Genomic DNA, 56,835 nt, shown 5'->3' with positions numbered 1-56,835 from the left:
AACCGTCGATCATCGGGAAGGACTTGATCTCGACGACGGTCCAGGAGCCGTCCGGATGGACCACCACCGCGTCCGGTTCGAGGAAGGCGGGCGTCCCCGCGACGTCCAGCGCCAGCATGGGGTGGTCGAGGAGGGTCCAGCCCTCCGTCGACGTCGCCTCGCGCAGCGCGAGCGAGGTGCGGGCCGCGCGGCCTTCGGGTCCCACCGCGGCGAGGTCGGGGACGGACGATTCGCCCGGCACCGGCTCCGGACCGCCCCCGACCCTGCCGTGCACCAGCCGCAGCAGCTCCGCGCCGCCGTCGGCCTTGACCTTCGCCTCGAAGGCATTGCCCCGCATGAACGCGAACTGCGACTGACCGAAGGGTGCGGGGGAGCCGAGCGACTGCGCCAGCGAGGCCTTGTCCACGCCCGCGCCGTCGAGGAGCGCCCGCCGTCGGCAGCCCGGGTTCGCGGCGAGGGCCGCGAGCGCTCGGGCATCGAGCGGCTGAGCGGGGACGTCCGGTCCGCGCAGCTCAGCGAGCCGCTGTCGGAGTGCTGTCCCCCGCTTCGGCGGGTCGGGCACTGGGCTCGGCGCCTGGCTCGGCAGGCCGCTTGCGCGGCCGGGGAATTCGCTCACCCGCCGAAGTCTGGCACCCGCCACTGACAATTGAGGACTCTGGGGCGGACGAGGCGGACATCGAGCCCACCGGGGACCTCTGCCGCGACCCGGCCTGCACCCCCGCCGAAGGCCGCGCGCCGTCGAACGGCAGTCCGACCTTCGCCTTCACACGGTCCGCGAGCCGCTGCACGGGCCGTACGAGGAGCAGGCCGACGCCCATCACCGCGGCACCCGCGACGGCATCGAGGAAGTAGTGGTTCGCGGTGCCCATCACGACGATCGTGGTGATCAGGGGGTAGGCCACCGCCAGCGTCTTGACCAGCGGCGAACGGCCGTGGCGCCACAGCATGACCCCGCACCACAGGGCCCACCCGACATGCAGGCTGGGCATCGCCGCGTACTGGTTGGTCATGCCGCCGAGCCCGCGCGGCGCACTCGCCTCGCCGCCCCACCAGCCGAAGTCGCTGTACTGCGCCATGGTGTCGACGAAGCCGTACCCCTCGCTCAGCAGGCGGGGCGGGCAGGTCGGCAGGAGCGTGAAGCCGATCAGGCCGATCATGGTCGAGGTCATCAGCCACGTGCGTGCCGCGCGGTAGTGGACCGCCCGGCTGCGGAAGAGCCAGACCAGGACCAGGGGCGTCACCAGATAGTGGAGCGACGCGTACCAGAAGTCGGCCGGGACGCCTATCCAGGAATGTTCCGTGAAGAGGCGGTTCAGCGGGTGCTCGGCGTTGAGGCGCAGGAGCTTCTCGACGCGGAGGATCTCCAGCCCGTTGTCGACGGCGCCGGACACGTCACCGCGGGCCAGCAGGCGTCCCGCCGAGTACGCGGCGTACACCAGCACGAGAAGCGGCAACTCCGTCCACCAGCGAAGCCGGAGCGCGCGTATGCCCCCGTTGCCCGGAGCGTCGATCTGCGGCATCCGGTCGGTCCCCCATCTGTCTATGGTCATGCGATGTTCAACGCCGCCTCACCCTACGGCGTACGCGAGAACACGCTGAGGCGGTCCCCGGTCGTCTTAGACGCAGAGATCGGCGGGCGGGTTGCTCCTGACGGGGACCAGTGATCGCGACATGGCGTGTGAGTGATGATGGAGGGTACGGACAGCTGTCTGTCCACAGAATTCGCTCTATGACAGCTGATGGTCATCGGCCGGATGCCGATGGCCGTCGGCCCGGAAAGGCTCGACATGGCACCGCGCATCCTGCTGGCCCGCCACGGACAGACGGAGTGGTCCCTGTCCGGGAAGCACACCGGCAGGACGGACGTCCCCCTCCTGGAAGAGGGCCGCAACGGCGCGAAGCTCCTGGGCGAGCGCTTGCGCCGCGCCCCCTTCGACGGACTCCCGGACGTCGAGGTGCGCACCAGCCCCCTCTCCCGCGCACGGGAGACCTGCGAGATCGCCGGCTTCGGAGACCGTGCCACCACCTGGGACACGCTCATGGAGTGGGACTACGGCTCCTACGAGGGGATGACCCCGGCCGAGATCCAGGACGTACACCCCGGCTGGTTCATCTGGCGCGACGGCGTCCCCCGGGGCGAGACGCTGGAGCAGGTCACCGCCCGCGCGGACGAGGTGGTGGCCTGGGCACGCGGCGCGGACCGCGACGTCCTGGTCTTCGCGCACGGGCACATCCTGCGCTCCATCGGCGCACGCTGGCTCGGCCTCGGCATCGATTTCGCCGCCCGCATCCGTCTCAACCCGACCTCGATCTCCACCCTGGGCTGGGCCTACGGAGAGCCGGCCATCGAGTCGTGGAACGACACCGGGCACCTGGCATAGCGGCAGTACGGCCGGCTACACGGCCCGCGGCAGAGAAGCGTGCCGCTCCAGGAAGCCGCACACCCCCGAGGCCCGCCGGTGCGGAAGCAGCACCCGGGCCGTCGTGGCGAGCATCGACTGGATGCGCGACGACTGCACCTCGTCCAGCAGCCCGAGCACGCGCATGCCCGCCGTCGCCGCCTCGTCCGGACGGCCCGCGCGGGCCAGGTCGTCGGCGAGCTGCGCGGTGTAGAGGGCGATGTTGCGGGTGAACTGCGGGGTCTGCGCCGACGCGATGCCCGCCGCGCGCCGTGCGTGCCGGGCGGCCCGCTCCCAGTCGCCGAGCGCCGACCAGCACTGCGCCTCGAGGACTTCGAGCTCGGCGGGGCCGTAGAAGCTCATCCACTCCGGGTCGGCGTCCGAAGGGCCCCGGTCGAACAAGGCGTGCGCGCGGGTCAGTGACCGTTCGCAGCCCGCCCGGTCGCCGAGCCCCGCCCAGCCCCCGGCCTCGCGCAGCGCGAGGAGCGAGAGCAGCCGCGGCGACGAGAGGTGCTGGGCGGCCCGCGTCGCCGCCTGGGACGCCCGCACCGCCTCCCTGGGCCGCCCCGCGTCGCGTGCCAGGAACGCCGTGTTGCAGAAGGCGTGCGCCTCCAGGGCGGGATCGCCGGCCATGCGGGCCGTCGCGAGCGCCTCGGCGTAGTGCGAGCGCGCGTCGTCGAAGCGGCCCGAGTCGTGCGCCAGCCAGCCCACGGAGATGGAGAGTTCCCCGGCGCTCGTGTACAGCCGGTCCGCCATCGGCTGCCGGGTGGTGCCCGCGTCGAGCAGGGCGTAGGCGGTCCGCAGCGGGGCCGCCGCGCGCCGGTAGAGGCCGTCGGCGCCGTGCCGGTCGTCGAGCAGCCGGATCCTGCGCACGGCTTCCTCGACCGCGGCCGCCTCGGCCCTGCCCACCCGGCCGCCGCGCTGCGCGGTGGCCTCGGCGGCACTCGGTTCCGCGAGCCCGATGGGCCCCAGCGAGGCGGCGGCCACGGTGGCCGTACCGCTCATGAATGCGCGTCGCCGCACGTCGATCTCCTCGTGGCTCTGGATCTCGTACGGGTCGCACTCGTGCGGTTCGGGGCTCGGCGGCCCGGACGGGGGAGACTCATACAGCCGGATCGTGGTGTGTGGTGCGGGCGCCCCGGAGGTGGCGCGCGCCCCCCGTCCGCGCACTGCCGAGCGGGGTGCGAACCCCAGATCCGTCAGTGTCCGGCCGGGGAACAGGTGCAGGAACACCCGCTCGTAGGCGTAGTTGGGGCAGCGGATCTCGCCCGCCTCGACGCGTCCGATGTAACGGGCGTCGCAGCTGACGCGCTCCCCGATCTCGCGAGCGGCCCTGCGGATCAAGGCGGCGAACTCGCCCGGCGAGCGCCGTCCGCGCAGCTGCCGGAAGGGAAGATTCGGTTGTGGGGACGGAGTTGACGATGCCATCGGTGACGACGCCATGGCCTGACCCTCTCGTACGGATCGTGCCGGATTGTGCAGGATTGCGCCGAATCCTGTGGATCCGACGATGCTGCCCCTGTTCCGGCGGAGCACGAACGTACCCGCTGTGATGGGGACGGCACGCGGAGTTTGGCTACAAACCGGATATCTCACCCAAGATCTGCCATGAAGTGCCATCCTTTGCGGCGGCATTGTGCCGTAGCTGTTGACGCCGCCCCGCGTTGAACCATGCGGAGAGGGAGCGACGCGGCTCCCGCCCTTGCGAGGAGGGGTCCCCTTGTTGGAGATCGGCGTGGAGAACGGCGAATCGCGGGCGTCGCTGACCACGGCTCGGCATCTGCCGACCCAGGACCGCAGCGCACCACCACAGCAGGGCATCCGGCCCGCGGAGCCCGCCGGGCCCCCCGGCTTCTGCGACCTCGTCACCGTTCCGGCCCGCCAGGGCCTCGAAGCGGTCGACATCCTGCGCCGCGGGGCGGGCGACGCGGTCGGCCCCGTCCTGCACGACGGGAGCTGCGACACCCTCGGTTTCCTGGTCCCGCCCGGCACCGCCGACGCCTGGGACCTGCCGGGCAGCGCGTGTACACAGACCTTCGGCCGCGGTGCCCGACTGGCCGCCGAGCCGGAGCCGGTCCCCCCGCCGCCCCCGGTCGCGGGCACCGGCTGGCTGCTGCCCCCCGACGAGACCGACCCGGTCACCGACCCCGCCGTGCTGCGCGCTGCGCTCGGCCAGGCGGCCCGCACGATCGAGGCCGCCGACAACTGCCGCTGAGCCCTCGGCGGGGCGGTGCTCCAAGGTCATCGGGCCGCGCGCTCCGCGTACGCCGATAATGGTCCGATGGCAAGGAACAGGCGATCCCGGGAAGAGGCGGAAGCCGTCGTCGAGGAAGTCGACGGGGGACTCGCGGAGCTGATGCCCGACCGGGACAGGCCGCGCGCGTGGACGCTGCTCGTGGACGGCGCCCCGCAGTCCCACGTCGACCTGGACGACCCGGCGTACCTCGACTTCGAGTACCAGCGCAGGATCGGCCACGCCGCCGATCTGGTCGCGCCGCCCGGCAAGCCGATCCAGGCCCTGCACCTCGGCGGCGGCGCCTTCACCCTCGCCCGCTACATAGCCGCGACCCGGCCCCGCTCCACCCAGCAGGTCATCGAGCGCGACACGGCGCTCGTCCAACTCGTCCGCCGCGAGCTGCCGTTGGACCCGCAGGCACGGATACGGGTGCGCGGCACCGACGCCCGCGAAGGGCTCGCGAAGATCGCGGACGGCTGGGCGGACCTCGTCATCGCCGATGTCTTCAGCGGTGCCCGCACCCCCGCCCACCTCACCAGCGCCGAGTTCCTCACCGACGTACGCAGGGTCCTGAAGCCCGGCGGTCTCTACGCGGCCAACCTCGCCGACGGGCCGCCGCTCACGCATCTGCGCGGCCAGCTCGCCACCGCCGCCGAGCTCTTCCCCGAGCTCGCGCTCATCGCCGACCCCGCCGTGCTGCGGGGCAAGCGGTTCGGCAACGCGGTGCTCGTCGGCTCCGACCTGCCGCTGCCGATCGCCGAGCTGACCCGGCGCAGCGCGGGGGACTCGCATCCGGCGCGGGTCGAGCACGGCAGGGCGCTCATCGACTTCAGCGGGGGAGCGGCGGCGGTCACGGACGCGAACGCGGTGGCATCGCCCGCGCCGCCTCCGTCGGTGTTCCGGTGAAGGCGGTCCGCTGAGACGTTCCGCTGAAAGGCGTGCGGGTCAGTATGTGTTGATCTCGACGGCCGGGGCGTGGTCGTGCCATGTGCAGAACACCGAGACCTTGTCGGCGCCCGACGTGAACTCCACCCGGATCCAGGTGTCCTGCTTCCACACCTGCACCGACCAGCCCGCCGCCGGGGTCGCCGACACCAGCGTCGCCGAGTCCTTGCCGAGGTCGAAGACGACCCGGCCGCCGTCGGAGGAGTAGCTCTTCACGTTGCCGGGGGCGGGGGCCGGTGCGGAGGGGGTGCTCGGCTTGCCGGTCCTGGACTTCGACGGCTTGCTCTCGGGGGACTTCGACGGCTTCTGTGTCTTCGAGGGCTTCGATGGCTTTGGTGTCGGCGTGGGGTCCGGGCGGTGCGTGGACGACGAGAGCGGCTCCGCGCGGTCACCGTCGGCGGCCAGCGGAACGGCACGCGGCGGGTCGTAGGCGGTGCCCGCCATGACCGTGTGGACACCCCACCAGGAGAGCGTGACCGCCGCGCCCGTGGCGAGCGACCAAGCCATTGCGTGTATGAGTCCTCTGCGCATCGCGAGCCATACTGCACCACCGGGGCGCCCGCCGTCCCAGGAGGACCGGGGTCACTCATATGGCGTACGGTGCCGCCCATGGCAAGTGTGCTCGTCGTCGAGGATGACCAGTTCGTACGCTCCGCTCTCATCCGGCATCTGACCGAGGCATCGCACACCGTGCGCAGCGTCGGCACTGCCCTGGAGGCGCTGCGCGAAGTGGCCCATTTCCGTTTCGACGTGGTGATCCTGGACCTCGGTCTGCCCGATCTGGACGGTTCCGAGGCGTTGAAGATGCTCCGCGGGATCACCGACGTCCCCGTGATCATCGCCACCGCGCGTGACGACGAGACCGAGATCGTCAGGCTCCTGAACGACGGCGCCGACGACTACCTGACCAAGCCGTTCTCGGTCGAGCACCTGTCGGCCCGGATGGCCGCCGTCCTGCGCCGCTCGCGCGTCACCGCGGGCGAGGCCCCGCCGAGCCGGGAGATACGCGTCGGCGGGCTCGCCATAGACCCGCTGCGCCGCCAGGCGGAGCTGGACGGTGCGCGGCTCGACCTGACCCGGCGCGAGTTCGACCTGCTCGCGTTCCTCGCGGGGCGGCCCGGTGTCGTCGTACCGCGCAAGGAGCTGCTCGCCGAGGTGTGGCAGCAGAGTTACGGGGACGACCAGACCATCGACGTACATCTGTCGTGGCTGCGGAGGAAGTTGGGCGAAACGGCCGCGAGGCCGCGCTATCTGCATACGCTGCGGGGTGTCGGCGTCAAGCTGGAGCCACCGCTGTGAGGTGGGCACTCGTCAAGGTGTGCCTGGCCGTCACGACGATGGTCGTGGTGGCCTTCGCGGTGCCGCTCGGGCTCGTCATCCAGGAGATGGCGCGCGACCGGGCCTTCTCGAACGCGGAGCGGCACGCGGCCGGCATGGGCCCCACGCTCTCCATCACCACCGACCGCGATCAGCTGACGAAGGCCGTCGCCACGTCCGAGGCGGGCGGTGAGGGGCGCATGGCCGTGCACGTGCCGGCCATCGACGACGCACCCGCCCTGGACATCGGCGACGGGCGGGCGGACGCGTCCGCGGTGGAGACGACGCGCAAGGAGGGCAGGGCGCGGACCACGACGGTGGAGGGCGGCTTCGCGCTGCTCCAGCCGACGGCGCTGAGCTCCACCCAGATCGCCGTGGTCGAGATCTTCGTGCCGGAGGGCGCGGTCAGCAACGGCGTGACCACGGCGTGGCTGGTGCTCGCGGGTGTCGGCGTCGCGCTGATCATCGGGTCCGTGGCGGTGGCGGACCGGCTCGGCGTACGCATGGTGCAGCCCGCCAAGCGGCTCGTGGGCGCGGCGCAGTCCCTCGGGGAGGGGAAGCTGGGGGCGCGGGTCCCTGCGGAGGGGCCGACGGAGCTGCGGCTTGCCGCCGTGGCGTTCAACTCGATGGCCGATCAGGTGGTCCAGCTCCTGGCGAACGAGCGGGAACTGGCGGCGGACCTGTCGCACCGCCTGCGTACTCCGCTGACGGTGCTGCGGCTCAACGCGGCCTCGCTGGGGGACGGTCCCGCCGCCGAGCAGACCCGGATCGCGGTGGAGAAGCTGGAGCGCGAGGTCGACACGATCATCCGCACCGCCCGCGACGCCAAGCCGCAGACCGCCGCGGTCGGCCCCGGCGCGGGCTGCGACGCCTCCGAGGTGATCCAGGAGCGCATGGCCTTCTGGTCGGCGCTCGCGGAGGACGAGGGGCGCGAGGTGCGGGTCGCGGGGGTGGAGCGGCCGGTGTGGATACCGGTGGCACGCCCCGAACTCGTCGCCGCCCTGGACGCGCTGCTGGGCAACGTCTTCCGGCACACGCGGGAGGGTTCGGCGTTCGCGGTGGACGTGCACAGTGGCGAGGACGCCGTGATTGTTCTGGTGTCGGACGCGGGGGCCGGGATCGCCGACCCCGAGGCCGCGTTGGCGCGGGGCGCCGGGTCCGGGGCCGATGGCTCGACGGGGCTCGGCCTGGACATCGTGCGGCAGCTCGCGGAGTCCACCGGCGGTGATGTCCGCATCGGGCGGTCCGTGCTCGGCGGTACCGAGGTCCGCATCTGGATCCAGCTGGACGGGCGTCGGCCGGTGGCCGGGGGGCGTGGGCACGGGGGTTCCGTACGCCGCCGCAAGCGCACCACCGGCGCGCGCTAGCCCTGGACCGGCGCTGAGCCCTGCACCGCCGCTTCGCGACGGATTTTTCCCAGCCACCCGCCCACCCACCCGTTCACCCCGCGTCCAGCTGTGAACGAGAGCCCACCATTAACCGCCCCCGATCGCTCCCTTAAGCCCGCCCTAAGATCCAGTGCAGAGCCCCATATGCCCGTAATGCCGCGTCCCCGCGAGGCTAACGTGCTGCACGCATCCCCACAGCACCCCCACCCCCGCACAGCTAAGGCAGGCACGCGATGAGCAGTACGCATCGGCGCACGGTGAGCACTCGGTCCAAGGTCATAGGCGGGCTCGTGGCCGCCGCCCTCACAGGTGGCGGCGCCTTCGCCCTCTCCGGGACGGCCCTTGCGACCAAGGCTCCCGCCGAGGACACCGCGAAGGCCGCGGGCAGTGCCAAGTTCGCCCCGTTCGTGGACACTTCGCTCGCCCCCGCGTACGACCTCGTCGACACCGCCGACAAGACCGGCGTGAAGGAGTTCACCCTCGCCTTCATCACCTCCGGCGGCGGCTGCGAGCCCCTCTGGGGCGGCGCCACCGGCCTCGACGACGACAAGGTCGCCTCGCAGATCGAAGCCCTGCGGGCCAAGGGCGGCGACGTACGCGTGTCCTTCGGCGGCCAGGCGGGCTCCGAGCTGGGCCTCAAGTGCGACAGCGCCGACGAGCTCGCGAAGGCGTACGGCAAGGTCATCGACAAGTACAAGCTGACGAAGGTCGACTTCGACATCGAGGGTGCCGCCCTTCCGGAGACGGCCGCCAACACCCGTCGCGCGCAGGCCATCGCGCAGCTGCAGAAGGAACACGAGGGTCTGGACGTCTCGTTCACGCTGCCCGTCATGCCCGAGGGCCTGACGCAGCCGGGCGTCGACCTCGTCGCCGACGCCAAGAAGAACGGCGTGCAGGTCTCCGCCGTCAACATCATGGCCATGGACTACGGGGCGTCCTACAGCGGTGACATGGGCAAGTACGCCATCGACGCCGCCACCGCCACGCAGAAGCAGATCAAGGGCGCCCTCGACCTGTCCGACGAGGCGGCCTGGAAGGCCGTCGCGGTCACCCCGATGATCGGCGTCAACGACGTCACCACCGAGGTCTTCAAGGTCGACGACGCCACGGAGCTGGTGAAGTTCGCCGAGGAGAAGGGTCTCGGCTGGCTGGCGATGTGGTCCTCGACTCGCGACAAGGCCTGTGAGGGCGGCGCCAACGGCGGTGCCTCGCCGACCTGTTCCTCGATCGAGCAGGAGCCGCTCGCCTTCACCAAGGCCTTCGGGGCCTACAAGTAGCCACCGCCCCCCACGGCGCCTCGACCGGTACCCCCCACCCGGTCGGGGCGCCCACCTCTGTCCCGTACTTCCCGTGCTTCCCGTACTATGCCTTACTTCCGTACTACGCCTTCGACGCCTGCCACTCCGACGCGTAGTCGTTGAAGATCGACCGCAGGTGATGCCCGATCTTCAGGTAGTCGAGGTCGTCGAGGTTCGCGAGTGACACCCGCACCGACCACTCGGGGCCCTCGAAGCCGCCGCCGTTCAGGAGCACCACGTGCGTCTGCTCGGCGAGGCGGAACAGCGGGTCGACCGGCTCGTAGTTCTTCTCCAGGAAGTCGGCGAAGTCCTTGCCGTGGACGCGTTCGGCCTCGGCGAGCAGATCGAGTTCGATGTAGTAGCCGGCCCGGTGCGGGTCGTCCGAGATCTTCATCTCGGCGCCTTCCAGGAGGAGTTCGAGCCGCTGTTGCACGATCGCGCGGATGCGCAGCTTGTACGCCTGCCCTTCCTCCAGCATGTCGAAGAGGGAGAAGAGGACCATCATCATCTGCTGGGGGAGGGACAGCCCCGAGGTGTGGTTCAGCGCCACCTGCCGGGAGTCCGCGACCAGACGGTCGATGAACCTGATCTTCTCCGGCTCCAGCGTCAGCGTCCCGTACCGCTTGGCGAGCCGGTCCTTCTCCCTCTGCGGCAGCGCCGCGATCAGCTCGTCGATGACGTTGTCGTCGTTCAGCCCGATGACGCCGAGCCGCCAGCCGGTGGCGCCGTAGTGCTTGGAGTACGAGTAGACGAGCAGCGTGTTGCGCGGCAGGTCGGCGGCGACGGACCGGAAGCCCTCGACGAACGTCCCGTACACGTCGTCCGTCACGATCAGCAGGTTCGGGTTCGACGTGGCGACGATCTGCTTGATCTGGTCCGCGACCCGCTGACTCAGCGCAAGCGAGGGCGGGTTGGAGGGATTGACCAGGCAGACCATCTTGATGTCCGGGTCGGCGAGCTTGGCGACCTCCTCCTCCGGGTAGCGCCACTCCCGCACGCCCGCCTCGGCGAACATGCTGGCCTCGACGTACGTCACGTCGAACTCGTACGTGTCGAGCTCGGGGATCTCGACGTACGGCGTGAACACCGGCACCATCAGGGCGATCTTGTCGCCCTTGTGCAGGACGCCGTTCTTCATGAGCGAGTCGAAGATGTAGCACATCGCGGCCGTGCCGCCCTCGGTGGCGAACAGGCTGAGGTTGCCCGGCGGGGGCTTGTGGTCGAACATCTCGTCGTCGATGTAGCCGCGCACGATCTGCTCGGCGTGCTTCAGCATCCGGTCGGGCACGGGGTAGTTGTCGCCGACCGAGCTGTCCGTCAGCTCATGGACGAAGTCGTCCCGGTCGAAGCCGAACCGCTCGACGGCGTACTCCACGCACCTCTGGAGCAGCTCGATGCCGGGCAGGTCCGGGTGCTGCCGCACGAAGGTGTCGAAGCGGGCGCCCGATCCCTTCTTCTCCGGCATGCCGCCGAGGTCGTCGGCGGTCCACACCCGCCTCGACTCCGAGAGGGCGAAGTAGCCGAGCGCGTAGAAGGCCTCGCGGGGCCCGGTGGCGATCCAGTTGGGGTTGCCCCGTCCCGCGTTGAGCATCTGGACGCTGGAGGTCTCCTTCTGCCCCGGCTTGTCGGCCTGCACCGCCTGGGCGATCTGGATGAACTTGTCCTTCAGCTCGAAGGGGCTGAGCTGGGCGAAGGACTGGATTTCCTCGCGGGTGAAGGTGGTCTTGGGCACGGCGCTCGTTCCTCACATGCGTACGGAAAGGGGAGAGGCGGAAAGGGGAGAGGCGGAAAGGGGGGAGGCGGAGAAGGGCAATAGGGGAGAGGTTCAGTGGTGGAGCAGGACGATGACGGCTCCCCAGATCGTCAGGAGCACGTTTCCGACGGCGTACGGAATCGTGTAGCCGAGCGTCGGGATCTGGGACCGGGACGACTCGTTGATCGCGCCGATCGCCGCGGTGGTCGTCTGGCCGCCCGCGAGGACGCCCATCAGGATGGGGAAGCGGATCTTCTGCACGTAGTGCCCGAAGAGGAAGCCGACGGTCAGCGGGATCACCGTGGCGACCGCGCCGAACACGAGCAGCCCCCAACCGGCGGTCGAGAGGCCGGAGGTGAAGCTCGGGCCCGCGTTGATGCCGACCACCGCGACGAACAGGCAGAGCCCGAGCGTGTCCATGAACCACTGGGCGCCGGGCGGGACGTTCCCGTACGTCGGGTACTTGCCGCGGATCCACCCGAAGACCAGGCCCATGATCAGCGCGCCGCCGGACGTGGAGAGCGAGATCGGCACGCCGCCCGCGGTCAGCGCCGGGATGCCGATGCAGCCGCCGAGGAAGATGCCGAGCCCCACCCAGATCATGTCGGTGGCGAAGGACGTCGGCACGGGCTTGCCGAGCTCCTTGCCCGCCGGGTCCACCAGGCGTTTGGGGCCGGTGAGGACCAGGGTGTCGCCGCGCTCCAGCTTGGTGGAGAGGCGGTAGGGGAAGTCGGCGCCGGAGCGGTACAGCTTGTCGACGTAGACACCGACCATGAACGGCTCGCGCCGCAGGTCCCCGATGGTCCGGCCCAGCTGGTCCTTCTCGGAGGCCACGACGTGCAGCGACTCGGTCTGGTAGCCGAGGAGTTCGACGTCGTCGGTCTCGGCGCCGATGTGCGTACGGGCGTCGAACTCGACGAGTGAGCCGCGCAGCGCGCTCAGCGCCACCACGTCGCCCTCGCGCAGGGCGAGCTGCTGGTCGTGGTCGAGGATGTTCCCCTCTCTGCGGACGCGGGTGATGTAGACCCGGCGGCCCAGCTCGCGCTGCTGGTTCTCGAAGTCCTCGATGGTGCGGCCCACGAGGTCGGGGCGCTGGATGGTGTAGGCGCGCAGGACGACCTCGTAGTAGCCCTCGGCGAGGTCGGGGTTGTCGCCGGGGGCGTCCAACTCCTTGGCCAGGGCGGCGGATTCGGCTGCGAGGTCCTTGCGGTAGAGCTTGGGCAGGACGTTGGCGAGCAGCATCGCGCAGAGGATCGTGCCCAGGGGGTACGTCACCGCGTACCCGATGGCGACCAGGTTCGACTCGCTCTTGACCTGCGCGGAGCTGAGCCCCGGCAGGTTGGAGATCGCGTCGCCCGCGACGCCGATGACGGCGGACTGGGTGAGCGCGCCGCCGAGCAGCCCCGCCGAGAGACCGGGGCCGTAACCGAGCATCGCGGCGAAGGCCCAGCAGACGAGCAGGCCGGTCACACAGACGACGACCGCGTTGAGGACCTGGGGGAGGCCGTCCTTCTTCAGGCCGCGGAAGAACTGCGGGCCGACCTTGTAGCCGAGCGCGAACAGGAACATCGTGAAGAAGAGGTTCTTCACCGTGCCGTCGATCTCGACCTTGAACTGCGCCCCGAGCAGCAGCCCCGCGATGAGACAGCCGGTGACCGCGCCGAGCCCGATGGCCTTGTAGCGCAGCTTCCCGAAGAGGAAGCCGATCGCCACGGTGATGAAGACGAGCAGCTCGGGATGGGGCTGGAAGATGTTCCGGTTGAGGAAGTCAATCATTTTCTACGCTCCGGACGCGCCACGTCAGGCGCCGAGTACGCCGACGAGGATCGGCCCGGTCAGGGGGAGCAGGAAGTTCGAGAGGGCGTAGGTGATCGTGTAGCCGAGCAGCGGGACCGAGCTCTGGGCCACCTGGGTGACGGAGGTGATCGCCGGGGTCGAGCACTGCTGGCCGGCGATGGCGCCGATCAGGAGCGGTTTCTCGATCTTCAGGAGCTTGCGGCCGACGAGGAGCGAGATCGTCGCGGGCACCAGGACCATCGCGATCCCGGCGAACGGGAGCAGCGCGCCGTACTCCTTGAGCAGCGGCCAGGCCTGCGGCCCCGACACGAGCCCCGTACAGGCGATGAAGATCGCCAGGCCCATGTCCTTGAGGGTGTTCGCGGCCTGCGGCGGGAACGCCCCGAAGGTCTGTCTGCGGGAGCGGAACCAGCCGAAGAGCAGCCCGGAGATCAGACAGCCGCCACCCGTGCCGAGCGACATGGGCACGTCGCCGAAGTGCACGACGGCCTGCCCGAGCAGGGAACCGGCGGCGATGCCCAGACCCAGATAGATGAAGTCGGTGGCGTCGTTCTTGACGACCGCGCCGATCCTCGCGACCAGCTTGTTCAGGCCGGAGCGCGCGCCCACCAGGGTGAGCACGTCACCGCGGCGCACGGTGGTGGAGCCGGCCGCGGGCAGATGCTGGTCGCCGCGCAGTACGTCGGTGACGTACACGCCGTCCTTGATGAACTCAGGATGCGCGCGCTGGAGGTCGTCCACGCTCATGCCGTCCGACGACTTCTCGGTCACGGCGACCTGCGCGGTGGCCAGTGGGGTGTCGACGCCGGGGATGCCGGGGGTCTCGGGGCCGATGAGATGCCCGGACTCGATGACGTTGGCGCGGCGGCCGACCACCAGGACCAGGTCGGAGAGGGTGAGCGCCAGACCGGGCGCGGGCGTCAGGTTCTTGCTGCCCCGCTTGACGGCCTCGACGGTGACCCGGCCGTCGAGGTCCGACTCCAGGTCGCCGACGGTCCGGCCGTCGGCCGTGGTCACCAGATAGGTGCGGCCGACCATGCCCGGCAGCGCCTGCCGCTCGTCGGACTCCAGGCCGCCGCCCGAGCCGCGCATCTTCTCCCACAGCTCGCGCGAGGCGTCCCGCAGGTTGATGCGCAGCATCATCGGCATGATCTGGCTGGTGTAGAGCACGATGGTGATCAGGCCGAAGAGGTAGCAGACCGTGTACGCGGTGGCCACGTGCCCCTGGTACTGGGTGATCTGGTCCGGGGTGAGGCCGTCGAGCTTGCCGATGGCCTCGGTGGCCGTGCCGACGACGGCCGACTCCGTGGCCGCGCCCGCCAGGATGCCCGAGGCCGTGCCGACGTCCAGGTCGAAGGCCTTGGCCAGGCCGAACGCGATGCCCAGGACGCAGACCAGCTCGATGCCGCAGAGCGCGAAGAAGCGCAGGCTCTCGCGGTTGAGGTTGGAGAAGAACTGCGGGCCCGCGAGATAGCCGAGGGAGAAGATGAAGAGCGCGAAGAAGATCGTCTTGACGTCGTCGGAGACGACGACCTTGGCCCAGGCGCCGAGCAGCAGCGAGACGATCAGCGTGCCGCAGATGCCGCCCAGGGTGATGGGGCCGACGCGCACCTTGCCCACGAGGTAGCCCAGGGCGAGGCAGATGAACAGCGCGAACTCGGGGTGATCACGGAGTACGCCCACCGGCGCTCACCGTGCCTGGTCTATTGCGATACGAGGCGTATATGGCATATGGGCAACCTAAGGAGCCGGGTGGAGTGCTGCCACTCGGCTCCCTGGGCTGCCGCTCCCCGCCGGTCAGTCCGCGACGTACTCGCGCGGCAGCTCGCCGGTGGACGCGACGCCCGCGTACCAGTGGGCGCTGGACTTCGGGATGCGGGCCTGCGTCTCGTAGTCGACGTACACCGCGCCGAAGCGCTTGCTGTAGCCGTACGACCATTCGAAGTTGTCCATGAGGGACCAGAGGTAGTAGCCGCGGACGTCGGCGCCGTCCGTGATGGCCCGGCGGACGGCGGCCAAGTGTCCGTGCAGGTAGGCGATGCGCTCCGGGTCGTGGACGCGGCCCTCCGGGTCGGGCTTGTCGTCGTAGGCCGCGCCGTTCTCGGTGACGTACAGCGGAAGGCCCGGCGCCTCCCGGGTGTAGCGCATGATCAGCTCGTGCAGCCCCGTCGGGTCGATGGTCCAGCCCATCTCGGTGCGGTCGCCCGGCGTCTGGTGGAACGCCACGTCGTCGGACGCGGGCCACGGGGAGTGCTCGCTCGCGCCGTGCCCGTCGGCCCGCGGGTTCCCCGGGTCGTCGTGCGCGGCGGAGACCAGCGCGGGCGTGTAGTAGTTCAGGCCGAGCGCGTCCAGCGGCTGGTGGGCGGCGGCCAGGTCGCCGTCGTGCACGAAGGACCAGTCGGTGACCCGGGCCGTGTCGGTGAGCAGGTCCGCGGGGTAGGCGCCGTGCAGCATCGGGCCGTGGAAGACGCCGTTGGCGAGGTTGTCGATGCGGCGGCGGGCATCCTGGTCCGCTGGGCTGTCCGAAACCGCCCTGACCACCGAGGAGTTGAGGCTCACCGCGACCTTGGCGCGGGCCGGCAGGGCGGCGCGCAGCGCCTGGGTGCCCAGGCCGTGCGCGAGGTTGAGGTGGTGCGCGGCCTGGAGTGCCGCCGCCGGGTCGGTGCGGCCGGGGGCGTGCACGCCGGATCCGTATCCCAGGAAGGCGCTGCACCACGGCTCGTTGAGCGTGATCCACGACTCGACGCGGTCGCCGAGCGCCTCGGCGACGAAGCCCGCGTACTCGGCGAACCGGTGGGCGGTCTCGCGCGCGGGCCAGCCGCCCGCGTCCTCCAGCTCCTGCGGCAGGTCCCAGTGGTAGAGGGTCAGGGCGGGCTTGATGCCCTTCTCCAGCAGCTCGTCGACGAGCCGCCGGTAGAAGTCGAGGCCGCGCTGCACGGCCGGACCGCGCCCGGTGGGCTGCACCCGCGACCAGGAGACGGAGAACCGGTAGGCGCCCAGGCCGAGGTCCGCCATGAGCGCGACGTCGTCGCGGTAGCGGTGGTAGTGCTCGACGGCGATGTCACCGGTGTCGCCGTCGGCCGTCCTGCCGGGCGTGTGGCTGAAGGTGTCCCAGATGGAGGGGGTACGGCCGTCTTCACGCACGGCACCCTCGATCTGGTACGCGGACGTCGCGGCACCCCAGAGGAAATCGGCCGGAAAGGCAAGGGATTCAGTCATGGAAGCGCTCCCATGGAAAGGGGGAAGGGGACAAGAAAGAACAGGGGTCGGTCTGGAGGCCAGGGCCGAGGCCGGCGGTGACTCGGCCCTGGCGGGGGAGAGGGGCGGCAGGCTGCACGGGGCCTCAGCCCTTGACGGCGCCCTGCATGATGCCGCTCACGATCTGCTTGCCGAAGAGGAAGAACGCCAGGAGCAGCGGCAGGGTGCCGAGCAGGGCGCCCGCCATGATCACCGCCCGGTCCGGGATGTAACCCGTGCCGAGGGAGTTGAGCGCCACCTGCACGGTGGGGTTCGACTGGTTCAGCGCGATGATCGGCCACAGGAAGTCATTCCAGGCCATGACGAACGTCAGCAGACCGAGCACCGCCATCGCGGGCCGTGCCGCCGGGAACACCACGTGCCAGATGATGCGCACACTGCTCGCGCCGTCCATCCGCGCCGCCTCGATGAGCTCGCTCGGCAGCGCCTGAAGCAGGAACTGCCGCATGAAGAACACCCCGAAGGCGCTCACGAACGTCGGCAGGATCACCGCCTGGAGCTGGTTGGTCCACTGCAGGTCGGCGATCCACAGATACAGCGGTACGACGCTGAGCTGCGGCGGCACCATCATCGTGCCGATGGTCAGCAGGAGCAGCAGGCCGCTGAACTTGAACTTCAGCTTGGCGAAGGCGAATCCGGCGATCGTGGAGAACAGCACGGTGCCGATGGTGATGCTGCCCGCCACGATCGTGGTGTTCAGCATCGCGTCGCCGAGACTGGCCTCGGTCCAGGCCCGCTCCAGGTTCTTGAAGAGGTTCCCGCCGAACCACAGGGGCGGCGGGGTCTGGGCGAGCCGCCCGCTGGTGCGCGAGGCCGCGATCGCCGTCCAGATCAGCGGTGCCAGCGAGACGGCCGTGAACAGCGCAAGGACGACGTAGGTGACGGGCCCCGCGTGCATCGTGCGGCCGGCCTTCGGGCCCAGCGGCCGGGCAGGCCTCAGGCCCGGGGTGCGGGACTTCATTGGGCCTTCCTCAGACGTCGGGCGATCAGCAGATTGACCGCGGCGATGAGCAGCAGGACCACGAGCATCAGCCAGGCGACCGCCGATGCCCGCCCCAGGTGGCCGTTGATCCAGCCCTGGTCGTACAGATAGAGCCCCAGGGTCTGGAACTGGTGGTCGGCGCCGCCCTTGGATCCCGCCGTGCCGCCGAACAGCAGCGGCTCACCGAAGAGCTGGGTCGCGCCGATGGTCGAGACGACCACCGTGAACAGGATCGTCGGACGCAGCATCGGGATGGTCACGTGCCGGAACTGCTGCCAGCGCGAGGCGCCGTCCAGCGAGGCCGACTCGTACAGGTCGTGCGGCACGGCCTGCATCGCCGCCAGATAGATCAGCGCGTTGTAGCCGGTCCACCGCCAGATGACGATCGACGACACCGCGAACTGCGAACCCCACGACGACTCACGCCAGTTGACGGGGTCGATGCCGACGGACCCGATGATCCAGTTGACCATGCCGCCGTCCCACGCGAAGAGCAGCGTGAAGACCAGCGAGGCACTCGCCACCGACGTGGCGTACGGAGCGAGCATCGCCACCCGCCACAGGGTGGAGCCGCGCAGCTTGTAGTTGAGCAGATGCGCGATGCCGAGCGCGACGGCGAGCTGCGGGACGGTGGAGATGATGCCGATGGTGAAGGTGTTGCCGAGGGCGTTCCAGAAGTAATCGCTCTGCAGCAGGTTGGTGTAGTTCTCCAGTCCCAGCCAGGTGCTGTCGTCGAGGTTGGTCAGCTCCAGGCGGTGCAGCGAGGCCCAGCCGGTGTAGAGCAGCGGGAACAGGCCGAAGGCACCGAAGAAGAGGAAGAACGGGGCGACGAAGACGTACGGCGACGCCTTTATGTCCCAGCGGTACAGGCGGCTGCGCCACGAGGACGTGGGGGAGGCCTTGCGCCTCCCGGACGCGGCCGGGGCCGCGTCCCCCTCACCGGGGGACGCGGTCTCGGCGTACTCAGCGGTCTCGGACATGCGCGTCACTGTCCCAGAACATCCTTGATCTCCTTCTGCGCGGCTTCCCAGCCCTCAGCCGGAGACTTGCCCTGTTGCTCCACCTGGAGCACACCGATGTCCGTGATGGACTGGCCGATCTGGGCGTCCTTGAGGCCGTAGATGGCCGACGGGGTGTTCTTCGCGATGTCGGCGTAGATCTCCGTGATGGGCGCGTCGTTGAAGTACGCCTTGGTCGCGGGCGACGGCTTCAGCGTGTCGTACGCCGACGGGGTGGACGGGAAGCTGGCCTGCTTGGCGAAGACCTTCGCGAGCTGCTCGGGCTGCGTCAGCCAGACGGCGAGCTCGGTCGCCTCCTTCTTGTGCTTGCCCGCGCTCGGCACGCCGAGGAACGTTCCGCCCCAGTTGCCGTCGGTCGGCGCCTTGGCCATGTCCCACTGGCCCTTGCCCTCCGGGCCCGTCTTCTCCTGGATGTAGCCGGCCATCCACGCGGGGCAGGCCACGGTGGCGAACTTGGCGTTGGCGAAGCCCTGGTCCCACGTCGGGTCGAACTGCTTGAGCTTGGAGGACATGTCGCCCTGCGCGACCTTCATCGCCGCGTCCCAGGCGTCCTTGCGGCCCTGGCTGTCCTCGTAGATCTCCTTGCCGCCCTTGTCGTAGTACCGCTCCTTCGCACCGGCGAAGACGGCGTTGTAGACACTGGAGGCGGAGTCGACGAACTTGGTGCCGTCGGGCGCCTTCTTCATGTACTTCTTGCCGACGTCGACGTACTTGTCCCAGTCGCCGGCCCACTCCTTGGCGAGCTCCTCGCGGTCGGTGGGCAGACCGGCCTTCTTGAAGAGGTCCTTGCGGTAACAGAGCGCCGTCGGGCCGATGTCGACGCCGAGGCCGACCGTCTTGCCGTCGTCGGTCGTGGCCTGCTTCCACTTCCAGTCGAGATACGTGGACTTGTCCACGCCCTTGGCCTTGCTCAGGTCCTCGAACTTGGCGGCCTGGGTCTGCACGACCTCGGTGATGTTGCTGACCTCTACGGCCGCGACGTCATTGACACCGGCGCCGGACTGGAGCTGGGTGAGCAGCTTCGGGTAATAGGCGTCGTTGCGCTCGATGACGTTCTCTTTGATCTTGATGTTCGGGTGCGACTTCTCGTACTCGGCGTAGAGACCTGCCTGCTTCAGGCCCAGCACGCCGAACGTGCCCACGTTGAGCGTGACCTTGCCGTCGCCGCCCCCCGAACCGCTGTCGTCGTCGCTGGAACAACCGGCCAGCAGGCTCGTGGCCAGCGCGGTCACGGCCGCGAAGGCCACCAGCCGTCCGGACCGGCGGGAACTCGTGCGCATTGCGTCCTCCTGTTGCCTGACGTGCCGACCCCCCGGCCAACTGCACTTCTTGCCCCGTTGCTTGACGCTTCGGCTCGGGCGGGGAACGTGCGGGATGTGTACGTGTCAGGTAGTGTGGGAGCGCTCCCACAAGTGATGAGTTGAAGAGTCGTGGCTGGGAGCGGGGGTGTCAAGGGACCGGACATAGAGATATGTCTTCAGTTATCGGGCTGTTACGAGGACGCTCGCGCGTTCGGCCCATCGGCCCGGCGATGATCAGGCTGTTACATTCCTCTACATTCCTCGCCGGGGGAAGTGCGACGGGAGGCGGACAATGGCAGCTCACGGTGCGCGTGGCCGCGGTGGCGGTCGACCGACCCTGGAGGAGGTCGCCGCGCGGGCGGGAGTGGGCCGCGGGACGGTCTCCCGGGTGATCAACGGCTCACCGCGGGTGAGTGAGACGACCAGGACGGCCGTGGAGGCCGCGGTCGCGGAGCTCGGTTACGTCCCGAACACGGCGGCCCGTGCCCTCGCCGCCAACCGCACCGACGCCATCGCCCTGGTCGTGCCCGAACCCGAGACCCGCTTCTTCGCCGAGCCGTACTTCTCCGATGTCCTGCGCGGGGTCGGGGCGGAGCTCGGCGAGACGGAGATGCAGCTCCTGTTGATCTTCGCCGGGAACGACCGCAGGCGTCAGCGCCTTGCCCAGTACCTCGCCGCCCACCGCGTCGACGGCGTCCTCCTGGTCTCGGTGCACGCCGACGACCCGCTGCCGGACCTGCTCACCCAGCTGGAGATCCCCGCGGTGATCAGCGGCCGCCGCTCGGCCGACGAGGCGCTGCCCTCGGTCGACTCCGACAACTTCGCGGGGGCCCACTCGGCGGTGGAGCACCTCCTGGCACGCGGCCGTACGCGGATAGCCACCATCACCGGCCGCCTGGACGTCTACGGCGCCCAGCGCCGCCTGGACGGCTACCGCGCGGCGCTGTCGGACGCGGGCCACGCGGTGGACGAGGGGCTCATCGTGCCCGGCGACTTCACGGAGGAGGGCGGGCGCCGGGCGATGACGGAGCTGCTCGCGGCCTGCCCCGAGGTGGACGCGGTGTTCGCGGGCTCCGACGTGATGGCCGCGGGTGCCCGCCAGGTCCTGCGCGAGGCCGGCCGCCGGATACCCGACGACGTGGCGCTCGTCGGCTTCGACGACTCGGCGATCGCCCGCCACATGGACCCGCCGCTGACGAGCGTGCGGCAGCCGATCGAGGAGATGGGCCGGGCGATGATCGACCTGCTGCTCGCCGAGATCGCGGACGACCGCCCGGCCTCGGCCCGCCGCCTGGAGCACCGCCAACTGGTTCTGCCCACGGAACTGGTGGAGCGGGCGTCGTCCTGAGGACCCGCCGGAACGAAGGGCGGGCCGCCGACGCGGGAGGCGACCGGCGGGCCCGGGCGCCCCGGCATCCTGTGCCGACACAGACCACACGAAGCGCCACAGGCACCGTGCACCGGACCGGCGCCGATGGGAAGGGTGTGCGCCGCTCTGCCACGAGGAAGCCCTTCGCACCCCGTGTGACCGGGCGCGGACCGGAGCGTCAGCCCCGTGAGCCGATGCGGCCCCGCAGGGCGTGCACGCAGATCATGCTCGCGGCCAGCCAGAAGCATGCGCCGGACACGGCGATACGCGCCGGTGCGCCGAGAGCCAGGCCGAGAACGCAGACGACGGCGCCGACGGCGACACCGGAGGCGATGGACTTCGTGTCACGCCAGGGAGGCGTGACGGGCCGCCCCGCGAAGATCATGACTCCTGCGGACAGGAGCACCATCAGGGCTCCGCTGTAGATGAGCCACGTACTGCTCAAGACCGTTCTCCACTCGTATCAAGGCCGCGAGCACGAAGAAGGCCCGGTCCGCTTGCGCGGACCGGGCCTTCTTCGTTCAGGGTGAGTGACGGGACTTGAACCCGCGGCCACCTGGACCACAACCAGGTGCTCTACCAACTGAGCTACACCCACCATGTCCGGTCGTTTTTCTTTCTTCCGACCGGCCGAGAAAAAGTGTACAGGGTCCGAAGGGGTGCTCGCGCACGCGTTATTCGGACCCCGTACAGAGGCGTTCCGCGGAGGCTATTCCGCGGGGAGCACGTACTTGGCCGCGATCGTTTTCGCGGTGTCCGAGTCCGGGCCGGGCTGCGGCACGAAGACCGCCTCCCGGTAGTAGCGCAGCTCCGCGATGGATTCGCGGATGTCTGCCAGTGCCCGGTGGTTGCCGTTCTTGTCCGGGCTGTTGAAGTACGCCCGGGGGTACCACCGCCGGGCCAGTTCCTTGATCGAGGAGACGTCGACGATGCGGTAGTGGAGGAACTCCTCCAGCGTCCCCATGTCACGGAGCAGGAAGCCGCGGTCGGTGCCGACCGAGTTCCCGCACAGCGGAGCCTTGCGCGGCTCCTTGACGTGCTCACGTACGTACGCCAGGACCTGCGCCTCGGCGTCGGCCAGCGTGGTTCCGCCGGCCAGCTCGTCGAGGAGCCCCGAGGTGGTGTGCATTTTGCGCACCACCTCGGGCATGGTCTCCAGCGCCGCGTCCGGCGGGCGGATCACGATGTCCACACCTTCGCCGAGCACGTTCAGTTCCGAGTCGGTGACCAGTGCGGCCACCTCGATAAGTGCGTCATCCGTCAGCGAGAGCCCGGTCATCTCGCAGTCGATCCACACCATGCGATCGTTCATGCGTCTTACCCTACGGCGCACTCCTCTGGCCGGGCAGAGGAGTGCGCCCTGGCGCGTACAGATCCGAGCTCGGTTTTCCCGGATCCGCGGACAGCGTCGCCGATGGGCCAAGGGCGCTCGCGGCCGCCGTACGCCGCGTCTGCGACGGGACGGGTCCGCCCTCCGCGTTCACCATCGCCGTGGTGGCCACGGACGCCGCGGATTCCAGCAGCGCCCGTTCACCCCCCTGCGGCCTGCGGGCGCGGTAAGCGGCCCGGTAGGCGGCGGGCGACGAGCCCAGCTGGCGCCGGAAGTGGCCGCGCAGGGCCACGGGTGAACGGAAGCCGCAGCGGCCCGCGACCTCGTCGACGGAGTAGTCGGAGGTCTCGAGCAGCCGCTGTGCCTGCAGCACGCGCTGAGTGATCAGCCACTGCAGGGGAGCGCTCCCGGTGAGCGAGCGGAACCTGCGGTCGAAGGTCCGCCTGCTCATGTACGCGCGCGCGGCCAGCGTCTCCACGTCGAACTGCTCGTGGAGATGCTCCAGGGCCCAGGCGACGACCTCGGCGAGCGGGTCGGCGCCGATCTCCTCTGGTAAAGACCTGTCGAGATAGCGCTCCTGGCCGCCGGCCCGGCGCGGAGGCACGACGAGCCTGCGCGCGAGCGCGCCCGCCGCCTCGTTGCCATGATCCGTGCGCACGATGTGCAGGCACAGATCAATTCCGGCCGCGGTCCCCGCGCTGGTGAGCACGTCCCCGTCGTCGACGAAGAGCTCACGCGGGTCCACATGGACGGACGGATACCGCTTGGCCAGCGTCGGTGCGTACATCCAGTGCGTGGTCGCCGGGCGGCCGTCGAGCAGACCGGCCGCGGCGAGCACGAACGCTCCGGTGCACAGCCCCACGATGCGGGCGCCCTCTTCGTGCGCGCGGCGCAGCGCGTCGAGCGCCTCCGGCGGCGGCGGTGAGGTGATCGACCGCCAGGCCGGCACCACGACGGTGCCCGCACGCCCTATCGCCTCCAGGCCATGTGGCGCGGTGAGTTCGAGCCCCCCGGTCGTACGCAGTGGCCCCTCTTCACCGGCGCAGACCAGCAGCCGGTAGCGGGGAACCCCGGCGTCCTGCCGGTCGATCCCGAACACGGAGAGCGGTATGGAACTCTCGAAGATGGGGCCACCGCTGAACAGCAGCACCGCGACAATCTCCCTGCGGCGGCGTCCGGACAGCTTCCGCGACGCGGCTTCTTGCACGGCAGTGGAGTCGTGGCTCATGGTGCTAAGCCCCCCTCGGTCGTCGCGGCTCCCCGTTCTTGGCGTGCTCTGATTTCTCTGCGTGTTCCGCGTTCTCGGCGTTCTCGGCTTCTGTGTTCTCGGCGCTCTTGGCGTTCCTGTCGGACCTGTCGCTCCTGCACGTTTCCCCTCGGTCCTCCACCAGTCCCCCGCCGTAATACAGTCATGATCGAATCTACTGCGTCCCGTGCTGCCGGGGTTACCAGTTAAGGACCCGGCACTATGTCGACATGGCAACTTGGCGTGAAGCAGTCGATCACGAAGCGTTGCACTCACGGGCGTTGCTGGGAAGTGCGCCTCAGCTCCGTGGCCGGTCCCCGTAGGGTTCAGGCGCCTTCCGCATGCCTTTCAGCCCTGGTGGGAGCGGGGTTGGGTACCCCTTCGGCCAAGGAAGGCATGGCCATAGGAAGTTGGCTGAAAAGTTACGGGTGAGTGCGCGCTAATCGGTCAGTCCACCGGCGTAGACCCACCAGCATGCCGACCGCCCCTGTGCGCCCCCGCGGCCGTCCGCCCGTGCCGCCCGCGGGGCTCGTGACTCTGCTCCTCGACCAGCCGCGCGGCGCCCCGCTCGGACTGCCGCAGGAGCAGTCGGCAGACCCCTGTCACGGCCACGAGTCCGAGGGCGGAACCCGCGGCTCCCGCCAGCGAGGTCCCGTACCCCACGAGGACGACGGGAACCAGGACGCAGCTGAACGCGGCCCAGCGGACGACATCACTCGCGGAGTCCTGCGCCGGGGTGGGTGGCGTCTCCTGGGCGCGTGGCACCGGGGCCCCGCCGCGCGGGCGCTCGCGCGCCCCCTCCGGCGGGCGTCGGCGGCTCTGTGCCGTCACGCGTGAGGACGTCGTGACGTGTGAGGACACGGGCGGCGGTCCAGGCACGGCGGGCTCCCTGTGGCAGTGGGGTACCGAAGTTCAACGCGTGGTCGCGCGGCCGGTCACTGGCGCCGGACGGGGGCCACGCGAGTGGGTGCCCAAACCGCCTGTACAGGGCAGCAACCATTGCCATACGGGCGCCGCTCATGCATGCTCCGGTGAACGCCGTGAGGCTCCCGCAGGGCCGTCAGCAGCTCTGGGCAGGAGAGGAGTGTCGCCGTACCCTTGGGGGTATGGGGTTGGGAAGATGATTCCCGGACACAGCTCCGGTGGTCGCTCCTCCTCGTCCCTGCCCGATCTCCCACAGAGGACTCCTTCGCCGAGACACCCATGGCCGGTCACGAATTCTCCGAACCAGCGGACCGCAAGCGGCAGGTCGCCGATCCCACGGCGACCCCCCAGGCGGCGGAACAACCACGTCACTCCTGCGACCCGGCCTTCCGGCACGGGGTCGTCGTCGGTTTCGACGGCTCGACCTCCAGTGAGCGCGCTCTCTCGTACGCGATCGGGATGGCCCATCGCTCCGGCTCCGGCCTGATCATCGTGCACGTCGCCAACCGGCTCCCCACCACGGTGTGGGCGGGCTGTGAGCCGCCGGTCTTCGTCGATGTGCCGGATCACCGCACGGAAGTGCTCGGCCTGGAGCTGGCCTGTGCGGACTACCTGGCCGAAGTGCCGTGGATCCTGGTCGAGCGCGGCGGCGACATCTGCCATGAGCTCGAAGAGGTCGGCCGGGAGTATTCGGCGGACGCGATCGTCGTCGGATCGACGCACGGGATCGTGGGGCGCATCTTCGGCTCGGTCGCGGGCCGGCTCGCGCGCCGTGCGCAACGACCCGTCGTGGTCATTCCGTAACGCCCCTTCCACGCCCCTTGGCCTCGGGTTCCCAGGTGGGACACGGGTGGCGGGGCGTCAACTTCCTTCGCATGTAGATAAATCTACTCGTGCGTAGAGGTGGGTTGTGTCCTTGTGAAGGGTACGTACAGGTGGCACGACCCCCTGCCGACCGGGGAGTGACGGCCACGGGCTGAGGCAGGCGCGGGTCGGGGGAATGGGCGCCCCCGCCCCTTGAAGAACGACCCCTCGCACGCTTGGTGGCACGCGCGAGGGGTCGTTCATTTTCCGGCGGCTTCCGGGACTACTCGACGGTGACGGACTTCGCCAGGTTGCGCGGCTTGTCGATGTCCCGGCCTAGGGCCAACGCCGTGTGGTAGGCGAGGAGTTGGAGCGGGATGCCCATCAGGATCGGGTCCAGCTCGTTCTCGTTCTTCGGGACGAGGATCGTCTGGTCGGCCTTCTCCTGCTCCTGGTGCGCGACCGCGAGGATCTTGCCGCTGCGGGCCTTGATCTCCTCCAGGGCGGCGCGGTTCTTCTCCAGGAGGTCGTCGTCCGGGACGATCGCGACCGTGGGCAGCGCGGGCTCGATGAGGGCGAGCGGGCCGTGCTTGAGCTCGGAGGCGGGGTAGGCCTCGGCGTGGATGTACGAGACCTCCTTGAGCTTGAGCGAGGCCTCGCGGGCCACGGGGTAGCCGCGTACGCGGCCGATGAAGAGCATCGAGCGGGCGTCCGCGTACCCCTTGGCGATCTTCTTGATCTCGTCCTCCTGCTTGAGGATCTCCGAGATCTGGCCGGGCAGCTTGCGCAGGCCCTCGATGATCCGCTTGCCGTCGGAGACCGACAGGTCGCGGATGCGGCCCAGGTGCAGGGCGAGCAGGCCGAAGGCGACCGTGGTGTTCGTGAAGCACTTGGTGGAGACCACGCAGACCTCCGGGCCCGCGTGGACGTACACGCCCGCGTCGGCCTCACGGGCGATCGCGGAACCGACGACGTTCACGACGCCCAGGACGCGGGCGCCCTTGCGCTTCAGCTCCTGGACGGCGGCGAGCACGTCGTACGTCTCGCCGGACTGGGAGACGGCGATGTACAGGGTGTCGGGGTCCACCACCGGGTTGCGGTAGCGGAACTCGCTCGCGGGCTCGGCGTCCGCGGGGATGCGGGCCAGCTCCTCGATCATCTGGGCGCCGATCATGCCAGCGTGGTACGAGGTGCCGCAGCCGAGGATCTTGACGCGGCGCACCTTGCGGGCGTCGTGCGCGTCGAGGTTCAGGCCGCCGAGGTGCACGGTGGAGAAGCGGTCGTCGATGCGGCCGCGCAGGACGCGGTCCACGGCCTCGGGCTGCTCGAAGATCTCCTTGTGCATGTACGTGTCGTGGCCGCCCATGTCGTACGACTCGGCCTCCCACTCCACGGTGGTCGGCGAGGCGGTCGTACGGGAGCCCTCGGTCGTGTACGTGCGGTAGTCGTCGGCCTTGATGGTGGCCATCTCGCCGTCGTCGAGGGTGACGACCTGGCGGGTGTGCGAGACGAGCGCGGCGACGTCCGAGGCGACGAACATCTCCTTCTCGCCGATGCCGAGGACCACGGGCGAGCCGTTGCGGGCGACGACGATGCGGTCGTTGAAGTCGGCGTGCAGGACGGCGATGCCGTACGTGCCCTCGACGTGGCGCAGGGCCTCGCGGACCTTGTCCTCCAGCTTGTCCGCCTGGGCGCGGGCGATGAGGTGGGTGAGGACCTCGGTGTCCGTCTCGGAGAGGAACTCGACGCCGTCGGCGGTCAGCTTGGCGCGCAGCTCGGAGGCGTTGTCGATGATGCCGTTGTGGACGACGGCGACCTTGTCGTCGCCCGACATGTGCGGGTGGGCGTTCTCGTCGGAGGGTGCGCCGTGGGTGGCCCAGCGGGTGTGGGCGATGCCGGTGGTGCCCTTGAAGCGGGCGGGCACCTTGGCCTCCAGGTCGCGGACCCGGCCCTTCGCCTTGACCATCTTCAGGCCGGCGGTCTTGGGGCTGGTGATGACGACGCCCGCGGAGTCGTAGCCGCGGTACTCCAGGCGCTGGAGGCCTTCGAGGAGGAGGGGGGCCACGTCACGCTTGCCGATGTAACCGACGATTCCGCACATAGAAGGAGTCCTAGCCGTAGAGGGTGGTGGTTGCGGTGTTCCTGGCCTGTTCTCAGCCGTAGATCATGCGGCGCAGCTGTCTGAGGGTGAGCTCGGGCGGCGCGACCGCGCGGTACTTGAGGTCCGCCGAGATCTGTTCGAAGATCGCCGCGTTCAGCAGGCCCTGACCCTGCAGCTCGCGGTGGCGGCGACGGACGAACTGCTCGGTCGTCTCGTCGAAGTAGGCGAGCACGTCCTGGATGACCCGCAGGGCTTCGCCCCGCTGGAGCGGGGTGCTGCGGGTCAGGTGGTCCACCAGGTCGTCGTGCATTCGTTGATCCTGGAGGAACAGTCCTCTACGTGCAACAATCCTGCCCGATTCCGGGCAGGATGGCGGTGAAAACCGGCCCCGACGGCCTACATGCGCTTCAGTACCGCCTGCTTGGCGAGGGAGAACTCCTCGTCCGTGAGTATCCCGGCCTGGTGCAGTTCACCCAGCTCGCGCAGGCGCCGCAGGAGCGCGTCGTGATCGTCCTCGGCCGGGGCGGCGGGCGCGGGCACGGAAGCGGACTTCGTCAGGGCGGGCGGCGCCTCCGAGGGCTCCGCCACGGCCGCAGCCGGGTGCGGCAGCCGCACCTGCACGGCAGCCGCCACCAGCGCCATCAGCGGGTCCTTCTTGAAGCCCCACAGCTCGACCGAGTTCGGGTCGTACTTCGGCGGGGCCTTGGTGGGCGCGTGCCGGACGGTGAAGCGGAGGTGGCCGTTCTCCAGGCCCGCCGCAGGCTGCCATTCCACCGCCGCGACCTCGGAGAGGGCCAGCGTGCGCGTACCGGCGGCGGACTTCGCCTCCTCCGTCTTCCAGTTCCACTCCAGCCGGATGTGCTCCCCGTCGAAGCTCGCCGTGCCGTCCCCCGCCGACACCGACAGCGGCACCGGAGGCCCCGGCAGCAGATAGCTGTCGCAGGGCGCGGCAGGCACCTGCTCGATCAGCAGCGCGTTGCGGACCTCGTCGACGACGTACTCCGCGACCCCGTAGCGGTCCGAATCCACCGTCAGCTGATACGGGTCCGCGGCCTCCCCGAGCTTGCCCCCGGCGGCCTGCAGCAACGGATCCGCGCCGTCCCGCAGCCGCAGCCTCAGCCTCCCCGACTTCTTGCCCTGTTCGAAGGCGATGCCCGCCAACGCGCCCAGCGGCACGGCCAGTTCTCCCAGCGACCTGCGCAGCAGGGACACGTTCTTGTCGCGTCCCGGCACAAGGCGCAGCGTCTCTCCGTCGAAGGTCCAGGTCCCGTCACGCTGGATGATTTCCGCCATGCGACGATTCTTCCATCGGCCGGCGGCAGAAGTGGTCTACACCCTTGACCCGCCCCGGGGTGCAAGGTACCCATGGTGACCGTTCGATGGAGATGCACCACAGTGATGGCCCGTCGAAGGGACCCGCTCGTGAGACAGCACCACAGATCGACCCGCCTGTTCGGCTCGTTGCTGCTCGTCGCCGCGGCCGGCCTCTCGTCCGTGGCCGCCGCGCCCGGCGGCAGCGGGGCGAAGGAAGCGGCCACGCCCGCCACACCGACCCCGCTCGGCCGGATCGTGCCCGCCCCCGCGTCCGCCACGCCCGGCGGATCCCCGTACGAGATCAGCGCCAAGACCCGCATCCGGGTCGACGACTCCCGTGACGCGCGCGCGATCGGCGGTTACCTCGCCGAGGTCCTGCGCCCCTCCACCGGCTACCCCCTGAAGGTGACCGACGACGAGGGCCGCGACGGCATCCGGCTGCGCCTGAGCGCCAAGGACACGTCCCTGGGGAACGAGGGCTACCGCCTGGAGTCCGGGCGGGGCTCCCTCACCATCACGGCCCGCAAGCCCGCCGGGCTCTTCTACGGCGTCCAGACGCTGCGCCAGCAACTGCCCGCGGCGGCCGAGAAGAGGACCCGGCAGAAGGGCCCCTGGAAGGTCGCGGGCGGCACCATCAAGGACACGCCCCGCTATGCGCACCGCGGCGCGATGCTCGACGTGTCGCGGCACTTCTTCTCGGTCGACAAGGTCAAGCGCTACATCGACCAGATGTCGCTCTACAAGGTCAACAAGCTGCACCTGCACCTCAGCGACGACCAGGGCTGGCGCATCGCCATCGACTCCTGGCCCAGGCTCGCCACGTACGGCGGCTCCACGCAGGTCGGCGGCGGCCAGGGCGGCTACTACACGAAGGCCCAGTACAAGGACATCGTCAAGTACGCGGCATCGCGGCAGCTCGAAGTGATCCCCGAGATCGACATGCCGGGTCACACGAACGCCGCACTCGCCTCGTACGCCGAGCTGAACTGCGACGGCGTCGCGCCCCCGCTCTACACCGGCACCGAGGTCGGCTTCAGCTCGCTCTGCGTCAAGAAGGACGTGACGTACGACTTCGTGGACGACGTGATCCGCGAGATCGCCGCCCTGACGCCCGGCAAGTACATCCACATCGGCGGCGACGAGGCGCACTCCACCAGCCACGAGGACTACGTGGCGTTCATGAGCAAGGTCCAGCCGGTGGTCGCCAAGTACGGCAAGACCGCGATCGGCTGGCACCAGCTGACCGGCGCCACGCCCGCCAAGGGCGCCCTCGCGCAGTACTGGGGTTACGACGCCACCGGCGCCGCCGAGCGCGAGCAGGTCGTGAACGCGGCGAAGAACGGCACCAAGCTGGTCCTCTCGCCCGCCGACCGCGCCTACCTCGACATGAAGTACGACAAGGACACCCCGCTGGGTCTGTCCTGGGCGGGCTACGTCTCCACGCGGCGCAGCTACGACTGGGACCCGGGGACGTACCTCAAGGGCGCGCCCGCCGAGTCGATCCAGGGCGTCGAGGCGCCGCTGTGGTCCGAGACGCTCTCGACGTCGGCGCACATCGAGTACATGGCGTTCCCGCGCCTTCCCGGCATCGCCGAGCTCGGCTGGTCGCCCGCGTCGACGCACGACTGGGACGCGTACAAGGTGCGGCTCGCCCAGCAGGGGCCGCGCTGGGACGCGCTCGGGATCGGGTACTACAAGGCGCCGGACGTGCCGTGGCCGGGCAAGTAGGCACCTGACGTACGGACAGGAGTGGGCTCCAGGGGACCGTCCCTGGAGCCCACTCGGCTTGTGCGGTACCGCTTTACGCGATCGGGTTCCTCAGCGTCCCGACCAGCTGGAGCGCCCCCGCCGGGTCGGCGAGGTCCACCATCTGTTCGTTGTCCCGCAGCTGGAGCCGGTTCAGGCAGGAGCGCGCGAACTCCGGGGCGAAGATGTCGTACTGCTTGAACTTGTCGGCCAGCTGGGGCGTGGCCTCCTGGTACGTCGTCACGCACTCGGCGACGGCGCCCCAGAACGTCTCCTCGTCCACCAGGCCCTCGGTGACGAGATGCGCGGACAGGAAGCGGAAGAAGCAGTCGAAGACGTCCGTGAAGATCGACAGGAGCTTCTGGTCGTCGGGGACCTCGACCCGCAGGCGTTCGACCGCGGGCGGGAGCACCGCGTCCGGGTCCATGACCGCGATCTCCTCGGCGATGTCCTTGAAGATCGCCCGCTGTACGACGCCGTCCTTCAGGACCAGGATGACGTTCTCGCCGTGCGGCATGTAGACGAGGTCGTACATGTAGAAGCTGTGCAGGAGCGGCGTCAGGTAGGCGTGCAGGTAGCCGCGCAGCCACTCGGCGGGGGTGAGCCCCGAGCGCTCGATGAGGGCGCCCGCGAAGGACGCGCCCTCCAGGTCGGTGTGCAACAGCGAGGCCATCGTGGCCAGTTGCTCGCCCTCGGCCAGGGACGGGACGGGGCTCTCGCGCCACAGGGCGGCGAGCATTTTGCGGTACGGGGAGTAGCGGTCGGTCGCGGCCTCGTACTCCAGGTGGCGATAGCCGACGGCCGCGCGCTCGCGGATGATCGTGAGGCCGGTCGACTTCAGGGTCTCGTCGGTGTCGATGAGATTCGCGAGCCAGTCGTTGATCGCCGGGGTCGCCTCCATGTACGCGGCCGAAAGTCCGCGCATGAAGCCCATGTTGATGACCGAGAGGGCCGTTTTGACGTAGTGCTTGGCCGGTTCGCTCTTGTTGAAGAACGTACGGATCGACTGCTGGGCAAGGTACTCGTCGTCGCCCTCGCCCAGGCAGACCAGGTGCCGCTGCGCGACCTCGGCGGCGAAGGTCACGGAGAGCTTGTTCCACCACTGCCAGGGGTGCGCCGGGATCAGGAGGTAGTCCTCCGGGTCCAGGCCCTGGTCGCGGAGTCTGCGGTCGAAGCGGTCCAGGGTCTCCTGGCCGAGCTCGGCGCGCAGGAACGACTCGTAGTCGATGCCGGCGCCCGCCGTGAACGCGGCCCGCTCCTTGCTCGCGGCCAGCCACACGAGCCGTACGGGGCTCGCGGTCTCGGGGGCGTACGAGAGGTACTCGTGCACGCCGAAGCCGAGCCGGCCGTTGTTGGCGACGAAGCAGGGGTGGCCCTCGGTCATGCCCGTCTCGATCTCCTGGAAGCCCGAGCGGGAGAGCTCGGCGGAGGGAATCGCGGGCTTGGTGAGTTTGTAGCAGGTGCCGGAGAGGGTGGAGGAGATCTCCTCCAGGTAGACCGGCAGGATCTCGTCGCTCAGGCCGAGCGCCGTACGCAGCTCGACGAAGAAGTCGAGGGCGTTCAGCGGGAGTTCGGTGCCGTCGCGGTGCCGGGAGATCGAGTCGGCGTCGACCTGCCAGTGGTCCAGGCGCAGCCGCTTGGCGGTGAAGCGGTAGCGGGTCAGGGCGTCGTCGCTGCGGATGACGTATTTGTCCTCACCCAGTGGCTCCGGGGTGAAGAGTCGCTCGTGGGAGAACTCGGCGATGGCCTTGCGGATGAGGAGGCGGTTGGCCTGCTCCCAGCGCTCGGGAGAGAGGTGCGCCGTGGCGTCGGACAGGGTCATATCGCCGATTCCCTTTCGCGTACTGCTTCTTCGCGTACTGCTTCTTCGAACTGCTCGCGGGTGCAGAAGCTCAGCAGAGCCTTCTTCTCCGGCTTCTGGATGACCTCGGCCGCCCGGAAACCGACGGCTTCGTTGAGGGCGTGCACGGCCTTGTTGTCGACGTCGGGCTCGACGACGACGCGCTCGGTCGCCGGGTCGGCGAAGAGCGTCTCCATGACCTTGGTGATCACGGCCCGGGTGAAGCCGGGGATGCGGACGTCGGAGGGCGCGGTGAGGAAGTGCATGCCCACGTCGCCGGGCTGCGGCTCGTAGAGACCGACGAGCTCGACGTACCGGGGGTCGTAACGCTCCATGAGGAAGGCGGGGACGCCTTTGTGGAGGCCGATGAACGCGTCGTGGTGCTCGTGGGCGGCGATCGCCATGTACTCGCGCTCGACGTCCGGGAGCGTCGCGTCCTGCATCATCCAGAACGAGGCCTTGGGGTGGGTGACCCAGCCGTGCAGGAGCTCGGCGTCCTTCAGGGGGTCGAGGGGCCGGAGGGTCAACTCGGGTTCTGTGGTCATACGGCGAACTCCTGGAACGCGATGGACTTCTCGACGGGGTAGTACTCCGCGCCGAGCAGCTCACCGATGATGTACGCGTTGCGGTAGGGGCCCATGCCCAGGTCGGGGCTGGTCAACGAGTGGGCGTGCACGGCGCCGTTCTGCAGGAAGATGCCGCGGCCCGTGGTGTCGATCGAGTAGTTGCGGGCGACCTCGAAGCGGCCGCGGCCGTCCCAGCGGATGCGGTCGCGCACGGGCTCCAGGAAGTCGGGCGTGACGTACTGGTAGCCGGTGGCCAGGATCAGGCCCTCGGACTCCAGCTCGAAGTCCTTGCCCTGCTCGTCCTGGCGCAGGCCCAGGGTGTAGGTGCCGTTCTCGTGACGGGCGCTCTGCAGCGAGGAGTTGGTGAGCAGCCGCGTGGGCACCGGGCCGCCGAGGTTCTTCTGGTAGAGGAGGTCGAAGATCTCGTTGATCAGGTCGCCGTCGATGCCCTTGAAGAGCGTCTTCTGCTGGTCCTGGAGGCGGTAGCGGGTCGCCTCCGGCAGCTCGTGGAAGTAGTCGACGTACTCCGGAGAGGTCATCTCCAGCGTCAGCTTCGTGTATTCGAGGGGGAAGAAGCGGGGGGAGCGCGTGACCCAGTTGAGCCGGTAGCCGTGGACGTCGATCTCGCTCAGGAGGTCGTAGTAGATCTCGGCGGCGGACTGGCCGCTGCCGACGAGCGTGATCGACTCCTTCTTCTGGAGCTCCTGCTTGGACTGCAGATAGCGGGAGTTGTGGATGAAGTCCCCGCCGAGGTCCGCGCACGACTCGGGGATGTGCGGCGGGGTGCCGGTGCCGAGGACGAGGTGGCGGGCGCGGAACGTGTCGCCGGTGGAGGTGTGCACGACGTACAGGTCATCTGCGTACGTCACCTCGGTGACCGTCGTGCTGAAGCGGACCGAGGAGAGTTTCGCGGCGGCCCAGCGGCAGTAGTCGTTGTACTCGGTGCGCAGCGGATAGAAGTTCTCGCGGATGTAGAACGAGTACAGCCGCCCGGATTCCTTCAGGTAGTTGAGGAAGGAGTACGGAGACGTCGGGTCCGCGAGGGTGACGAGGTCCGACATGAACGGGGTCTGGAGGTGGGCGCCCTCCAGGAACATGCCCGAGTGCCACTCGAAGTCCGGCTTGGACTCCAGGAAGAGGCCGGTCAGCTCGTCGATCGGTTCGGTGAGGCAGGCGAGGCCGAGGTTGAAGGGGCCAAGGCCGATACCGATGAAGTCCAGTGGTTCCATCGGTTCCAGTGGTTCCCGGTGATCAGGAAGCGCGGTCAAGGGTCTCTCCCAGGTACTGCTCGGCGTGGCCGGCGATCAGATCGAGGACGGCCGTGATGTCGGCGACCGTGGTCTCGGGATTGAGCAGGGTGAACTTGAGGTACTGGCGCTCGCCGACCTTGGTGCCCGCGACGACGGCGTCACCGGAGGCGAACAGGGCCTTGCGGGCGTAGAGGTTGGCGCGGTCGATGGCGGACGGGTCGCAGATCGACTCGGGGATGTAGCGGAAGACGAGCGTGGAGAGCCGGGGCTCCACCACGACGTCGTAGCGGGGGTCGGCGGCGAGCAGCTCCCAGCCCTCGACGGCCAGGTCGCAGACGGAGTCGAAGAGCTCGCCGATGGCGTCGGCGCCCATCACGCGCAGCGTCATCCACAGCTTCAGGGCGTCGAAGCGCCGCGTGGTCTGCAGGGACTTGTCGACCTGGTTGGGGATGCGCTCCTGCACCATGCGGCGTGGGTTGAGGTACTCCGCGTGGTACGTCGCGTGGCTCAGCGTGGAGCGGTCCCGCACCAGGACGGCGGAGGAACTCACCGGCTGGAAGAAGGACTTGTGGTAGTCGACGGTCACGGAGTCGGCGCGCTCGATGCCGTCGATGCGCCCGCGGTTCTTGCGCGAGGCGAGCAGACCGCAACCGTACGCCGCGTCGACGTGCATCCAGGTGCCGTACTGCTCGCAGAGTTCGGCGATCTCGGGGAGCGGGTCGATGGAGCCGAAGTCGGTGGTGCCGGCGGTGGCGACGACCGCCATGGGGGTGAGGTCGTTGTCGCGGCAGCGCTCCAGCTCGCGGGCGAGTGCCACGGTCTGCATGCGCTTGTCGTGATCGGTGGGGATGACGATCACGGCGTCCTCGCCGAGGCCGAGCAGCGTCGCGGCTTTCTGGATGCTGAAGTGGCCGACCTCGGAGGCGAAGATGCGCAGTTCGGTGGCCGACTTGCCCGCCTTCGCGGCCTCCTCGCGGGCGAGCAGCATGGCCTGGAGGTTGGACTGCGAGCCGCCGCTGGTGAAGACGCCGTCGGCGGCCGGGCCGAGCCCGATGCGTTCGGCGGTCCAGTCGATGAGACGGCGCTCGATCAGTGTGCCGCCCGCGGACTGATCCCACGTGTCGAGGGAAGAGTTGACCGCGGAGAGCACCGCCTCGCCGAGCACGGCCGGTATGACGACCGGGCAGTTGAGGTGCGCGAGGTAGCGGGGGTGGTGGAAGTACACGGCGTCGCGCAGGTAGAGCTCGTCGAGCTCGTCCAGGGCGGCGATGGTGTCGTGCAGGGGCTCGTCCAGGTCGACGGCCTCGATGCGGGGCGCGAGTTCGTCGACGGAGATGCCGGTGAAAGGGCGGGAGGTGGTGGCGATTCTGGCCGCCACCCGCTCGACTCCCTCGGTCACGGAACTGCGGTAACGCTCCGCGGTGGTGTCGTTGAGCAGGTGCGAGCGCATGAACTTCCTCTGGGTGAGGGGACTTGGGGGAAGTGAGGTAAGCCTAACCTAACTTCCTTGCGGGTTAAACCCAGGGGGTCCTTGTCGTCACCAGGAGACACGAAAACGGAACAGCCCTCTCCGGAATGCGGAGAGGGCTGTGCTCGTGCGCGGGGTCCAGCGGGTGTCAGCTGACCTTCTTGGCCTTCTCGATCGCGTCGGCGAGGTCCTCGAGGATCGGGGCGCACTTGTCGTACGAGTAGATGGGCTCGGTGACGCGGGGGATGACCTGTCCGGCCTTGACCGCGGGCAGCTTCGCCCAGGTCGGCTTGTCCTTGCCCAGGCCCGCGGGCTGGAGGGTGGCGGTGCGGTTGTCCATCATGATGACGTCCGCGGCGTGCTTGTTGACGTTCTCCCAGCTCAGGTTCTCGAACCAGCCGCCGCTCGCCTTCTTGGCGGCCTCGGACGGCTCGACGAAGTTCACGCCCAGGGACTTGAAGTACTCCAGGTCCGCGGAGAGGTTCGTGCCGGAGACGTAGAAGATGTCCTGGCTCGCCGAGCCGACGAGGACCTTGATGTCCTTGTTCGCCTTGGCGACCTTGCGCAGCCGCTCGGCGGCGGCCTCGAAGCGCTTCTTCGCCTTGACGACCTTCTCGGCCTTCACGTCCGCGCCGAGCGATTCGGCGAGCGCGAGGAGACGCTGGAGGGGCTGGGTCATCTGGCGGTCGTAGACGCTGATGCCGACGCTGGGGGCGAGCTTGAGGATCTTGTCCTTGCTGTCCTCGGGAACGGACCAGAGGGTGCCCGCCGTGTCGAACATCGTGGAGACGAGGAGGTCGGGAGCGAGGCTCGCGTACTTCTCGATGTTGAACTTGCCCCACTCGTTGCCGAGGATCGTCAGCTTGCTGACGTCCATGTCGCCGGCCTGGACGTCGGCCTTGCCGTCCGAGGTCTTCGTCGGGCCGAAGACGCCCTTGACCTCGATGCCGTAGTCGAACAGGGCGGCGGCGACGCCGGTGAAGGCGACGATGTTCTTCGGGGTGCCCTCGCTCTTGGCGGTCGTGCCGCGGTCGTCCTTGAAGCTCCAGGGACCGGAGTCGCCGGCGCTCTCCTTGCCCGCGCCGTCCTTCTTCTCGTCACCGCAGGCTGCCAGCAGGGCCGTGAGGCCGAGGGCACCGCCGGCGGCGAGGATGCCGCGGCGGGAGGGCTGAGGGAAGCGGGCGTGGGACATATGAAGGTCTCTGCTTTCGTGAGGACGGCGGCGCGGCGGGGCCACTGGCCGGAACTAGCGCTTAGGCTAACCTAACCTAAGCTGATGTCCAGTGGCCCCCGCGCTCGCCTTCCCCATCGCGGGCGTGGCTATCCCGCGAATCCCAGCTCCCTGGCGATCAGCATGCGCTGGACCTCGCTGGTGCCCTCGCCGATCTCCAGGATCTTGGAGTCCCGCCACATCCGTGCCACGGGGTACTCGTTCATAAAGCCGTACCCGCCGTGGATCTGGGTGGCCTCGCGCGCGTTGTCGACGGCGACCGTGGAGGAGTAGAGCTTCGCGATCGCCGCCTCCTTCTTGAAGGGCTCACCGCCGACGAGCCGTGACGCGGCGTCCCGCCAGCCGACCCGGGCCATGTGAGCCCGCATCTCCATGTCGGCGATCTTGAACTGGATCGCTTGGTTCGCCCCGATCGGCTTCCCGAAGGCGTGCCGCTCCTTGGCGTACTTCACGGACTCGTCGACGCAGCCCTGTGCGAGGCCCGTCGCGAGCGCGGAGATCGCGACCCGGCCCTCGTCCAGGATCCGCAGGAACTGGGCGTAGCCGCGGCCCTCTTCACCGAGGAGATTCGCCACCGGAACGCGTACGTCGGCGAAGGACAGCTCGCGGGTGTCCGAGGCGTTCCAGCCGACCTTCGAGTACGGCGCCGCGACCGTGAACCCGGGGGTCCCGGACGGCACGATGATCGAGGAGATGAGCGGACGGCCGTCCGCCTTGCGGCCGGTGACGGCGGTGACCGTGACCAGGCCGGTGATGTCCGTGCCGGAGTTCGTGATGAAGCACTTGGAGCCGTTGATCACCCACTCGTCGCCGTCCCGCACCGCGGTCGTACGGGTGCCGCCCGCGTCCGAGCCGCCGTCCGGCTCGGTCAGGCCGAAGGCGCCGAGGAGTTCACCGGAACAGAGCCGGGGCAGCCACTCCTGCTTCTGCTCGTCCGTGCCGAAGAGGTGGATCGGCATGGCGCCCAGCGAGACCCCCGCCTCCAGGGTGATCGCCACCGACGAGTCGACCCGCGCCAGCTCCTCAAGCGCGATGCCGAGGGCGAGATAGTCGCCGCCCATGCCGCCGTACTCCTCGGGGAAGGGCAGACCGAACAGGCCCATGCGGCCCATCTCGCGGACGATCTCGTACGGGAACTCGTGGCGCTCGTACAGATCGCCGATCTTCGGGGCGACGACCTCGTGCGCGAACTCCTCGACGGTGCGGCGGAGTTCCTCGTGCTCGGGGGACAGACGGTGATCCATCGTTCTTCACTGCTCCTGGTGGGAGGTGCCCGTCAGGGCACGGACGGTGCGGGACGGGCTGGGTCGGCCCAGTTGTTCGGCCATCCACGCGCTCGTGGCGGTGAGCTTGCCGAGATCGACGCCGGTCTCGATGCCGAGGCCGTCGAGCATCCATACGAGGTCTTCGGTGGCGAGGTTGCCGGTGGCGCTCTTCGCGTACGGACAGCCGCCGAGGCCGCCTGCCGACGCGTCGACCGTGTGCACGCCGTGCTGCAGGGCGGCGAGGGTGTTCGAGAGCGCCTGGCCGTACGTGTCGTGGAAGTGCACGCCGATGCGGTCCGTCGGCACGCCCTCCTCGTTCAACTCGGCCAGGAGGGACAGGACATGACCCGGGGTGGCCACGCCGATGGTGTCGCCGAGGCTCAGCTCCTCGCAGCCCATGTCCAGGAGGGATTTCGCGGTGCGGACGACCTGGGCGATGGGCACCGGGCCCTCCCACGGGTCGCCGAAGCACATGGAGAGGTAGCCCCGCACATGCACCTTCTGCTCGCGCGCGCGGGCCACCACCGGCTCCGACATGGCGAGCGCCTCGGCCATCGTGCGGTTGAGGTTGGCCTTGGCGAAGGACTCCGTGGCGCTGACGAAGACGGCGACGCTGCGGGCGCCCAGCGCCAGGGCGCGGTCCAGGCCCCGGTCGTTCGGCACCAGGACGGGGAGCTTCGTCCCGGCCTCCTGCACGTCCCGCAGCAGCGGGAACAGCTGCTCGGAGTCGGCCAGTTGGGGCACCCACTTGGGGTGCACGAAGCTGGTCGCCTCGACGGTCGTGAGGCCCGCGGCGGCGAGGCGGTGGATGAACTCCGCCTTGATCTCGGTGGGGACGACCGCCTTCTCGTTCTGCAGGCCGTCCCGTGCGCCCACTTCATGGATGCGGACGCGGGGCGGGAGGTCCTGGGTGGGGACGGTCATGGGGAGGCCGGTCGTCCGGGCGTCGGTGGTCATTCTTTGTCTCCCTCCGCCTCGTCCGGGATCACCACGGCCAGGACCTGGTCCATGGCGACGGTCGAGCCCGGTGTGACATCGAGTTCGCTGACGGTGCCCGCGTGCGGGGCGGAGATGACGTGCTCCATCTTCATGGCCTCCACCACCAGGAGGCTCTGCCCCTGGGTCACGTGGTCGCCGGTGGACACCTTGACCACCGTGACCGTGCCGGGCATGGGTGCCGTGAGGGCGTCGGCGCCGCTGTGGGCGGCGCCGGTGAGGCTCGCCGCCACGGGGTCGAAGTCCTGGACGTGCCAGGCGTCGCCGTCCCTGCCGAGCCAGTCGGCGGCGCGGTGGAAGGTGTGGGTGAGGCCGTCCACGTGCACCGTGACGCGGCCGGGCCCCACAGTGCGGTGGCCGGCGCCCGCGATGTGCGCGACGGGCTCGTGGCCCGGGACGCGCAGGTGGTGCGTCAGCGGGGCCGGGGTGCCGCCGAGGCGCCAGCCCTTCGGCTCCGCGAACGGGTCCCGCCAGCCGTCACCGGTGGGTTCGAGGGCGGCGGTGCGGACGGCTGCCGCCGCCTCGTACACCTCGTCGGGCACTCCTTCGGGGACGAGGCCTTCCGCCTCACGCTCCACGAGGCCGGTGTCCAACTCCCCGGACACCACCGCCGGGTGGGCGAGAAGCCGCCGCAGGAACCCCGCGTTCGTCGGCACCCCCAGGGTGACCGTCTCCGCGAGCGCGGCCCGCAGTTTGCGCAGTGCGGTGGGGCGGTCGGGGCCGTATGCGATGACCTTGGACAGCATCGGGTCGTACAGACTCCCGACCTCCGTGCCCTCGCTCAGTCCGGAGTCGGTCCGCACGCCGTCGCCCTGCGGCTCGTGCAGCGCCAGGACCGTCCCGCCGGACGGCAGGAAGCCACGCGAAGGGTCCTCGGCGCAGACGCGGGCCTCGATCGCGTGGCCGGTGAGCGTGATGTCCTGCTGCCCGTACGGGAGTTCCTCACCGGCGGCGACCCGCAGCTGCCACTCCACCAGGTCGATGCCGGTGATGAGCTCCGTCACCGGGTGCTCCACCTGGAGGCGGGTGTTCATCTCCATGAAGTAGTACGACGCCGGGTCCTTGCCCGGCACGATGAACTCCACCGTGCCCGCGCCCGCATAGCCGCAGGAGCGCGCCGCCTGGACCGCCGCCTCGCCCATCGACGCGCGCGTGGCCTCGTCGAGCAGGACGCTGGGCGCCTCCTCGATGATCTTCTGGTGGCGGCGCTGGAGGGAGCACTCGCGCTCACCGAGGTGGACCACGTTCCCGTGGCCGTCCGCGAGGACCTGGATCTCGATGTGCCGGGGGCGGTCGATCCACCGCTCCACGAGCAGCGTGTCGTCACCGAAGGAGGACCGCGCCTCGCGCCGCGCGGCGGCGATCTCGTCCGCGAGCAGCGCGGCGTCCCGCACCAGGCGCATGCCCTTGCCGCCGCCGCCCGCCGACGGCTTGAGCAGCACCGGCATGCCGATCTCCCGTGCCGCGTCGGCCAGTTGGGCGTCGGTGAGGCCGCTGCCCGACGAGCCGGGGACCACCGGGACCCCGGCCGCCTCGACCGTCTCCTTGGCGCGGATCTTGTCGCCCATCAGGTCGATCGCCGAGGCGGGCGGCCCGATGAAGACGAGCCCGGCTGCCTCGCAGGCCCGCGCGAACTCCGCGTTCTCGGCGAGGAAGCCGTACCCCGGGTGGACCGCCTGGGCGCCGGACCGGGCCGCCGCCTCCAGGATGCGCTCGATGGACAGATAGCTCTCGGTGGCCGGCGGCGGACCGAGCCGTACGGCCGTGTCCGCCTCGCGTACGTGCCGGGCGTCCGCGTCCGCGTCGCTGAAGACCGCGACCGAGCGGACGCCGAGCGCGCGCAGCGTGCGGATGACGCGGACCGCGATCTCGCCGCGGTTGGCGACGAGCACCGTGTCGAACATGGTCCCTCTCCCCGGGGTGGTCCCTTGCTGGAAGTCGCTCATCGTCCGCCCCTCACATCCGGAAGACGCCGAAGCCGGGCTCGCCCAGTGGTGCCTCGGCGCACGCGGTCAGGGCGAGGCCCAGGACCTGCCGGGTCTCCATGGGGTCGATCACGCCGTCGTCCCACAGCCGGGCCGTGGCGTAGTAGGCGTTGCCCTGCTGTTCGTACTGGGCGCGGACCGGGTCCTTGAAGGCCTCCTCGTCCTGCGCCGACCACTCCTCGCCCCGGCCTTCCAACTGGTCGCGCTTGACGGTCGCGAGGACCGAAGCGGCCTGCTCGCCGCCCATCACGGAGATCTTGGCGTTCGGCCACATCCACAGGAAGCGGGGGGAGTAGGCACGGCCGCACATCGAGTAGTTCCCCGCGCCGTACGAACCGCCGATCACGACCGTCAGCTTCGGCACGCGCGTGCAGGCCACCGCCGTCACCATCTTGGCGCCGTGCTTGGCGATGCCGCCCGCCTCGTAGTCCCGGCCGACCATGAAGCCGGAGATGTTCTGCAGGAAGACGAGGGGGATGCCGCGCTGGTCGCACAGCTCGATGAAGTGGGCGCCCTTCTGGGCGGACTCGGAGAACAGGATGCCGTTGTTCGCGATGATGCCGACCGGGTGGCCGTGGAGGTGGGCGAAGCCCGTCACCAGCGTCTGGCCGTACTCCGCCTTGAACTCGGCGAAGCGGGAGCCGTCGACCACGCGCGCGATGACCTCGCGGACGTCATAGGGGGTGCGGGAGTCCGTCGGCACGGCCCCATAGAGCCCGAGGGGGTCTACCTTCGGCTCCTCCACCGGACGGACGGACCACGGGAGTTCGGCGCGGTCGGGGAGCGTGGAGACGATCGTCCGCACGATGCGCAGTGCGTGCGCGTCGTCCTCGGCGAGGTGGTCCGTCACACCGGAGACCCGGGAGTGGACCTCGCCGCCACCGAGCTCCTCGGCCGTCACGACCTCGCCGGTCGCGGCCTTCACCAGGGGCGGGCCGCCGAGGAAGATCGTCCCCTGATTGCGGACGATCACCGCCTCGTCGCTCATCGCGGGGACGTACGCCCCGCCCGCCGTGCAGGAGCCGAGGACGGCAGCGATCTGCGGGACGCCCGCACCGGACATCCGCGCCTGGTTGTAGAAGATCCGCCCGAAGTGCTCGCGGTCCGGGAAGACGTCGTCCTGCATGGGCAGGAAGGCGCCGCCCGAGTCCACCAGATACAGACAGGGGAGGCGGTTCTCCAGCGCGACCTCCTGGGCGCGCAGATGCTTCTTCACCGTCATGGGGTAATACGTGCCGCCCTTGACGGTGGCGTCGTTCGCGACGATCACGCAGGTGCGTCCGGAGACCCGGCCGATGCCGGCGATGACCCCGGCCGCCGGTGCGTCTCCGCCGTACAGACCGTCGGCCGCGAGCGGTGCCAGCTCCAGGAAGGGCGACCCGGGGTCGAGCAGGGCGTCCACGCGGTCGCGGGGCAGCAGCTTGCCGCGCGCGACATGGCGGGCGCGGGCCCGCTCGCCACCGCCGAGCCTGGCCGCCGCGAGCTTCGCCCGCAGGTCGTCGACCAGGGCGCGGTGCCCCGCCTCGTTCGTCCGCCAGGTCTGCGACGCGGGATCTGCCGCGCTCGCAAGGACTGGTGCCGGCTGCATCAGTCGAGCCCCCTTGCTCGGTCCACTCGATGGCCGCGGTCCGCTCGGTGGTTAATGAGCGTTAACGCGTTTCGTTCAGGTTAACGAGCGCTAACCGCCCTGTCTAGAATTGATTCCATGGCCACCAGAACCGACGCCCCCACCCGTCGCGAGCAGATCCTCAGGGAAGCCGCCCGGCTCTTCGCCGAGCGCGGCTTCCACGGAGTCGGAGTGGACGAGATAGGAGCCGCCGTCGGCATCAGCGGACCCGGCCTCTACCGCCACTTCGCGGGCAAGGACGCGATGCTCGCCGAGCTGCTCGTCGGCATCAGCGGGCAGCTCCTGACCGGCGGCAAACGGTGTGTGGCCGAAGCGGACGGTTCGCCGGAGCGGGTGCTCGACGCGCTCATCGAGGGGCACATCGACTTCGCCCTCGACGACCGCTCGCTGATCACCCTGCACGACCGCGAGCTCGACCGCCTGCGGGACACCGACCGCAAGCTGGTCCGCCAGCTCCAGCGGCAGTACGTGGAGATCTGGGTCGACGTCGTGCGCAAGGTCTACCCGGACCTCGCCGAGAACGCCGCCCGCGTCTGTGTGCACGCGGTCTTCGGGCTGCTCAACTCCACGCCCCACCTGAGCCGCCGCGACGCGCTGCCCAGCCGTGCGGCCATGGCGGAGCTGCTGCACGGTCTGGCGCGCGGGGCCTTCGCGTCGGCGGTGGCGTGACGGGAGCGACAGGACTTCTCTCTGGACGGTCCGGTGACCGACGGGTAACGTTGCCCTGAGCAAGCGCTTAGTCGCGTTGTGCTTGGCCGAGCCTGGTGCCGTATCGAAGGAGTTTTCCGTGCGCCGTACCGTTTTCAATGAAGACCACGAGGCGTTCCGGGAGACCCTGCGCGCCTTCATCGAGGCCGAGGTCGTCCCGGTCCACGAGGAGTGGTTCGCCGCGGGCCAGGTGCCGCGCGAGTTCTACTACAAGCTCGCCGAGCTGGGCCTCTTCGGCATCAGCGTCCCCGAGGAGTTCGGCGGCGCGGGCATCGACTCGCACAAGTTCGAGGCCATCCAGTACGAGGAGACGGCCCGCGCGGGCGTCACCTTCGGCGGCTCCGGCGTCCACGTGCTGCTCGCCCTGCCGTATATCAAGGCGCTCGGCACCGACGAGCAGAAGAAGCGCTACCTGGAGAAGTTCGTCTCCGCCGAGGAGATGTGGGCCCTGGCGATGACCGAGCCGGGCACCGGCTCCGACCTCGCGGGCATGAAGACCACCGCCAAGCTCTCCGAGGACGGCACGCACTACGTCCTCAACGGCTCCAAGACCTTCATCACCGGCGGCGTGCACGCCGACCGCGTGATCGTCTGCGCCCGTACGTCCGCGCCGACCGCCGAGGACCGCCGCTTCGGCATCTCCCTCTTCGCCGTGGACACCAAGTCCGAGGGCTACTCCATCGGCCGCAAGCTCGACAAGCTCGGCCTGAAGACCTCCGACACCGCCGAGCTCGCGTTCGTCGACGTCAAGGTCCCCGTCGAGGACCTCCTCGGCGAGGAGAACAAGGGCTTCTACTACCTCGGCAGCAACCTGCCCTCCGAGCGCTGGGGCATCGCCTACGGCGCGTACGCGCAGGCCAAGGCCGCCGTCCGGTTCGCCAAGGAGTACGTCCAGGACCGCACGGTCTTCGGCAAGACGGTCGCCTCCTTCCAGAACACCAAGTTCGAGCTTGCCGCCTGCCAGGCCGAGGTGGACGCGGCCGAGGCCGTCGCCGACCGCGCCCTGGAGGCCCTGGACGCGGGCGAGCTGACCGCCGCCGAAGCCGCCTCCGCGAAGCTCTTCAACACCGAGGTCGCGCACCGCGTCATCGACAAGTGCCTCCAGCTGCACGGCGGCTACGGCTTCATGAACGAGTACCCCATCGCCCGCCTGTACGCGGACAACCGCGTCAACCGCATCTACGGCGGCACCAGCGAGGTCATGAAGATGATCATCGCCAAGAACATGGGCCTGTAAAGATCGCCCTGTAGAACTTGATTCATGAACAAGGCACTTGAGTCCCTCCTCGATCTGCTCGACCTGGAGCAGATCGAGGAGGACATATTCCGGGGCGTGAGCCGCTCGGCGCTCGTCCCGCGCGTCTTCGGCGGCCAGGTGGCCGCCCAGGCGCTGGTGGCGGCCGGCCGCACCGTCCCCGCCGAGCGCCCCGCCCACTCCCTGCACGCGTACTTCCTGCGTGCCGGGGACCCGGGCGCGCCCATCGTCTACACCGTCGACCGGATCCGTGACGGCCGCTCCTTCACCACGCGCCGCGTCGTCGCCGTCCAGCACGGGCAGCCGATATTCCACCTCTCCGCGTCCTTCCAGACGTACGAGGAGGGCCTGGAGCACCAGACGGGCATGCCGGCGGCCCCGGCACCGGAGACGCTCCCGACCGCCGCCGAGATGCTGCCGCGCCATCTGCCGGCCCATGTCGCCGAGCGGCTGATCGAGGCCCGCGCGGCCGTCGACCTGCGCTACGTGGACGCGCCGCCCTGGGCCACCGTCGGGCAGCCGCGCGAACCGCGCTCCCAGGTGTGGTTCCGCACCAACGGCAAACTCGACGACTACGGCAACCACACGGTCGACTCGCTGCTGCACGTCTGCCTCGCCACGTACGTCTCCGACATGACGCTCCTCGACTCGGTGCTGCTCGCGCACGGCCGGGGCGGCTGGGCGGTCGGTGACGTAGTCGGTGCCTCGCTCGACCACGCCATGTGGTTCCACCGCCCCTTCAAGGCCGACGAATGGCTCCTGTACGACCAGGAGTCGCCCTCGGCGTCGGGTGGGCGCGGACTCGGCCAGGCACGGATCTGGACGCAGGACGGGCAGCTCGCGGTGACGGTGATTCAGGAAGGCGTCGTTCGCGTTCCCCGGTGATTCGGGAAGGTGTCGTTCGCGTTCGCCGGTGAACGGACATACGGTCCGATACATGAGTGAGCCGGTCGACAGCAGCCAGCCCGAGCCGCCCGAGGGCGGCGGCGAAAGCACCTTCACCGTCATCGTCGCCGCCGTCGCCAACCTCGGGATCGCGATCGCCAAGGCCGTCGCCGGTGTCATCAGCGGGTCGAGCGCCATGCTCTCCGAGGCCGCCCACTCGCTGGCCGACACCGTCACCGAGGTGCTGCTCCTCACCGCCCTGAAACGCAGCGAGAAGCCCGCCGACGAGGACCATCCGCTGGGCTACGGCCCCGAGCGCTACATCTGGGCGATGCTCGCGGCCGTCGCCACCTTCGTCGGCGGCGCCGTCTTCTCGCTCTACGACGGCATCCACACCCTGGTGGCGGGCGAGGAGCTCGGCGACCCGCTCATCTCGTACATCGTGCTCGCCATCGCCTTCCTTCTGGAGGGCTACTCACTGCGCACCGGCGTCAGACAGGCCCGCGGTGAGGCGGCGCGCTTCGGGGCGTCCTTCGGGCGCTATCTGCGCCACACGCCCGACACCGCCGTGAAGGCCGTGGTCCTGGAGGACTCCGCCGCCCTCGCCGGTCTCGTGCTCGCCGCGGGCGGACTGCTCGGCGGGCAGCTCACCGGCTCCGGCGTCTGGGACGGCGTGGCCTCGCTCTGCATCGGCGCGCTCCTCCTGTACGTCGCCTGGGTGCTCGGCCGCAGCAACGCCCAGCTCCTCATCGGGCGGCCCCTGCCGAAGCCGATGCGCAAGGAGATCCGCGAGGTGCTGCTCGCCTCCGAGCACATCGAGGCCGTGCTCGAACTGACGACGCTGCTCCAAGGGCCGCGCGAGGCGCTGGTCGCCGCCAAGGTCGACTTCCGGGACGCCTCCACGGCGGCCCAGATCGAGTGGGCCTGCGAACAGGCCGAGCGGCGGCTGCGGGAGCGCTTTCCCGGCGTACGACGGGTCTACCTGGACCCCACGCCGGGCTTCTCGCAGCGGCGCGAGGAAGGGCTCAGCCCGTGGCCGTGAGTCCGGCCGCGTCCAGCAGGTAGGCCGTCATCGGGTCGTAGTGGCGCGGGCTCGTGACGTGGTCGTCCAGCGGGACGGTCACCTGGAGGGTGCCCTCGGCCTCGCCGATGAACAGCGCCGGGTCGTTGCAGTCCGCGTACCCGATGGAGTCGATGCCGCGCTGGCCCGCCCGTCCCGCCCAGCCGTGGTCGGCGACGACCAGGTCCGGCAGCGGGCGCCCCTCGCGCTCCAGGCCGTCCAGGATCGCGTTCATCGGCTCGGGGGAGTGCGTGTGCCACAGGGTCGCGCCGCGCTCCAGCACCGCCACGTCCGCGAACTGGAAGACCATGCCCTCGTCGGCGGTGAGGCCCTCCGGGATGACGACGATCTCGCAGCCCGCCGCGCGCAGGGCGGCGGCCGTCGCGCGGTGCACGTCGAGCAGGCCCCCGGGGTGGCCGGTGGCGAAAAGGACCCTCTCCTTGCCGGCCGCCGCCTTACGGAGGCGCGCCGCCATCCGGTCCAGGGCGTCGACCGTCAGCTCCGGGTCGATGGTGTCCTGCCCGTGCCGGAACGCGTCGTCGTCGATGACACCGCACCGCTCGGCCATCACCGCGAGGACGTCCTGCTCGTCGGTCCAGCGGTCGCCGAGCTCCAGGCCGAGCCAGTAGTGGCGGTCGCCGTTCGCGAGCTTCCGGTAGTGGCTGAGGTTGTTCTCGCGGGGCGTGGCGACATCGCCCGCGATGCGGGTACGGACGAGGTGGTCGACGAGCGCTGCACGGCTGGGTATGGACATGGTCCCCATTCTGCCGTCGGTAACCGGCTGGTGGCGGGCAGTCCCGAAGCATGGACCTGTGAGGTGCACTGCGTTTGGCTTGGGCGGGGCGGGTTCTTCCTTGTCTGCGGGCCGGCTGTGGCTGGTCGCGCAGTTCCCCGCGCCCCTTCGGGGGCGCCCCCCCTAGCGGCCTCTACTCAGCGCGAACCACAGTTCCATCCGTACGTCCGGGTCGTCCAGGTCCGACCCCAGTAGCGCCCCGCACCGCGTGATGCGCTGTCTGACCGTGTTGCGGTGGACGCCCAGCGCTGTTGCCGTGCGGTCCCAGCTGCCGTGCAGGGAGAGCCAGGTGCGCAGGGTTCCTGTCAGGGCCTCGTTGCCGCCGAGGGGGGCCAGCAGCACGCGCGCGTGGGCCGTGGCCTCCTCGGGGGCGATCAGTGCGGCGATGCCCGCCTCGCGGTGCCTGACCAGGGGCGTACGGGTGGCCTCGGCGCGGCGCAGGGCGCGGTCCGCCTGGGCGTCGGCGGCGGGCAGGTCGCCGGTGGCGGCGGGGGCGGAGGCGCCCAGGGTCCAGCCCTCCTGCCCGGTGAGCTCGCGGCCGGCGGGGAGCAGGAGCCGTACGAGGTCCTGTCCGGCGTCCGCGTCCACCAGGCCGCTGCCCAGCGCGGCGGCCAGCGCGGAGGCGGCGACGGAGTGCGCCACCGGGTCGTTGCCGGCATCCCCGCGCGCGTGCACCACGGTCCACTCGTCGGCCCCCAGGAGAGGCGCGACATCGCCCACCGCCGAGCCGAGCAGCAGCCGTACGAGAGCCGCGGAGCGTACGGAGTCGGCGGCACCCTGGTGTTTCCCGGTCAGGAGCGAGAGCAGCACGACGGCCACCCCGGTGATGGTGTGGTCCCCGGGTTCGCGCTGCTCGGCGGCGACCCCGAGCGCGAACCCCTGCCCGCCGCCCAGCGCGTACGCGGCGAGGTGCGTGCCGCCCACGGAGTCGGTGGCGGAGGCGGGGGCCGGGCCGGGGCGTCCCGACGGGCGGACGACTTCGGAGAGGTCGTGCACCGCCTGCCGCACCCCCGCTCCCGGAGCGGTCCCCACCGTGTGGAGCACCGCGCCGTCCGGGGCGTAGAGCGCCGCCCAGCCGCCCAGGCGGGCCGCCAGCTGGCGCAGCACCGCCGGGACCGGGTCGGGGCGCGCGGCGGCCGTGGCGAGGCCCTGCTGGGCCTCCGTCACGCGGCGCAGCTCCGCGTGCCTGGTCTCCGCCACCAGCTGCCACACCGCGCGGGCGACCCCGCTGAACGTCGTGCGCGGCGGCACCTCAAGGAGCGGCAGACCGTAGCGGTCGCAGGCCGTCAGGAGGGCGCGCGGCACCGTGTCGTGCACGGGCGCGACGCCGAAGCCGAGGGCCGCGCCGCCCGCCTCCACGATCCGCGCCACATAGTCGTCCAGGTACACGCCCGCGCCCACCGGGTCGGTGATGTGCACGCCCGCCGTCAACAGCAGCTCGCCGCCCAGGAGGTACGGGTAGGGGTCCGCCATCTCGGAGGTGTGCACCCACTGGACGGCCGCCCCGCTCTCCCCGGCGTCGGGGCCCGCGATCTGGCGCAGGCCCAGCTCCTCCCGGGCGAGCAGCGCGGTGAGCGGGACCGGCGGGGTCGGGGGAGGCGCGGAGGGGCCTGACAGGGTTGCGGGGTCCGGCACGGTGGATGTTCCATCCATATCGATCACGGGGAGTGGATGAAACGTACACTTCAGCGTTGCTTTCCGGCCACCTAAGGTCGTGCCGACCCCAGGCCGCGGGTACGGGCGGATGTCCCCGAGGCCGGTCGTTGCCACCCCCCCACCCCCATCTGCACGACACGCCACCGAGGTGCGCGAAGGAGGGCCCTATGGCCGTCGACTACACAGTGATCGTCGTCTATCTCGCCGGCATGCTCGCGATGGGCTGGTGGGGCATGCGCCGCGCCAAGTCCAAGAGCGAGTTCCTGGTCGCCGGACGCCGCCTCGGACCGTGGATGTACTCCGGGACCATGGCCGCCATCGTCCTCGGCGGCGCGTCCACCATCGGCGGCGTCGGCCTCGGCTACCAGTACGGGCTCTCCGGCGCCTGGATGGTCTTCACGATCGGCCTCGGCCTGCTCGCGCTGAGCGTCTTCTTCTCGGCGCGCATCGCCCGCCTGAAGGTCTACACCGTCTCCGAGATGCTCGACCTCCGCTACGGCGGACGCGCGGGCATCATCTCCGGGGTCGTCATGTGGTCGTACACGCTGATGCTCGCGGTCACCTCGACCATCGCGTACGCCACGATCTTCGACGTCATCTTCGACATGAACCGCACGATCGCGATCATCCTCGGCGGCTCGATCGTCGTCGCGTACTCGACGCTCGGCGGCATGTGGTCCATCACGCTCACCGACATGGTGCAGTTCGTGGTGAAGACCATCGGCGTGCTGCTCCTGCTGCTGCCCATCGCGGTCGTCAAGGCCGGCGGCTTCAGCGAGATGAAGGCCAAGCTGCCCACCGAGTACTTCGACCCGCTGGGCATCGGCGGCGAGACGATCTTCACGTACGTCCTGATCTATACGTTCGGCATGCTCATCGGGCAGGACATCTGGCAGCGCGTCTTCACCGCGCGCAGCGACAAGGTCGCCCGCTACGGCGGAACCGTCGCCGGTACTTACTGTCTCGTCTACGCGATCGCGGGCGCCGTCATCGGCACGGCGGCCAAGGTCATGTACCCGAAGCTGCCGAGCGCCGACGCGGCCTTCGCGACGATGGTCAAGGACGAGCTGCCCATGGGCGTACGAGGCCTGGTGCTCGCCGCGGCCCTCGCCGCCGTGATGTCCACGTCCTCCGGAGCCCTCATCGCCTGCGCGACCGTCGCCAACAACGACATCTGGTCGCGGCTGCGCGGAGCCGTGAAGTCCGACGGGGCGGGCGACGAGCCGCACGACGAGGTGAAGGGCAACCGCCTCTTCATCCTGATCATGGGCATCGGCGTCGTCTGCATCGCCATCGCGCTCAACGACGTCGTCCAGGCGCTGACCGTCGCCTACAACCTGCTCGTCGCCGGTCTTCTCGTGCCGATCCTCGGCGGGCTGCTCTGGAAGCGCGGCACCGCCGAGGGCGCGCTCGCGGCCATCGTCGCCGGCGGGCTCTCCGTCGTCGGGCTCATGTGGGGGTACGGAATCCTCGCCAACGAGCCGATCTACTACGGCCTGTTGATCTCCCTCGGCGTGTACGTCGTCGTCTCCCTCGCCACGAAGCCCACCGACGCCTCGGTCCTCGCCGCCTGGCGCGAGCGGCTCGCGGGCCGGGGGTCCGAAGAAGCGGAACCGGAAACGCCGGTGGCCGTCTAGTCCTGCGCGCGGCCCACTGTCGGTGGGCCGCGCGACACTTGTCCCAGCAGCACAGCAGCACTCGTACCAGCAGGAGGAAACCGACCATGAGCAGCGCCGAGACCCCGACCCCCCGCGGCCCGGTCGATTCCTCCCGTGTGCCGAGGTACGCGGGCCCGGCGACCTACGCCCGGCTGCCCCGCCTCGACGAGGTGGGCGGCAAGACGGACATCGCCGTGGTCGGCGTGCCCTTCGACACCGGTGTCTCGTACCGCCCCGGCGCCCGCTTCGGCGGCAACGCGATCCGCGAGGCCTCGCGCCTCCTTCGCCCGTACAACCCCGCGCAGGACGCCTCGCCCTTCGCGCTCGCCCAGGTCGCGGACGCGGGCGACATAGCCGCCAACCCGTTCAACATCAACGAGGCGGTCGAGACGATCGAGGCCGCCGCGGACGACCTGCTCGGCTCGGGCGCCCGCATGATGACGCTCGGCGGCGACCACACCATCGCCCTGCCGCTGCTCCGGTCCGTCGCCAAGAAGCACGGCCCGGTCGCCCTGCTGCACTTCGACGCGCACCTGGACACCTGGGACACGTACTTCGGCGCCGAGTACACCCACGGCACGCCGTTCCGCCGTGCCGTCGAGGAGGGCATCCTCGACACCGAGGCGCTCTCCCACGTCGGCACGCGCGGCCCGCTGTACGGCAAGCAGGACCTCACGGACGACGAGAAGATGGGCTTCGGCATCGTCACCTCGGCGGACATCTACCGCCGCGGTGCCGACGAGGTCGCCGACCAGCTGCGCCAGCGCATCGGCGACCGCCCGCTGTACATCTCGATCGACATCGACTGCCTGGACCCGGCCCACGCGCCCGGCACCGGCACCCCGGAGGCGGGCGGCATGACGTCGCGCGAGCTCCTGGAGATCCTGCGGGGGCTCTCCTCCTGCAACCTCGTGTCGGCGGACGTCGTCGAGGTCGCCCCCGCCTACGACCACGCGGAGATCACGGCCGTCGCCGCCTCGCACACCGCGTACGAGCTGACGACGATCATGTCCCGCCAGATCGCGGAGGGGCGGGCGGCCAAGTGACGCACGACCACGACGTAGTCCTGCGGCCCACGGACGCGCAGAAGGAGGCGGCCCTGAACCCGCCCGCCGGGCGCAACGGCGGCGACCTCGTCGTGGAGACCCTCCAGGGCCTCGGCGCGACGACGGTCTTCGGCCTCCCCGGCCAGCACGCGCTCGGCATGTTCGACGCCCTGCGCCGCTCGTCCCTGTCGTACGTGGGCATGCGCGTCGAGAACAACACGGGCTTCGCGGCGGACGCGTACGGCCGGATCACCGGTGAGGTGGCCCCGCTGCTGCTCTCCACCGGCCCCGGTGCGCTCACGTCACTGGCCGCCCTCCAGGAGGCGGCGGCGGGCTCCTCGCCCGTGCTCGCGATCGGCAGCCAGATCCCGGTGGCGGGCCTGGGCGGCGGCCGGCACGGCTACCTCCACGAGCTGCGCGACCAGCAGGCGTCCTTCCGCGACATCGTGAAGTCCGTCCACACGGTCCGCACGGCCTCGCAGATCCCCTCCGCGATCGCGGCGGCCTGGGAGTCGGCGCTCACCGCCCCGCACGGCCCGGTGTGGGTGGAGATCCCGCAGGACGTGCTGCTCGCGGAGACGACCCTGCCCGTCGTCACCGCCATGGACGCGACCCCGGAAGAGGTAGTCCCGCGCCCCGAGCTGACGGCGGTCGCCGCCGACCTGCTCTCGCGCGCCGAACGCCCGGCGATCATCGCGGGCGGCGGCGTCGTGCGTTCGGATGCTTCGGGGAAGCTTCTCGCGCTCGCGGAGCTCGTGAACGCACCCGTCGTCACGACCTTCGGTGGCAAGGGCGCCTTCCCCTGGGAGCACCCGCTGTCGCTCCAGTCGTGGCTGGAGGACCGGTACACGACGGACTTCCTGGAGGACGCGGACGTCCTTCTCGTGGTCGGCTCGGGCCTGGGCGAACTCTCCTCGAACTACCACACGTTCAAGCCGCGCGGCCGGGTCATCCAGATCGAGGCCGACGCCGGGAAGCTGGAGTCCAACCACCCGGCGCTCGGCATCCACGCGGACGCACGGCTCGCGCTCTCGGCCCTCCTGGAGACCATCGACACGCCTCGTGAGGACGCCTCGGCCCCCGAGCGGGTTCAGGCCGTGCTCACCAAGGTCCGGGACCGGATCGCCGCCCAGGAGCTCACCCTGGAGCAGCAGGTGCTCGCCGCGGTGCGCGAGGCCCTGCCGGACACGGCGCCGTCCTTCTGGGACATGACGATCCTGGCGTACTGGGCCTGGTCCGCCTTCGACGCGCGGCACCCGAACACGATGCACTCGGCCCAGGGCGCGGGCGGCCTCGGGTACGGCTTCCCGGCCGCCATCGGCGCGGCTGCCGCCGACCCCTCGAAGCCGGTCCTGGCCGTCTCGGGCGACGGCGGCGCGATGTACTCCCTCGCGGAGCTCGCCTCGGCCAAGCAGCACGACCTGCCGGTCACCTGGCTGATCGTGGACGACGGAGGCTACGGAATCCTCCGGGAGTACATGGCCGACGCCTTCGGGGAGCCCACGGCCACGGAACTCTCCCGGCCGGACTTCGTGGCGCTCGCGGAGTCCTTCGGGGTGCCGGGGGTGCGGACGACCCCGGAGAGCCTCCGTGACGACCTCGCGAAGGCGCTGGCGGCTCCCGGTCCCTCGGTCGTCGTGCTGCCGGCGGTGCTGCGCATGTTCGAGCCGACGCATATCTGAGGCCGGGCTGCTTTCTGAGTCGGGGCCGATTGCAAGAAATTCCCGGCGTCGCACCGTGAACAGCGGGTGACGCCGGGACTTTTCTGCAGTCCGTAGGGATCATCCGGACACGGACTGGTCACAGATCGGTCATCTGTTCCCAAGTCGTGCAACTTTTCACCGGTACCCGTGAGTCATGCGGGGTGAGTGTGCCGGGGGGCGCACTCGTACGGGCTCTGTGGGGCTCGTACAGAACCAAGGGGATGGGGAAACTCCATGAAGCACCCGGTATCCGGGATATCCAGGCGTGCCCGCGTGCTCTCGGCGGGTCTCGCCGCAGGAGTGCTCGTGCCGCTCGGTACGGCCTCCGTCGCGACGCCTGCCGTCGCCGCGGCGGCACCGAAGGTCACCTGCACCTCCGCGCAGTCCGGCCTGGCCGCCAAACTCACCAAGGACATCACGGCGGCGCTCAAGAACCGCAAGGGCACCGTCGCGGTCGGCCTCCGTGACCGCACCACGGGCACCACCTGCACGCTGCGCGCGGGCACCTCCTTCGACTCGGCGAGCGTCGTCAAGGTGACCGTCCTCGCGGCGCTCCTGTGGGACGCGAAGAAGACCGACCGGAAGCTGTCGGCCCGCGAGTCGGACCTCGCCTACTCCATGATCACCAAGTCGGACAACGCGGCGACCAGCAAGCTCTGGAGTCAGCTCGGCACGGGGAAGATCAAGGCCTTCCTCCGCGCCGCCAAGATGACGAACACGGTGCCGGGCAGTGGCGGATACTGGGGCCTGACCCGGATCAACGCGGCCGACGAGCAGAAGCTCCTCGCCCTGGTCACCGCCCAGAACTCCGTCCTGAGCGACAACGCGCGCGCCTACATCCTCAAGCTGATGAACAAGGTCGTCTCCTCGCAGCGCTGGGGCACCCCGGCGGGCGCGCCGTCCGGCGTCAAGATCCACGTCAAGAACGGCTGGCTGCAGCGGTCCACGCACGGCTGGCGTGTGCACAGCATCGGCGCGTTCAACGGCGGCGGCCACGACTACACCCTCTCCGTGCTCACCCACGGCAACAGCACCATGAACTACGGCGTCGCCACCATCCAGGGCGTCGCCAAGGCCGTCCACAAGGACCTGACGCCCAGCGCCTCCGCGGCCGGGCGCTACGCCCCGACGGACACGCCGCGGGAGGCGTTCGTGGCGGTCCCCGGCAGCAGCTGACGGGCCGCGCCCTCGGGCGGATGTTCGGGGCCGCCCACCTCTGAGTGGTCCTAGGACTTCCGAACCGTCTTTGTTGCGGCGGGATGAAATCCTCGTCCCGCCGCGTTGGGCCTCTCGGCAGGTCAGGTCGACGGGAGGCAGCACGTGGTGGAGCAACGGGGCGGGGTCCGGCAGGAGAAATCCGGCTGGGCGAAACGGCTCACAGGGTACGCGTGGCGGTACCCCAAGGACGTCGTGCTCGCGCTCGGGTCCTCGCTGGCCGGCATGGCCGTCATGGCGCTCGTGCCGCTGATCACCAAGGTGATCATCGATGACGTCATCGGCGACAAGACGCGCTCCATGGGGCCCTGGGCCGGCGCCCTCATCGGCGCCGCCGCCCTCGTCTACGTCTTCACCTACATCCGCCGCTACTACGGCGGCCGGCTCGCCCTCGACGTCCAGCACGACCTGCGGACCGACATGTACGGGACGATCACCAGGCTCGACGGACGGCGGCAGGACGAGCTGTCCACCGGTCAGGTCGTCGGACGCGCCACCAGCGACCTCCAGCTCATCCAGGGCCTGCTCTTCATGCTGCCGATGACCATCGGCAACATCCTGCTCTTCGTGATCTCCCTCGTGATCATGGCGTGGCTCTCCGTGCCGCTGACCCTCGTCGCGCTGGCCGTGGCCCCCGCCCTCTGGTTCATCGCCAAGCGCAGCCGCAGCCGCCTGCACCCCTCCACCTGGTACGCGCAGGCCCAGGCCGCCGCCGTCGCCGGAGTCGTGGACGGCTCCGTCTCCGGCGTACGCGTCGTGAAGGGGTTCGGCCAGGAGGACCAGGAGACCGGGAAGCTCCGGGAGGTCGGACGCAAGCTCTTCGCGGGGCGCCTGCGGACCATCCGGCTGAACTCCAAGTACACGCCCGCCCTGCAGGCCGTGCCCGCGCTCGGGCAGGTCGCGATGCTCGCGCTCGGCGGCTGGCTGGCCGTGCGGGGGCAGATCACGCTCGGCACGTTCGTCGCCTTCTCCAGCTACCTCGCCCAGCTCGTCGGCCCCGTACGCATGCTCGCCATGGTCCTCACCGTCGGCCAGCAGGCCCGCGCGGGCGCCGAGCGCGTCCTGGAGCTCATCGACACCGAGCCGACGCTCAAGGACGGCAGCAAGGAGCTGCCCGCCGACGCTCCGGCGACCGTCGAGTTCGACGACGTCTCCTTCGCGTACGAGGACAGCCGCCCCGTCCTGGACGGCCTCTCCTTCGAGATCCGGCCCGGCGAGACCCTCGCCGTCGTCGGCACCTCGGGCAGCGGCAAGTCCACCGTCTCGCTGCTGCTTCCCCGCTTCTACGACGTGACGCACGGCGCCGTCCTCATCGGCGGGCACGACGTCCGCGAGCTGACGGCCGACTCGCTGCGGGCCGCCATCGGGCTGGTGCCCGAGGACTCCTTCCTCTTCTCCGACACCATCCGCGCCAACATCGCGTACGGAAAGCCGGACGCCACCCAGGAGGAGATCGAGACCGCGGCCCGCGCCGCCCAGGCCGACCGCTTCATAGCCGAGCTGCCCGACGGGTACGACACCACCGTCGGCGAGCACGGGCTCACCCTCTCCGGTGGCCAGCGCCAGCGTGTGGCCCTCGCCCGCGCCATCCTCACCGACCCCCGGCTGCTCGTCCTGGACGACGCGACGTCCGCCGTGGACGCCCGCGTCGAGCACGAGATCCATGAGGCGCTGCGCGATGTCATGGCAGGGCGCACGACCCTCCTCATCGCCCACCGCCGCTCCACCCTGAACCTCGCCGACCGCATCGCCGTACTCGACGGCGGCAAGCTCGCGGCCATCGGCACGCACGAGGAGCTGACGGAGAACTCCCCGCTCTACCGGCGCCTCCTGACCGACCCCGACGAGCTCGGCGGCGTCTCGCCCGGCCACGCGGTCCCGGTCGAACTTCCCGAGGACACCTCCGTACGCGACGAGCTCGACGCCGAGTTCGACGCCGAGCGCGGCATCACGCCTGCCCTGTGGACCGGCGACCGCGAGCCCCGCGACACCGCGATGGACGGGACGCCCGCGACGCCCGAACTCCTCGCACAGGTCGAAGCGCTGCCCCCGGCGACCGACACCCCCGGCATCGACGAGGCACGCGCGGTCACCCCTGAGG

General features: G+C 70.1%; 47 protein-coding genes and 1 tRNA gene (2 of these 48 running past the window's edge). 18 read left to right on the top strand and 30 right to left on the bottom strand.

The features are described 5' to 3' along the window. A protein-coding gene (locus AB0E78_RS24605; protein WP_361836779.1) for a hypothetical protein crosses the window boundary here: on the bottom strand, positions 1–562 show its start. It extends 593 nt beyond the left edge of the window; 562 of the gene's 1,155 nt are visible here — the first part of the coding sequence; its start codon is at positions 560–562; its stop codon lies beyond the left edge, outside the window. Continuing rightward, complete coding sequence (locus AB0E78_RS24600; protein ID WP_361836776.1) at positions 513–1,520, bottom strand: phosphatase PAP2 family protein; 1,008 nt, start codon at positions 1,518–1,520, stop codon at positions 513–515. Before AB0E78_RS24600 ends, AB0E78_RS24605 begins: the two co-directional genes overlap by 50 nt. A gap of 267 nt (positions 1,521–1,787) precedes the next feature. Between AB0E78_RS24600 and AB0E78_RS24595 the strand changes: the two genes are divergently transcribed. Next, the gene (locus AB0E78_RS24595) at positions 1,788–2,381 is read left to right on the top strand and encodes a histidine phosphatase family protein (protein ID WP_361836257.1); all 594 of its coding nucleotides are present in this window, start codon (positions 1,788–1,790) and stop codon (positions 2,379–2,381) included. A 15-nt stretch (positions 2,382–2,396) separates the two neighbouring features. Here the strand turns inward: AB0E78_RS24595 and AB0E78_RS24590 are convergent, their stop codons facing one another. Next, positions 2,397–3,842, bottom strand: coding sequence for a tetratricopeptide repeat protein (locus AB0E78_RS24590; RefSeq protein WP_361836254.1), 1,446 nt, complete (start codon positions 3,840–3,842; stop codon positions 2,397–2,399). Between the two features lie 277 nt (positions 3,843–4,119). Here AB0E78_RS24590 and AB0E78_RS24585 point away from each other — a divergent pair, with 277 nt between their 5' ends. Both AB0E78_RS24585 and AB0E78_RS24580 read left to right on the top strand, forming a co-directional pair. Continuing rightward, positions 4,120–4,614, top strand: coding sequence for a hypothetical protein (locus tag AB0E78_RS24585; protein WP_361836252.1), 495 nt, complete (start codon positions 4,120–4,122; stop codon positions 4,612–4,614). A gap of 66 nt (positions 4,615–4,680) precedes the next feature. After that, a complete protein-coding gene (locus AB0E78_RS24580; RefSeq protein ID WP_361836249.1) occupies positions 4,681–5,541 on the top strand; it encodes a fused MFS/spermidine synthase in 861 nt (286 codons plus the stop codon). Positions 5,542–5,580: 39 nt separating this feature from the next. Here the strand turns inward: AB0E78_RS24580 and AB0E78_RS24575 are convergent, their stop codons facing one another. Beyond that, the gene (locus tag AB0E78_RS24575) at positions 5,581–6,111 is read right to left on the bottom strand and encodes a hypothetical protein (RefSeq protein ID WP_361836247.1); all 531 of its coding nucleotides are present in this window, start codon (positions 6,109–6,111) and stop codon (positions 5,581–5,583) included. A 78-nt stretch (positions 6,112–6,189) separates the two neighbouring features. Here AB0E78_RS24575 and AB0E78_RS24570 point away from each other — a divergent pair, with 78 nt between their 5' ends. The 3 genes from AB0E78_RS24570 (at position 6,190) to AB0E78_RS24560 (ending at position 9,562) form a co-directional block, all read left to right on the top strand. Next, on the top strand, positions 6,190–6,879 hold the full coding sequence (locus AB0E78_RS24570; protein WP_249589774.1) for a response regulator transcription factor: 690 nt from the start codon (positions 6,190–6,192) through the stop codon (positions 6,877–6,879). Continuing rightward, positions 6,876–8,264, top strand: coding sequence for a HAMP domain-containing sensor histidine kinase (locus AB0E78_RS24565; RefSeq protein ID WP_361836244.1), 1,389 nt, complete (start codon positions 6,876–6,878; stop codon positions 8,262–8,264). The genes AB0E78_RS24570 and AB0E78_RS24565 overlap by 4 nt, the downstream gene beginning before the upstream one ends. Positions 8,265–8,518: 254 nt before the next feature. Then, positions 8,519–9,562 (top strand): chitinase, encoded by a 1,044-nt coding sequence (locus AB0E78_RS24560; RefSeq protein WP_361836241.1) that lies wholly within the window; start codon positions 8,519–8,521, stop codon positions 9,560–9,562. 103 nt (positions 9,563–9,665) lie between these two features. Here the strand turns inward: AB0E78_RS24560 and AB0E78_RS24555 are convergent, their stop codons facing one another. The 7 genes from AB0E78_RS24555 to AB0E78_RS24525 form a co-directional block, all read right to left on the bottom strand. Beyond that, positions 9,666–11,315: a bifunctional aspartate transaminase/aspartate 4-decarboxylase gene (locus AB0E78_RS24555; protein ID WP_361836239.1), complete on the bottom strand. Its 1,650-nt coding sequence runs from the start codon at positions 11,313–11,315 to the stop codon at positions 9,666–9,668. Between the two features lie 93 nt (positions 11,316–11,408). Continuing rightward, positions 11,409–13,112: an aspartate-alanine antiporter gene (aspT, locus tag AB0E78_RS24550; protein ID WP_361836236.1), complete on the bottom strand. Its 1,704-nt coding sequence runs from the start codon at positions 13,110–13,112 to the stop codon at positions 11,409–11,411. 24 nt (positions 13,113–13,136) lie between these two features. Beyond that, the gene (gene aspT, locus AB0E78_RS24545) at positions 13,137–14,816 is read right to left on the bottom strand and encodes an aspartate-alanine antiporter (RefSeq protein WP_361836234.1); all 1,680 of its coding nucleotides are present in this window, start codon (positions 14,814–14,816) and stop codon (positions 13,137–13,139) included. Between the two features lie 114 nt (positions 14,817–14,930). Continuing rightward, positions 14,931–16,352 (bottom strand): GH1 family beta-glucosidase, encoded by a 1,422-nt coding sequence (locus tag AB0E78_RS24540; protein ID WP_361836231.1) that lies wholly within the window; start codon positions 16,350–16,352, stop codon positions 14,931–14,933. A gap of 124 nt (positions 16,353–16,476) precedes the next feature. Beyond that, entirely contained in the window at positions 16,477–17,352 is an 876-nt protein-coding gene (locus AB0E78_RS24535; protein ID WP_361836228.1) for a carbohydrate ABC transporter permease, read from the bottom strand. Further along, complete coding sequence (locus AB0E78_RS24530; protein ID WP_361836226.1) at positions 17,349–18,353, bottom strand: sugar ABC transporter permease; 1,005 nt, start codon at positions 18,351–18,353, stop codon at positions 17,349–17,351. Before AB0E78_RS24530 ends, AB0E78_RS24535 begins: the two co-directional genes overlap by 4 nt. A gap of 5 nt (positions 18,354–18,358) precedes the next feature. After that, the gene (locus tag AB0E78_RS24525; RefSeq protein WP_361836223.1) at positions 18,359–19,672 is read right to left on the bottom strand and encodes an extracellular solute-binding protein; all 1,314 of its coding nucleotides are present in this window, start codon (positions 19,670–19,672) and stop codon (positions 18,359–18,361) included. A 313-nt stretch (positions 19,673–19,985) separates the two neighbouring features. On the opposite strand from AB0E78_RS24525, the gene AB0E78_RS24520 reads away from it, so the two are divergent. Continuing rightward, positions 19,986–21,041: a LacI family DNA-binding transcriptional regulator gene (locus AB0E78_RS24520; RefSeq protein ID WP_361836220.1), complete on the top strand. Its 1,056-nt coding sequence runs from the start codon at positions 19,986–19,988 to the stop codon at positions 21,039–21,041. A 199-nt stretch (positions 21,042–21,240) separates the two neighbouring features. Here AB0E78_RS24520 and AB0E78_RS24515 read toward each other — a convergent pair whose 3' ends face one another. The 5 genes from AB0E78_RS24515 to AB0E78_RS24495 form a co-directional block, all read right to left on the bottom strand. Further along, on the bottom strand, positions 21,241–21,507 hold the full coding sequence (locus AB0E78_RS24515) for a hypothetical protein (protein ID WP_361836217.1): 267 nt from the start codon (positions 21,505–21,507) through the stop codon (positions 21,241–21,243). An 80-nt stretch (positions 21,508–21,587) separates the two neighbouring features. Continuing rightward, positions 21,588–21,660, bottom strand: a tRNA-His gene (locus AB0E78_RS24510). A 111-nt stretch (positions 21,661–21,771) separates the two neighbouring features. Further along, entirely contained in the window at positions 21,772–22,374 is a 603-nt protein-coding gene (gene orn / locus AB0E78_RS24505; RefSeq protein WP_361836214.1) for an oligoribonuclease, read from the bottom strand. 10 nt (positions 22,375–22,384) lie between these two features. Continuing rightward, the gene (locus AB0E78_RS24500; RefSeq protein ID WP_361836211.1) at positions 22,385–23,620 is read right to left on the bottom strand and encodes a helix-turn-helix domain-containing protein; all 1,236 of its coding nucleotides are present in this window, start codon (positions 23,618–23,620) and stop codon (positions 22,385–22,387) included. Positions 23,621–24,085: 465 nt separating this feature from the next. After that, positions 24,086–24,403 carry a hypothetical protein gene (locus AB0E78_RS24495; RefSeq protein ID WP_361836774.1) on the bottom strand — a complete coding sequence of 106 codons (318 nt, stop codon included), beginning with the start codon at positions 24,401–24,403 and terminating at the stop codon, positions 24,086–24,088. Positions 24,404–24,841: 438 nt separating this feature from the next. Here AB0E78_RS24495 and AB0E78_RS24490 point away from each other — a divergent pair, with 438 nt between their 5' ends. Then, complete coding sequence (locus AB0E78_RS24490; protein WP_361836208.1) at positions 24,842–25,366, top strand: universal stress protein; 525 nt, start codon at positions 24,842–24,844, stop codon at positions 25,364–25,366. 283 nt (positions 25,367–25,649) lie between these two features. On the opposite strand, the gene glmS is transcribed toward AB0E78_RS24490, so the two are convergent. The 3 genes from glmS to AB0E78_RS24475 all read right to left on the bottom strand — a co-directional run bounded on the left by glmS (position 25,650) and on the right by AB0E78_RS24475 (position 28,760). Continuing rightward, on the bottom strand, positions 25,650–27,467 hold the full coding sequence (gene glmS / locus AB0E78_RS24485; RefSeq protein WP_361836206.1) for a glutamine--fructose-6-phosphate transaminase (isomerizing): 1,818 nt from the start codon (positions 27,465–27,467) through the stop codon (positions 25,650–25,652). Positions 27,468–27,519: 52 nt separating this feature from the next. Further along, on the bottom strand, positions 27,520–27,777 hold the full coding sequence (locus tag AB0E78_RS24480) for a hypothetical protein (RefSeq protein WP_361836203.1): 258 nt from the start codon (positions 27,775–27,777) through the stop codon (positions 27,520–27,522). 86 nt (positions 27,778–27,863) lie between these two features. Beyond that, complete coding sequence (locus AB0E78_RS24475) at positions 27,864–28,760, bottom strand: DUF4429 domain-containing protein (RefSeq protein WP_361836200.1); 897 nt, start codon at positions 28,758–28,760, stop codon at positions 27,864–27,866. Between the two features lie 129 nt (positions 28,761–28,889). Between AB0E78_RS24475 and AB0E78_RS24470 the strand changes: the two genes are divergently transcribed. Continuing rightward, positions 28,890–30,509, top strand: a complete 1,620-nt coding sequence (locus AB0E78_RS24470; protein WP_361836197.1) for a beta-N-acetylhexosaminidase — start codon at positions 28,890–28,892, stop codon at positions 30,507–30,509. A gap of 73 nt (positions 30,510–30,582) precedes the next feature. Here AB0E78_RS24470 and AB0E78_RS24465 read toward each other — a convergent pair whose 3' ends face one another. From AB0E78_RS24465 to AB0E78_RS24425, 9 genes are all read right to left on the bottom strand, one after another. Then, positions 30,583–32,349: an IucA/IucC family siderophore biosynthesis protein gene (locus AB0E78_RS24465; RefSeq protein ID WP_361836194.1), complete on the bottom strand. Its 1,767-nt coding sequence runs from the start codon at positions 32,347–32,349 to the stop codon at positions 30,583–30,585. Next, on the bottom strand, positions 32,346–32,912 hold the full coding sequence (locus AB0E78_RS24460) for a GNAT family N-acetyltransferase (RefSeq protein ID WP_361836192.1): 567 nt from the start codon (positions 32,910–32,912) through the stop codon (positions 32,346–32,348). The genes AB0E78_RS24465 and AB0E78_RS24460 overlap by 4 nt, the downstream gene beginning before the upstream one ends. Continuing rightward, on the bottom strand, positions 32,909–34,162 hold the full coding sequence (locus tag AB0E78_RS24455) for a lysine N(6)-hydroxylase/L-ornithine N(5)-oxygenase family protein (RefSeq protein WP_361836190.1): 1,254 nt from the start codon (positions 34,160–34,162) through the stop codon (positions 32,909–32,911). The genes AB0E78_RS24460 and AB0E78_RS24455 overlap by 4 nt, the downstream gene beginning before the upstream one ends. 22 nt (positions 34,163–34,184) lie before the next feature. Next, complete coding sequence (locus AB0E78_RS24450; protein ID WP_361836187.1) at positions 34,185–35,633, bottom strand: aspartate aminotransferase family protein; 1,449 nt, start codon at positions 35,631–35,633, stop codon at positions 34,185–34,187. A gap of 166 nt (positions 35,634–35,799) precedes the next feature. Beyond that, complete coding sequence (locus tag AB0E78_RS24445) at positions 35,800–36,843, bottom strand: ABC transporter substrate-binding protein (RefSeq protein ID WP_361836184.1); 1,044 nt, start codon at positions 36,841–36,843, stop codon at positions 35,800–35,802. Between the two features lie 128 nt (positions 36,844–36,971). Continuing rightward, positions 36,972–38,126, bottom strand: a complete 1,155-nt coding sequence (locus tag AB0E78_RS24440; RefSeq protein WP_361836181.1) for an acyl-CoA dehydrogenase family protein — start codon at positions 38,124–38,126, stop codon at positions 36,972–36,974. 6 nt (positions 38,127–38,132) lie between these two features. Beyond that, on the bottom strand, positions 38,133–39,104 hold the full coding sequence (locus AB0E78_RS24435; protein ID WP_361836178.1) for a hydroxymethylglutaryl-CoA lyase: 972 nt from the start codon (positions 39,102–39,104) through the stop codon (positions 38,133–38,135). Continuing rightward, positions 39,101–41,047, bottom strand: a complete 1,947-nt coding sequence (locus AB0E78_RS24430) for an acetyl/propionyl/methylcrotonyl-CoA carboxylase subunit alpha (protein WP_361836176.1) — start codon at positions 41,045–41,047, stop codon at positions 39,101–39,103. The genes AB0E78_RS24435 and AB0E78_RS24430 overlap by 4 nt, the downstream gene beginning before the upstream one ends. A 52-nt stretch (positions 41,048–41,099) precedes the next feature. After that, positions 41,100–42,716: a carboxyl transferase domain-containing protein gene (locus AB0E78_RS24425; RefSeq protein ID WP_361836174.1), complete on the bottom strand. Its 1,617-nt coding sequence runs from the start codon at positions 42,714–42,716 to the stop codon at positions 41,100–41,102. Positions 42,717–42,833: 117 nt separating this feature from the next. On the opposite strand from AB0E78_RS24425, the gene AB0E78_RS24420 reads away from it, so the two are divergent. From AB0E78_RS24420 to AB0E78_RS24405, 4 genes are all read left to right on the top strand, one after another. Then, positions 42,834–43,424 (top strand): TetR/AcrR family transcriptional regulator, encoded by a 591-nt coding sequence (locus AB0E78_RS24420; RefSeq protein ID WP_361836171.1) that lies wholly within the window; start codon positions 42,834–42,836, stop codon positions 43,422–43,424. Between the two features lie 118 nt (positions 43,425–43,542). After that, complete coding sequence (locus tag AB0E78_RS24415; protein ID WP_361836168.1) at positions 43,543–44,700, top strand: acyl-CoA dehydrogenase family protein; 1,158 nt, start codon at positions 43,543–43,545, stop codon at positions 44,698–44,700. Positions 44,701–44,724: 24 nt separating this feature from the next. After that, on the top strand, positions 44,725–45,603 hold the full coding sequence (locus tag AB0E78_RS24410; protein ID WP_361836165.1) for an acyl-CoA thioesterase II: 879 nt from the start codon (positions 44,725–44,727) through the stop codon (positions 45,601–45,603). 52 nt (positions 45,604–45,655) lie between these two features. Further along, positions 45,656–46,645 (top strand): cation diffusion facilitator family transporter, encoded by a 990-nt coding sequence (locus tag AB0E78_RS24405; RefSeq protein WP_361836163.1) that lies wholly within the window; start codon positions 45,656–45,658, stop codon positions 46,643–46,645. Here AB0E78_RS24405 and AB0E78_RS24400 read toward each other — a convergent pair. Beyond that, a complete protein-coding gene (locus AB0E78_RS24400) occupies positions 46,629–47,426 on the bottom strand; it encodes a phosphatase (RefSeq protein WP_361836160.1) in 798 nt (265 codons plus the stop codon). The genes AB0E78_RS24405 and AB0E78_RS24400 overlap by 17 nt on opposite strands. A 153-nt stretch (positions 47,427–47,579) precedes the next feature. Next, positions 47,580–49,109, bottom strand: coding sequence for a PucR family transcriptional regulator (locus tag AB0E78_RS24395; protein WP_361836157.1), 1,530 nt, complete (start codon positions 49,107–49,109; stop codon positions 47,580–47,582). Between the two features lie 170 nt (positions 49,110–49,279). Here AB0E78_RS24395 and AB0E78_RS24390 point away from each other — a divergent pair, with 170 nt between their 5' ends. The 5 genes from AB0E78_RS24390 to AB0E78_RS24370 form a co-directional block, all read left to right on the top strand. Then, positions 49,280–50,749: a sodium:solute symporter gene (locus AB0E78_RS24390; protein WP_361836154.1), complete on the top strand. Its 1,470-nt coding sequence runs from the start codon at positions 49,280–49,282 to the stop codon at positions 50,747–50,749. A gap of 86 nt (positions 50,750–50,835) precedes the next feature. Beyond that, the gene (speB, locus tag AB0E78_RS24385) at positions 50,836–51,816 is read left to right on the top strand and encodes an agmatinase (protein ID WP_344528986.1); all 981 of its coding nucleotides are present in this window, start codon (positions 50,836–50,838) and stop codon (positions 51,814–51,816) included. Then, a complete protein-coding gene (locus AB0E78_RS24380; RefSeq protein ID WP_361836151.1) occupies positions 51,813–53,498 on the top strand; it encodes a thiamine pyrophosphate-binding protein in 1,686 nt (561 codons plus the stop codon). Before speB ends, AB0E78_RS24380 begins: the two co-directional genes overlap by 4 nt. Positions 53,499–53,753: 255 nt before the next feature. Next, the gene (locus tag AB0E78_RS24375) at positions 53,754–54,695 is read left to right on the top strand and encodes a serine hydrolase (RefSeq protein WP_361836148.1); all 942 of its coding nucleotides are present in this window, start codon (positions 53,754–53,756) and stop codon (positions 54,693–54,695) included. 144 nt (positions 54,696–54,839) lie between these two features. Further along, positions 54,840–56,835, top strand: partial view of an ABC transporter ATP-binding protein gene (locus AB0E78_RS24370; RefSeq protein ID WP_361836145.1) — the 5' portion only. 1,742 nt of this gene lie beyond the right edge of the window; only the first 1,996 of its 3,738 coding nucleotides appear in the window; its start codon is at positions 54,840–54,842; the stop codon falls past the right edge of the window.

It is taken from the genome of Streptomyces sp. NPDC032198, from assembly GCF_040636975.1.
In the GTDB taxonomy this organism is placed as follows: domain Bacteria; phylum Actinomycetota; class Actinomycetes; order Streptomycetales; family Streptomycetaceae; genus Streptomyces.
This window is presented reverse-complemented; position numbering and strand designations above follow the sequence as displayed.

What these genes read in the sequence shown, in the direction of transcription:
- AB0E78_RS24600 (WP_361836776.1), bottom strand. Translation starts at nt 1,520, where the DNA reads ATGCCGCAGATCGACGCTCCGGGCAACGGGGGCATACGCGCGCTCCGG.
- AB0E78_RS24595 (WP_361836257.1), top strand. Translation starts at nt 1,788, where the DNA reads ATGGCACCGCGCATCCTGCTGGCCCGCCACGGACAGACGGAGTGGTCC.
- AB0E78_RS24590 (WP_361836254.1), bottom strand. Translation starts at nt 3,842, where the DNA reads ATGGCGTCGTCACCGATGGCATCGTCAACTCCGTCCCCACAACCGAAT.
- AB0E78_RS24580 (WP_361836249.1), top strand. Translation starts at nt 4,681, where the DNA reads ATGGCAAGGAACAGGCGATCCCGGGAAGAGGCGGAAGCCGTCGTCGAG.
- AB0E78_RS24575 (WP_361836247.1), bottom strand. Translation starts at nt 6,111, where the DNA reads ATGCGCAGAGGACTCATACACGCAATGGCTTGGTCGCTCGCCACGGGC.
- AB0E78_RS24570 (WP_249589774.1), top strand. Translation starts at nt 6,190, where the DNA reads ATGGCAAGTGTGCTCGTCGTCGAGGATGACCAGTTCGTACGCTCCGCT.
- AB0E78_RS24560 (WP_361836241.1), top strand. Translation starts at nt 8,519, where the DNA reads ATGAGCAGTACGCATCGGCGCACGGTGAGCACTCGGTCCAAGGTCATA.
- aspT (WP_361836236.1), bottom strand. Translation starts at nt 13,112, where the DNA reads ATGATTGACTTCCTCAACCGGAACATCTTCCAGCCCCATCCCGAGCTG.
- AB0E78_RS24540 (WP_361836231.1), bottom strand. Translation starts at nt 16,352, where the DNA reads ATGACTGAATCCCTTGCCTTTCCGGCCGATTTCCTCTGGGGTGCCGCG.
- AB0E78_RS24535 (WP_361836228.1), bottom strand. Translation starts at nt 17,352, where the DNA reads ATGAAGTCCCGCACCCCGGGCCTGAGGCCTGCCCGGCCGCTGGGCCCG.
- AB0E78_RS24530 (WP_361836226.1), bottom strand. Translation starts at nt 18,353, where the DNA reads ATGTCCGAGACCGCTGAGTACGCCGAGACCGCGTCCCCCGGTGAGGGG.
- AB0E78_RS24525 (WP_361836223.1), bottom strand. Translation starts at nt 19,672, where the DNA reads ATGCGCACGAGTTCCCGCCGGTCCGGACGGCTGGTGGCCTTCGCGGCC.
- AB0E78_RS24520 (WP_361836220.1), top strand. Translation starts at nt 19,986, where the DNA reads ATGGCAGCTCACGGTGCGCGTGGCCGCGGTGGCGGTCGACCGACCCTG.
- orn (WP_361836214.1), bottom strand. Translation starts at nt 22,374, where the DNA reads ATGAACGATCGCATGGTGTGGATCGACTGCGAGATGACCGGGCTCTCG.
- AB0E78_RS24500 (WP_361836211.1), bottom strand. Translation starts at nt 23,620, where the DNA reads ATGAGCCACGACTCCACTGCCGTGCAAGAAGCCGCGTCGCGGAAGCTG.
- AB0E78_RS24490 (WP_361836208.1), top strand. Translation starts at nt 24,842, where the DNA reads ATGGCCGGTCACGAATTCTCCGAACCAGCGGACCGCAAGCGGCAGGTC.
- glmS (WP_361836206.1), bottom strand. Translation starts at nt 27,467, where the DNA reads ATGTGCGGAATCGTCGGTTACATCGGCAAGCGTGACGTGGCCCCCCTC.
- AB0E78_RS24480 (WP_361836203.1), bottom strand. Translation starts at nt 27,777, where the DNA reads ATGCACGACGACCTGGTGGACCACCTGACCCGCAGCACCCCGCTCCAG.
- AB0E78_RS24475 (WP_361836200.1), bottom strand. Translation starts at nt 28,760, where the DNA reads ATGGCGGAAATCATCCAGCGTGACGGGACCTGGACCTTCGACGGAGAG.
- AB0E78_RS24465 (WP_361836194.1), bottom strand. Translation starts at nt 32,349, where the DNA reads ATGACCCTGTCCGACGCCACGGCGCACCTCTCTCCCGAGCGCTGGGAG.
- AB0E78_RS24460 (WP_361836192.1), bottom strand. Translation starts at nt 32,912, where the DNA reads ATGACCACAGAACCCGAGTTGACCCTCCGGCCCCTCGACCCCCTGAAG.
- AB0E78_RS24455 (WP_361836190.1), bottom strand. Translation starts at nt 34,162, where the DNA reads ATGGAACCACTGGACTTCATCGGTATCGGCCTTGGCCCCTTCAACCTC.
- AB0E78_RS24450 (WP_361836187.1), bottom strand. Translation starts at nt 35,633, where the DNA reads ATGCGCTCGCACCTGCTCAACGACACCACCGCGGAGCGTTACCGCAGT.
- AB0E78_RS24445 (WP_361836184.1), bottom strand. Translation starts at nt 36,843, where the DNA reads ATGTCCCACGCCCGCTTCCCTCAGCCCTCCCGCCGCGGCATCCTCGCC.
- AB0E78_RS24440 (WP_361836181.1), bottom strand. Translation starts at nt 38,126, where the DNA reads ATGGATCACCGTCTGTCCCCCGAGCACGAGGAACTCCGCCGCACCGTC.
- AB0E78_RS24435 (WP_361836178.1), bottom strand. Translation starts at nt 39,104, where the DNA reads ATGACCACCGACGCCCGGACGACCGGCCTCCCCATGACCGTCCCCACC.
- AB0E78_RS24430 (WP_361836176.1), bottom strand. Translation starts at nt 41,047, where the DNA reads ATGTTCGACACGGTGCTCGTCGCCAACCGCGGCGAGATCGCGGTCCGC.
- AB0E78_RS24425 (WP_361836174.1), bottom strand. Translation starts at nt 42,716, where the DNA reads ATGCAGCCGGCACCAGTCCTTGCGAGCGCGGCAGATCCCGCGTCGCAG.
- AB0E78_RS24420 (WP_361836171.1), top strand. Translation starts at nt 42,834, where the DNA reads ATGGCCACCAGAACCGACGCCCCCACCCGTCGCGAGCAGATCCTCAGG.
- AB0E78_RS24410 (WP_361836165.1), top strand. Translation starts at nt 44,725, where the DNA reads ATGAACAAGGCACTTGAGTCCCTCCTCGATCTGCTCGACCTGGAGCAG.
- AB0E78_RS24405 (WP_361836163.1), top strand. Translation starts at nt 45,656, where the DNA reads ATGAGTGAGCCGGTCGACAGCAGCCAGCCCGAGCCGCCCGAGGGCGGC.
- AB0E78_RS24400 (WP_361836160.1), bottom strand. Translation starts at nt 47,426, where the DNA reads ATGGGGACCATGTCCATACCCAGCCGTGCAGCGCTCGTCGACCACCTC.
- AB0E78_RS24395 (WP_361836157.1), bottom strand. Translation starts at nt 49,109, where the DNA reads ATGGATGGAACATCCACCGTGCCGGACCCCGCAACCCTGTCAGGCCCC.
- AB0E78_RS24390 (WP_361836154.1), top strand. Translation starts at nt 49,280, where the DNA reads ATGGCCGTCGACTACACAGTGATCGTCGTCTATCTCGCCGGCATGCTC.
- speB (WP_344528986.1), top strand. Translation starts at nt 50,836, where the DNA reads ATGAGCAGCGCCGAGACCCCGACCCCCCGCGGCCCGGTCGATTCCTCC.
- AB0E78_RS24375 (WP_361836148.1), top strand. Translation starts at nt 53,754, where the DNA reads ATGAAGCACCCGGTATCCGGGATATCCAGGCGTGCCCGCGTGCTCTCG.